General features: G+C 39.2%; 41 protein-coding genes (1 of these 41 cut by a window edge). 19 read left to right on the top strand and 22 right to left on the bottom strand.

Translation table 11 applies throughout. From position 1 onward, the window contains the following. Window positions 1-172: 172 nt before the first annotated feature. The 3 genes from gldE to mutY all read right to left on the bottom strand — a co-directional run bounded on the left by gldE (window position 173) and on the right by mutY (window position 3,159). On the bottom strand, window positions 173-1,522 hold the full coding sequence (gldE, locus tag BUR11_RS15055; protein WP_074225803.1) for a gliding motility-associated protein GldE: 1,350 nt from the start codon (window positions 1,520-1,522) through the stop codon (window positions 173-175). Window positions 1,523-1,591: 69 nt separating this feature from the next. Next, the gene (locus tag BUR11_RS15050; RefSeq protein ID WP_074225802.1) at window positions 1,592-2,047 is read right to left on the bottom strand and encodes a single-stranded DNA-binding protein; all 456 of its coding nucleotides are present in this window, start codon (window positions 2,045-2,047) and stop codon (window positions 1,592-1,594) included. A 44-nt stretch (window positions 2,048-2,091) separates the two neighbouring features. Then, the gene (gene mutY, locus BUR11_RS15045) at window positions 2,092-3,159 is read right to left on the bottom strand and encodes an A/G-specific adenine glycosylase (RefSeq protein ID WP_074225801.1); all 1,068 of its coding nucleotides are present in this window, start codon (window positions 3,157-3,159) and stop codon (window positions 2,092-2,094) included. 145 nt (window positions 3,160-3,304) lie between these two features. On the opposite strand from mutY, the gene BUR11_RS15040 reads away from it, so the two are divergent. From BUR11_RS15040 to BUR11_RS15030, 3 genes are all read left to right on the top strand, one after another. Then, complete coding sequence (locus tag BUR11_RS15040; RefSeq protein WP_074225800.1) at window positions 3,305-3,613, top strand: HU family DNA-binding protein; 309 nt, start codon at window positions 3,305-3,307, stop codon at window positions 3,611-3,613. 19 nt (window positions 3,614-3,632) lie between these two features. Beyond that, window positions 3,633-4,460, top strand: coding sequence for a tetratricopeptide repeat protein (locus BUR11_RS15035; RefSeq protein WP_074225799.1), 828 nt, complete (start codon window positions 3,633-3,635; stop codon window positions 4,458-4,460). A 181-nt stretch (window positions 4,461-4,641) separates the two neighbouring features. Beyond that, entirely contained in the window at window positions 4,642-6,213 is a 1,572-nt protein-coding gene (locus BUR11_RS15030) for an Rne/Rng family ribonuclease (protein WP_074225798.1), read from the top strand. A 40-nt stretch (window positions 6,214-6,253) separates the two neighbouring features. Here BUR11_RS15030 and BUR11_RS15025 read toward each other — a convergent pair whose 3' ends face one another. Genes BUR11_RS15025 through BUR11_RS15005 form a run of 5 tightly spaced genes read right to left on the bottom strand, consistent with a single transcriptional unit; the run spans window position 6,254 to window position 12,207 of the window. Further along, on the bottom strand, window positions 6,254-7,474 hold the full coding sequence (locus BUR11_RS15025) for a hypothetical protein (RefSeq protein WP_074225797.1): 1,221 nt from the start codon (window positions 7,472-7,474) through the stop codon (window positions 6,254-6,256). A gap of 15 nt (window positions 7,475-7,489) precedes the next feature. Then, the gene (locus BUR11_RS15020; RefSeq protein WP_074225796.1) at window positions 7,490-8,242 is read right to left on the bottom strand and encodes a LytR/AlgR family response regulator transcription factor; all 753 of its coding nucleotides are present in this window, start codon (window positions 8,240-8,242) and stop codon (window positions 7,490-7,492) included. Next, window positions 8,239-9,351, bottom strand: a complete 1,113-nt coding sequence (locus BUR11_RS15015) for a sensor histidine kinase (protein ID WP_234982177.1) — start codon at window positions 9,349-9,351, stop codon at window positions 8,239-8,241. Before BUR11_RS15015 ends, BUR11_RS15020 begins: the two co-directional genes overlap by 4 nt. Before the next feature lie 41 nt (window positions 9,352-9,392). Beyond that, window positions 9,393-10,037: a tetratricopeptide repeat protein gene (locus tag BUR11_RS15010; RefSeq protein ID WP_074225795.1), complete on the bottom strand. Its 645-nt coding sequence runs from the start codon at window positions 10,035-10,037 to the stop codon at window positions 9,393-9,395. Window positions 10,038-10,047: 10 nt separating this feature from the next. Then, entirely contained in the window at window positions 10,048-12,207 is a 2,160-nt protein-coding gene (locus tag BUR11_RS15005; RefSeq protein ID WP_074225794.1) for a TonB-dependent receptor, read from the bottom strand. A 519-nt stretch (window positions 12,208-12,726) separates the two neighbouring features. Between BUR11_RS15005 and BUR11_RS15000 the strand changes: the two genes are divergently transcribed. The 3 genes from BUR11_RS15000 to BUR11_RS14990 all read left to right on the top strand — a co-directional run bounded on the left by BUR11_RS15000 (window position 12,727) and on the right by BUR11_RS14990 (window position 15,271). Then, a complete protein-coding gene (locus tag BUR11_RS15000) occupies window positions 12,727-13,308 on the top strand; it encodes a YceI family protein (RefSeq protein WP_074226153.1) in 582 nt (193 codons plus the stop codon). A gap of 17 nt (window positions 13,309-13,325) precedes the next feature. After that, complete coding sequence (locus BUR11_RS14995) at window positions 13,326-14,600, top strand: hypothetical protein (RefSeq protein WP_074225793.1); 1,275 nt, start codon at window positions 13,326-13,328, stop codon at window positions 14,598-14,600. Between the two features lie 62 nt (window positions 14,601-14,662). Next, entirely contained in the window at window positions 14,663-15,271 is a 609-nt protein-coding gene (locus tag BUR11_RS14990; protein WP_074225792.1) for a YceI family protein, read from the top strand. A 76-nt stretch (window positions 15,272-15,347) separates the two neighbouring features. Here the strand turns inward: BUR11_RS14990 and BUR11_RS14985 are convergent, their stop codons facing one another. The 7 genes from BUR11_RS14985 to BUR11_RS14955 form a co-directional block, all read right to left on the bottom strand. Continuing rightward, the gene (locus tag BUR11_RS14985) at window positions 15,348-16,991 is read right to left on the bottom strand and encodes a DUF748 domain-containing protein (RefSeq protein WP_074225791.1); all 1,644 of its coding nucleotides are present in this window, start codon (window positions 16,989-16,991) and stop codon (window positions 15,348-15,350) included. Between the two features lie 107 nt (window positions 16,992-17,098). After that, window positions 17,099-18,898 (bottom strand): M14 family metallopeptidase, encoded by a 1,800-nt coding sequence (locus BUR11_RS14980; protein WP_074225790.1) that lies wholly within the window; start codon window positions 18,896-18,898, stop codon window positions 17,099-17,101. Window positions 18,899-18,987: 89 nt separating this feature from the next. Further along, a complete protein-coding gene (locus tag BUR11_RS14975; RefSeq protein ID WP_074225789.1) occupies window positions 18,988-20,370 on the bottom strand; it encodes a sulfatase in 1,383 nt (460 codons plus the stop codon). 21 nt (window positions 20,371-20,391) lie between these two features. Beyond that, window positions 20,392-21,729, bottom strand: a complete 1,338-nt coding sequence (locus tag BUR11_RS14970; protein WP_074225788.1) for a glucuronyl esterase domain-containing protein — start codon at window positions 21,727-21,729, stop codon at window positions 20,392-20,394. A gap of 99 nt (window positions 21,730-21,828) precedes the next feature. After that, window positions 21,829-23,496: an alpha-glucan family phosphorylase gene (gene glgP, locus BUR11_RS14965; RefSeq protein ID WP_084560993.1), complete on the bottom strand. Its 1,668-nt coding sequence runs from the start codon at window positions 23,494-23,496 to the stop codon at window positions 21,829-21,831. A gap of 95 nt (window positions 23,497-23,591) precedes the next feature. Next, window positions 23,592-25,256, bottom strand: coding sequence for a carboxylesterase/lipase family protein (locus BUR11_RS14960; protein ID WP_074225786.1), 1,665 nt, complete (start codon window positions 25,254-25,256; stop codon window positions 23,592-23,594). A gap of 198 nt (window positions 25,257-25,454) precedes the next feature. Next, entirely contained in the window at window positions 25,455-27,986 is a 2,532-nt protein-coding gene (locus tag BUR11_RS14955; RefSeq protein ID WP_074225785.1) for a M14 family zinc carboxypeptidase, read from the bottom strand. Window positions 27,987-28,208: 222 nt separating this feature from the next. On the opposite strand from BUR11_RS14955, the gene BUR11_RS14950 reads away from it, so the two are divergent. Beyond that, window positions 28,209-29,618, top strand: coding sequence for an MBL fold metallo-hydrolase (locus BUR11_RS14950; protein WP_074225784.1), 1,410 nt, complete (start codon window positions 28,209-28,211; stop codon window positions 29,616-29,618). A gap of 11 nt (window positions 29,619-29,629) precedes the next feature. Continuing rightward, on the top strand, window positions 29,630-29,941 hold the full coding sequence (locus tag BUR11_RS14945) for a rhodanese-like domain-containing protein (RefSeq protein ID WP_074225783.1): 312 nt from the start codon (window positions 29,630-29,632) through the stop codon (window positions 29,939-29,941). A 67-nt stretch (window positions 29,942-30,008) separates the two neighbouring features. Here BUR11_RS14945 and uvrA read toward each other — a convergent pair whose 3' ends face one another. Next, complete coding sequence (gene uvrA, locus BUR11_RS14940) at window positions 30,009-32,825, bottom strand: excinuclease ABC subunit UvrA (protein WP_074225782.1); 2,817 nt, start codon at window positions 32,823-32,825, stop codon at window positions 30,009-30,011. 253 nt (window positions 32,826-33,078) lie between these two features. Here uvrA and BUR11_RS14935 point away from each other — a divergent pair, with 253 nt between their 5' ends. The 3 genes from BUR11_RS14935 to BUR11_RS14925 all read left to right on the top strand — a co-directional run bounded on the left by BUR11_RS14935 (window position 33,079) and on the right by BUR11_RS14925 (window position 41,619). Beyond that, the gene (locus BUR11_RS14935; protein WP_074225781.1) at window positions 33,079-38,190 is read left to right on the top strand and encodes an adenylate/guanylate cyclase domain-containing protein; all 5,112 of its coding nucleotides are present in this window, start codon (window positions 33,079-33,081) and stop codon (window positions 38,188-38,190) included. 61 nt (window positions 38,191-38,251) lie between these two features. Then, a complete protein-coding gene (locus tag BUR11_RS14930) occupies window positions 38,252-40,066 on the top strand; it encodes a hypothetical protein (RefSeq protein WP_074225780.1) in 1,815 nt (604 codons plus the stop codon). Continuing rightward, window positions 40,063-41,619: a hypothetical protein gene (locus tag BUR11_RS14925; protein ID WP_074225779.1), complete on the top strand. Its 1,557-nt coding sequence runs from the start codon at window positions 40,063-40,065 to the stop codon at window positions 41,617-41,619. Before BUR11_RS14930 ends, BUR11_RS14925 begins: the two co-directional genes overlap by 4 nt. Window positions 41,620-41,907: 288 nt before the next feature. On the opposite strand, the gene BUR11_RS14920 is transcribed toward BUR11_RS14925, so the two are convergent. Next, window positions 41,908-42,582 (bottom strand): hypothetical protein, encoded by a 675-nt coding sequence (locus BUR11_RS14920; protein ID WP_074225778.1) that lies wholly within the window; start codon window positions 42,580-42,582, stop codon window positions 41,908-41,910. 70 nt (window positions 42,583-42,652) lie between these two features. After that, window positions 42,653-43,228, bottom strand: a complete 576-nt coding sequence (locus BUR11_RS14915; RefSeq protein WP_074225777.1) for a Crp/Fnr family transcriptional regulator — start codon at window positions 43,226-43,228, stop codon at window positions 42,653-42,655. Between the two features lie 185 nt (window positions 43,229-43,413). Between BUR11_RS14915 and pnuC the strand changes: the two genes are divergently transcribed. The 3 genes from pnuC to BUR11_RS14900 are packed head-to-tail and all read left to right on the top strand — an operon-like array spanning window position 43,414 to window position 46,083. After that, complete coding sequence (gene pnuC, locus BUR11_RS14910) at window positions 43,414-44,028, top strand: nicotinamide riboside transporter PnuC (RefSeq protein WP_074225776.1); 615 nt, start codon at window positions 43,414-43,416, stop codon at window positions 44,026-44,028. Next, window positions 44,018-44,557, top strand: a complete 540-nt coding sequence (locus tag BUR11_RS14905) for an AAA family ATPase (RefSeq protein ID WP_074225775.1) — start codon at window positions 44,018-44,020, stop codon at window positions 44,555-44,557. The genes pnuC and BUR11_RS14905 overlap by 11 nt, the downstream gene beginning before the upstream one ends. After that, on the top strand, window positions 44,554-46,083 hold the full coding sequence (locus tag BUR11_RS14900; RefSeq protein WP_074225774.1) for an arylsulfatase: 1,530 nt from the start codon (window positions 44,554-44,556) through the stop codon (window positions 46,081-46,083). The genes BUR11_RS14905 and BUR11_RS14900 overlap by 4 nt, the downstream gene beginning before the upstream one ends. 20 nt (window positions 46,084-46,103) lie before the next feature. Here the strand turns inward: BUR11_RS14900 and BUR11_RS14895 are convergent, their stop codons facing one another. Both BUR11_RS14895 and BUR11_RS14890 read right to left on the bottom strand, forming a co-directional pair. After that, the gene (locus BUR11_RS14895) at window positions 46,104-47,189 is read right to left on the bottom strand and encodes a serine hydrolase domain-containing protein (RefSeq protein WP_074225773.1); all 1,086 of its coding nucleotides are present in this window, start codon (window positions 47,187-47,189) and stop codon (window positions 46,104-46,106) included. Between the two features lie 131 nt (window positions 47,190-47,320). Further along, complete coding sequence (locus BUR11_RS14890) at window positions 47,321-48,865, bottom strand: M20/M25/M40 family metallo-hydrolase (RefSeq protein WP_074226152.1); 1,545 nt, start codon at window positions 48,863-48,865, stop codon at window positions 47,321-47,323. A gap of 230 nt (window positions 48,866-49,095) precedes the next feature. Between BUR11_RS14890 and BUR11_RS14885 the strand changes: the two genes are divergently transcribed. The 5 genes from BUR11_RS14885 (at window position 49,096) to BUR11_RS14865 (ending at window position 56,951) form a co-directional block, all read left to right on the top strand. Then, complete coding sequence (locus BUR11_RS14885; RefSeq protein WP_074225772.1) at window positions 49,096-50,136, top strand: family 43 glycosylhydrolase; 1,041 nt, start codon at window positions 49,096-49,098, stop codon at window positions 50,134-50,136. After that, window positions 50,090-52,300, top strand: coding sequence for a beta-L-arabinofuranosidase domain-containing protein (locus BUR11_RS14880; RefSeq protein ID WP_084560991.1), 2,211 nt, complete (start codon window positions 50,090-50,092; stop codon window positions 52,298-52,300). Before BUR11_RS14885 ends, BUR11_RS14880 begins: the two co-directional genes overlap by 47 nt. Beyond that, the gene (locus BUR11_RS14875) at window positions 52,293-53,840 is read left to right on the top strand and encodes a glycoside hydrolase family 43 protein (RefSeq protein ID WP_074225771.1); all 1,548 of its coding nucleotides are present in this window, start codon (window positions 52,293-52,295) and stop codon (window positions 53,838-53,840) included. The genes BUR11_RS14880 and BUR11_RS14875 overlap by 8 nt, the downstream gene beginning before the upstream one ends. 53 nt (window positions 53,841-53,893) lie before the next feature. Continuing rightward, a complete protein-coding gene (locus tag BUR11_RS14870; protein WP_074225770.1) occupies window positions 53,894-55,747 on the top strand; it encodes a glycoside hydrolase family 2 protein in 1,854 nt (617 codons plus the stop codon). 82 nt (window positions 55,748-55,829) lie between these two features. Continuing rightward, window positions 55,830-56,951: an aldose epimerase family protein gene (locus tag BUR11_RS14865; RefSeq protein WP_074225769.1), complete on the top strand. Its 1,122-nt coding sequence runs from the start codon at window positions 55,830-55,832 to the stop codon at window positions 56,949-56,951. 58 nt (window positions 56,952-57,009) lie between these two features. Here the strand turns inward: BUR11_RS14865 and BUR11_RS14860 are convergent, their stop codons facing one another. Further along, entirely contained in the window at window positions 57,010-57,636 is a 627-nt protein-coding gene (locus tag BUR11_RS14860; protein ID WP_317045273.1) for a YdeI/OmpD-associated family protein, read from the bottom strand. Continuing rightward, window positions 57,626-57,671: the 3' end of a serine hydrolase domain-containing protein gene (locus tag BUR11_RS14855; RefSeq protein ID WP_074225768.1), read on the bottom strand. Its footprint extends 1,031 nt past the window's final position; only the last 46 of its 1,077 coding nucleotides appear in the window; the start codon falls outside the window, past its right edge; the stop codon is at window positions 57,626-57,628. The genes BUR11_RS14860 and BUR11_RS14855 overlap by 11 nt, the downstream gene beginning before the upstream one ends.

Below are 57,671 nucleotides of genomic sequence, written 5' to 3'. Positions count from 1 at the left end.
GAAAAAATGTGAATTTGGCAAAAAGTGGTTTTTATCGAAAAATTTTAAAAAGAAATAAATTTTTTTTGAGAAAATTTGATTTCACCTTTTTGTTGAAATTAGTATTTGGAATTTAGCAATATATTATTTTGCCATGGACGAATAACTAAGAATCAACTACTTAAAGGCTTTTTCAGTCCGTAAAATTAGCAGTATTGCTTTTTGGGTCTCCTAAAAGATGAACTTTGACTTTTTTGATTTTTCTGGCGTCAACGGCAAGGATAGTAAACTCGAAATATTCGAATCTTATTTTGGTTCCGTTTTTCGGCAGTTTGGAATTTAGCTCCAAAAGTAAACCTCCCAAAGATTCGTTTTCACCTTTGACTTCCTCAAATAATTGAGGGTCCAATTCCAGCTTCTTGCAAAAGTCATTCAATGAAACTTTCCCTTCAAAAATAAATGTGCTTTCATCAATTTCCTGAAAGAAAATATCGTCTGTGTCATCAAATTCATCATTTATTTCACCGATAATTTCTTCAATCAAATCTTCTAGGGTAACCAAGCCAGAAGTTCCGCCATATTCATCCACGACTATGGCCATATGAACACGCTTCAATTGGAAATCTTTCAGCAAGGTGTCTACTTTTTTATTTTCAGGGACGAAGTAACTTTTCCGGATCAGGTCTTTCCAGTTGAAGTTTTCATCTCTTTCTATAAAAGGAAGTAAATCTTTGATATAAAGTATCCCTGAAATATTGTCAATGGTCTCATTGTAAACAGGAATTCGGGAGAAGCCACTTTTATTGATTTTGTCCATTAATTCATGGAAGTCCATTTCCTCATCAATTGCAGTGATTTCCATTCTACTTCTCATGACCTGCTTGACAGTCAAAGTCCCGAAATTCACGATTCCTTTTAAAATATCGCGTTCTTCTTCTGGAGTATCCTCAGTAGTCATTTCCAAAGCTTGATTCAATTCATTCACAGAAAGGGAATAGCCTCTTTTTTGAATGTTTTTCTCAATGAGGTTACTCATGGCTTCCAAGAATATGGAAATGGGTTTCAATATGGTACTGAAGAAGCTGATACTAGGGGCCATGATCAAACTAAACTGCATGCTCGCTTTTGCAGCATAGACTTTTGGGACTATTTCCCCAAAGAATACAATGGCGAAGGTAACTCCGATCGTTTGGACAAGGATGACGATGATTCCGGTGGCATTCATACCAAAGATCGACCAGGATACAAAGGTGGTTAAGGTGACAATTCCAATGTTGATCAGGTTGTTAAGGATAAGTATGGTGCTCAGCAGGTTTTTAGGTGCTTCTACCAATCTGATCACTTGTTTTGCTTGTCCGGATTGATCGAGTTGAAGTGAATCTAAATCTTCGTTGGATAGGGAGAAAAATGCTACTTCTGATCCAGAAACCAACGCGGAACCAATCAGAAGAATAAGAAAAAGTAAACTGTTAAAGATCAGGTAGCTTAAGCTTAATTCGCTGATCTGTGCGAGTAAATGGTAACTCGGATAGGGGTCGTCCATGGATAATCCAGAATGTTTAGGACAAAAGTAAAAAAAAATCCCCCGAAAATAACGTTCAGGGGACTGTAATTAAAATGGAAGATCATCATCTCCTTCATCCATGACCATTTTGTCACCTCCTGAAGGGGCCGGAGCTGCTGTTGGCTTGGATTGAGGATTACTAGCTTGACCTGCCGGCATATTTCCACCTTCTGGTTTACCGCCCAGCATGGTAAAGCTCAACACACGAATTCTTACCTTTTTTCTGTTTTGACCTTGTTCATCAGTCCATTTATCAGATTTTATCTTTCCTTCCACATAGATTTGACTTCCCTTCTTTAGGTATTGCTCAGCAATCTTGGCCTGCTGACCCCAAAGTTCCAAGTCATGCCATTCCGTTTGTTCAACTCTATTACCATTTCGGTCTTTATAGGCTTCTGTGGTAGCTAGACTGATATTTGCCACCACGTTATCTCCTTCAAGATATTTTACTTCAGGGTCTGCTCCCAAATTTCCTACTAATATTACTTTGTTGACTCCTGCCATATTTTATGAATATTGTGAATTTCTTATTGAAAGAATGAAGTTACTCAAATCCCCTGATCAGTCAAAAAATTTACAATCAACTTAGGCTTGGCCAGTTCGTCAATTTGGTCCTCTTTGACCAGTGTGAAACCCTCTTTATTGCACCAATCGGCCAATTTATGATAATTCTTGCTCGGAATTTCTACTTCTGAAAATGTAGCATTCAAACGTTGATGCGACAGAATATGTCGGTATTTCTTTTCATAATGTTGAGTTTCTTCCCCTTCAAATGATTCCCAATCAATTGGATTTTTACTTACACCTTGTTCTTTGGAAGGAAAATCAAAAAGCCCTTCCCAGATATCTCCAGATCCTCTTTTATTCCAGACCCACTTGCTTCCGCATTTGATCAGGTAGTAATGGAAGTTCCTTTCTCGGATTTTGAGCTTCTTTATTTTGACGGGAAGAACCTTGGTCAGTTCATTAGTATAAGCAAAGCAATTGGATTTAAGGGGACATTCTGTACAATTGGGGTTAGTGGGCGTGCACTGTCTGGCACCGAAATCCATTATTGCCTGATTATATTCATCGGGCATGTCCCGTGGAATGATTTCATCTGCTAGTGCTTCAAATTGTTTTTTCCCTTTACCGCTGGCAATGTCTGTATAAATTCCGAAATATCGGGCAAGTACTCTGAACACATTTCCATCCACGACAGCTTTGGCTTCCCCAAAAGCAAAACTAGCAATGGCGGAGGCGGTATAGCTTCCTACGCCTTTTAATTTTAAAAGTCCTTCATAGGACTCTGGAAACTTTCCATTCAGCTCAGTGCAAATGTATTTTGCACAGAAATGGAGATTTCTGGCTCTACTATAATAACCTAGACCTTGCCAAAGTCTCAAGACCTCTTCTTCAGGTGCATTTGCCAAGTCTTGAACTGTTGGATATTTGTTTACAAAGTTTTCATAATATGGTAAGCCCTGGGCAACACGAGTTTGTTGAAGGATGATTTCAGAGAGCCAAATTTTGTATGGATTTCGTGTTCCTCGCCAAGGTAAATCTCTAGGATTTTCATGATACCAGCGTAAGATTTGATATGAAAATGCTTGAAAGTCAGTGTCTTTATAGTTCATGAATGTGAAAATTCTATCTTACAAATCAAGCTAATTTTTGTCATTTTGTTTTTTAATTGCGATGGTTCTTGTACATTTGCAGTCCCAAAAACACTTGGTTAATAGGTTGTTAAGCTTATTTCATAATTTCTAAATTAAAATTACTGTGACAAAAGCAGAAGTAATCACTAAGATTTCAGACAAGACAGGAATCCAAAAGGATGATGTTACACAGGCCGTTGAGGCTTTCTTCAAGGTAGTAAAAGATTCTATGTCTGAAGGAGAAAACATTTACGTAAGAGGTTTTGGTAGCTTTATCAATAAGAAAAGAGCTAAGAAAATCGCTCGTAATATTTCTAAGAACACAGCTATCGTTATTGATGAGCACTACATTCCAGCTTTCAAGCCTTCTAAAGTGTTTGTAGAGAAGATCAAGAATAGCAAGAAAATTAAAGAATTGGCTCCTCAGGATTAATCTGAGAAGATAATTTGACATGAAAAAAACTCAGCTCATTCTCATTGTTGTGGGAATCATCGCCATAGCAGGGCTTTATGCCTTGCCTAGTGTGGTGGTGGATAATGAGGGCGAAGTAGATGCAATTTCTCAGGATAATGCAGGTGCAGAGTCCTCGGATTCCAATTCGGTTGCCATGCATGAGGCTGAGTTGACTCCTGATCAAGAAGCTGCTGTAGCTTCACTCAAAGGAAGACTGGACAATGGAGATTCAGATTTGAATACTGAATCATTATTGGATTCTTTGGGTTCTATTTATCAGGAGTTGGGAAAATTTGACAGTGCAGGCTATTATTTTGGCTTAGCTGCAGATGAGAGCAACAATTTAGTGCTGGCTGAAAAAGCCGGAGAATCTTACTACGAAGCTTTCACATTTGCGTTAGACGCCAATAAGGTAGCATTTACTGCTGAACAGACTCGAAAGTACTTAACTCAGGTGTTGGAGAACGATCCCACCCGATTGGATTTGAAAACCAAAGTCGCCATGACTTATGTTTCGTCTTCGAACCCTATGCAAGGTATTACGATGCTTCGGGAAATTCTCGAGCAAGATCCTCAAAATGAGGATGCTTTGTTTAATATGGGTATCTTAGCGATTCAATCAGGTCAATACAAGCGAGCTGCGGAGCGTTTTGAGGAATTGATTCAATACCATCCTCAGAATCTTCAAGGTCAGTTTTACCTTGGGGTGAGCTATTTTGAAGCCAATCAAAAGAATAAAGCAAAAGCTCAGTTTGAGGCAGTGAAGGAAATGACAGGGGATGAAATGATCCTTAGTAGTATCCAGGGCTATCTTGACAGGCTATAAATTATTATATCACTTAAATTCTAAAGACTATGCCTTGCGGTAAGAAAAGAAAAAGACATAAGATCGCTACGCACAAGCGTAAGAAGAGACTTAGAAAAAACAGACATAAGAAGAAGTAATACACTTCTTCTTATTCCCGTTTTTTAACACACGTTCATTTACATAATAGTTAGACGCGATTTTGAGTACGGAATTATTAATTGATTCTGCTCAAAGTGGTAGTCGAATTGCCCTCCTTCAAGATAAAAGCTTGGTTGAATTGCATTCCGAAGGGATGGATAATCAATTCAAGGTTGGTGACATTTATTTGGGTACGGTCCGAAAAATCGTCAATGGGCTCAATGCAGCCTTTATTGATGTTGGTTATGAGAAAGATGCCTTTCTTCATTACCAGGACCTTGGCCCGAATTTCAACAGCCTGATGAAGTTCACCAAAATGGTGCGCAACAACAACTACAGCAATTATAATTTGAAGGGTTTTGACAACGAACCTGAAATAGACAAGATTGGGAAGATTTCCAACATCCTGTCTAAAAATAATCAAGTGTTAGTACAGGTCGTTAAAGAACCCATCTCTACAAAAGGACCCCGACTATCCTGCGAGCTCTCTCTACCGGGTCGTTATCTCGTATTGGTTCCCTTCTCAGATTCTGTGAATGTTTCTAAGAAGATCAGAAGCAACGACGAGAGAAAAAGACTTTTAAGGCTCATTAATTCGATCAAACCTGCCAATTTTGGTGTGATTATTCGCACTGTGGCAGAAGGTCAGTCCGTCACTGAACTGGACAAAGACCTTCGAAATCTTCTCACTAATTGGGAAGAAGGAATGAAAAAATTATTGAAAGCCAAAAGTCGAGACAAGGTAATAGGAGAGATGAGTATGGCCTCCTCATTAGTGAGGGACCTTCTCAATGAATCCTTCGATGCAATTACCGTAGAAGAAGAATCCACTTACGATCAGATCAGATCCTACATCAGGTCCATAGCGCCTGAGAAAGAAAAAATTGTCAGGCTTTACAATGGTAAAGCTAAGCTATTTGAAAATTTTGGAATAGAAAAGCAGATCAAAAGCCTGTTTGGACAGACGGTCAGCCTTCCTCAAGGAGGGTATGTGATCATCGAACACACCGAAGCCCTTCACGTCATTGATGTGAATAGTGGAAATAAATCCAATCAGGAAAGTGACCAGGAATCAACAGCATTAAAAACCAATCTGGTCGCTGCGAAAGAAATTGCCAGACAGCTGCGCCTCCGAGATATGGGAGGTATTATTGTAGTTGACTTTATAGACATGAGAAGAGCCGAAAATAAAAAGGTCGTCTATGAAGCAATGAAAGAAGAGCTAAAACTGGACAGATCTAAGCATACTGTTTTGCCGCTGAGCAAATTTGGGCTCATGCAGATCACCCGCCAAAGAGTAAGGCCGGAAGTTAATATTGTTACCAAAGAAACCTGTCCTGCTTGTAATGGAACTGGAAAAATCCAGGCATCTATTTTAGTTGCCGACAAGCTTGAAAAAGATCTGGAGCATATAGCTACTATCCAAAACGTGGATCATATCCACATCGGGCTGCATCCCTATCTGCACGCATACTTTACTACCGGTTTTATTAGCCGCAGAGTAAAGTGGTTTTTAAAGTATTACAAATGGATTAAACTGATTAAAGATTCTTCCCTACCGGTAACGGAATACAGATTCTTAGATGAATCTGGAGAGGAAATAGAACTTCAAGTAAAAAGCGAGACTAATTAGTCTCGCTTTTTTTTTGATCTTACTTCCTAATCAGAAAGTTTCATTGTTTGATAAATTCAAATGTGGACCAATTTTCCAATACTTTGAACTCGGGTTTATTGCTAAAAAAATCATAACTCAACATCAGTTTTTCTACCCGAAGTGTATGAGGACCAGGAGCTAGTTCTTTTAAATCAAGCACCGCTTGATAGATTTTTTGCTTGGTATTGGGGAACCTCACTTTGGACCATTTGCTCACAGGTATTAGTGAATCGTTCACATAGATACGGTGTAAATGTGCTGTTTCTGTTAACTCCCTCCATTGTAAGGAGTCTAATTTTCCCGAAAAATTTTTCTTAATGTCTTCCATTACTTTTCGATCTCCCTCGTATCTAGCAATGCTGATTTCTATGATATTGTCATTCGTGATTTCCTGATCTATAAATGCCCTGGGGTATCTTTTTTCAGGGTCATGGTAATCCTCAAAATGAAGGTATTTGGCCGGCCATTCCCGCTCTATGGGGCCTCCAATATTTCTTTCATTGTCAAACATGCCAAAATCCTCTATATCTGTCATGATAATGGGAATGGCTAAAATAAATATGAAGAAGGCGTAAAAAACAGTGAACCATTTACCTAAGTTACTTTGATAAAGGGATGAAATCGAACTGATGATGGTACTTGCATACCATTTCTTGAAACGGGTTCGCCGTGAGGAGATCGAAAAGAACACAAAGCCAAGAACCGTCATCAAAAAGATCAGATATATAAATAGAAATGGTAGGTCCAACCATATATAGATGGAGATTAAAATCCCTAAATAGACTGTTAAGATTAAAAATGTAATTACGAGTGAAACCGGAAATGCAAAGGTCATACTGCAAATGCGCTCCAGCTTCAAAACCATTTCATCTGGTTTTTGATAGTGATAACCTTGCCCGGATTTAAACAGGTTTTTTTCAATCACACCTTCGGGAAATGCATAGCTCAACCCCAACAGACCTGCCCAAACAAACCTCAGGATTAAATGAACCACGAAAAAAATTTTAAAAACTGAAATGATGGTAGAAGAATAAACCAAAATTAAGATTGCCGGCAAAAAACCTGTTCCCAGATCTTGAATGAGGTAGGCCGCAAATTCAAAAAGTTGGGAAGGAAAAGCAAAGAGAAAGGCAAGCGTAATACCTGATATGATGACCTCAGGTTCCCAACTGTTTCTCTGAAGGTTTTCTAACCAACTTAGTTCTTCCTGTCTTTTTTCAGTATCTAATTTGTCTTCCATAAAAAATTGTGATGGTTAACCATCCAGCCAGCTTTTAAAAGCTGAAGTTTTGTCACGACTTATCAAAATGTCCTGATCTTCACAATTAATCAGTTTGATTTTGAGTCTACTATTTGAATAAGTGAAAATATCTGAAATTGAGGAATATGAACAAAGATATTTTCGGTTTATTCGGAAAAATAAAGTGGGGTCAATCTGTGATTCTACCTGCTCTAAAGTGCTGTCCAACACATACTTTTTACCCTCATGGGTTTGTAAAAAAGTAACGCGCTCTTCACTATAAAAGAAAGCAACTTCCTGAATGGAAATACTTTGAATTTTTTCTCCAAACTTCACTAAAAATCGGTTTTTAAAGCTGGACTTTTCTTTGGTAATGAGCTGCTGAATAAGTGATAAATCCAGGTTTTGATTAAGCTTCTGTTGATTAAATTTATCTATTGCTCTTTGTAATTCCTCAGGGTCGATGGGCTTTAATAGATAATCCACAGCATTGACCTTGAAAGCTTTAATGGCATATTGATCATAGGCGGTTGTAAAAATGACCGGAGTTTTAACACTCACTTGCTCAAAAATCTCAAAACTGTTTCCATCTGCCAATTGAATGTCGCAAAACATCAAGTCAGGGTTTTCATGGGATCGCAACCACTGAATGGTTTTTTTCACCGTGTCTAGATCAGTAATGAATTCTGAAGTAGGAAAGTAGTCCTTTATAAGACCCAAGAGTCTTTTGACAGCTGGTTTTTCATCCTCAATTAGTAAAATCTTCATTTGAATATTTTTAATAATGGAAGCTGAACAAGAAACTCATCTTGTGTTTGAGTTATTGTAATTTTTTTATTGCTGAGATGAAGGTATCTTAAACGGATATTTTCCAGCCCAATCCCTTTATTAGTGGTTGTATTTCCGGATTTCAATTGTAAGGTATTGCTTACCCATAACTCATCCTCTTTCTGAATAATATGAATAAAAAGCGGGTTTTCCTGACTTGCAATATTGTGTTTAATAGCATTCTCTAATAGCAATTGCAATGATAGAGGGGGCAAAAAATATTTATTTACTTGTTGAAGTTGGATGTTGAACTCTAAGCTGTCCTCAAATCGAATTTTTTGAAGTTGCAGAAAGTTTCTAGCAAACGCAGCTTCTTCTTCCAATGATATCAATTCTTCATGTTGGACATCTAAAACGTATCGATAAATCTTAGAAAGTTTTTGAATAAAAGCTGCAGACCGATCTGCATCTTCATACACTAGATTTGATAACACATTTAAAGAATTAAAAAGGAAATGAGGATTTAGCTGGTCTTTTAGTCCCTGATACTGACTAGCTAGTTTTTCGGATCTTAGCTGCTCTGCCTCGATCGCTGATTTTCTCCATTCTAAAAGCCAACTTCTGGTTGTGAATATCGCCATGAATACAAATGCAATTTGCATTGGTACAAAGGTGAAATCCAGTATGGAGCTCCATGGGATTTTAGATAAGTTAAATTGGCCCTGAAGGTATGCAAAGGAAAATACAATGATAAAAGATACGACAAATGAATACACCAAATAAGTCAGTATGGTGCAAATTAGTCTTTTGAGAGGATAAGAAATCCAGGAAATTCGTTGATCATAATAATCCTCAATTTTACTACCTCCAAAACTCAAGGCCATGGTTATGATGAAGCTATAGAAAAAATCAGGAATCACACCGACAATTCCGTCCCAACTCAAAAAGCATTTGGGACAAAAAAATATTACCAAGATGATGGCTATGCAAAGGTTGATGATTAGGAAGCTTCGTAAGTTATTCCATAATCCTTGACTTTTTTTAGAAGATGATTTTTTAAGCATCGTAGGAAGATAATAAAAAAGAGCTAATTCAGAATAAAGATTCATATCATCTGTAATTAGCTCTTTATTAATTTTACACAATTAAATCATTTACAATTCTTTAAAACACCCTCAGCATCTCTTTCTCCCCAAGTAGGTAAGATATAGTCATCTGTAATTTTCATTTTCTCCTTCTTAAAAAGCTCTAACCCTAATCTTGCCATTCCACATGCTTTTTCTGGTCCAGAACCGAAGAATTGTGACATTCCTAATTCCATTTGGGCCATTAAGGTAACCGCACGAGGATTTTCACGATCTTGGTTAATGGCCTTACTAAATAGTTGCATGGCCATAGGACTCATTTCTTGTCCTCTACTGGCTGGATCTACACTTAGTTTACCCATGATAACGAATCCATGCAATGCGGTGATTTCAGAATTATCTGGGGATATTTCAGCTGCTTTATTCACCCATTGCAAAGCTTGGTCAAAATATTGGTCTTTATTGACATCAAAACGGAAAGCTGAAATTACATTCATATAAGCTGCATAATACAATGGAAGCCACTCCTCATTTTTTGCTTCTGCGATCCTGATAAAACCATTGGTTACCTGCTGTGCAGTTTCCAAGTTTGGAATAGAGTTCATAGCCTGTATTTGCTTCTGCATAGCCGCTTCATAAGCAGGGTCCATGGCTTTTACAAAAGTGATCCACATAAATAATAGAGCGAACGTTAAAATTGACTTTTTCATGATTTTAGTTTTATAAGTTGTTTAGATTATTTGCTGTTTTGTCTTTGGATAAAGTCAGGAAGATCCCAAGGAAGAGAAATCTAGGAGCTGCCTGTCCACTTGGCAGAGATTCAAAAACTCCCATTTCATTGGAGTTTTGAGTATAGGTATACCCAAAGATATTTTCCCTTCCCAACACATTGCTGCAAGCTAAATGAATGATCAAATTCGGTTTGGGTAGGTAGCTCCATGACAAACTTAAACTTTGATAGCTCTCGGTTTTTGAGTTCATCTCTCCTGGCAAATTTGGGTTGGCGTAGGTATAGCCATCATTCAAAGAAAATGAAGCCCCAAATTGTGAATTCAGATTTGTTATGAAATGCTTTGCCACTATCGAAAAGTTGTGCTTTGGAGCAAAATTCGGTTGAACCTGATTGGAGAATTGATCAAATTTTCGTTCACTGTCCACAAAACTATAAGTGACCCAAAAATCCGTGTTTTTGATGCTTTTTCTATCCCTATAAAAGAGGTCAAATCCTTTTGCATTACCGTATCCACCATTGTTTAGCTCTTGTGGATCTTGTGGATAACCTTCGAAAGTGACCAATCTATCATATGATTTATAAAATAGTTCACTTCGAAATGTAATGCCATTATTTGCATATAAGTAATTTAAAATCAGGTGATTGGATTTTGAATTATGTAAACTATTTTCTATGACTCTGTAGTTATCCACAGGTAATTGATGAAATTTTCCAGAGGCAAAAGAGATTGTCCCACTTTCGGAAACTTTGTATGCTAATGAAATCCTAGGGTCGAGCCAATATTGATCGGATAGCTGGCTCCTACCTCCTCGAAGGCCCCCTCTTACTATGAAATCTTTGTTGAGATACCAATCCCATTCTGTGAATAGGTAAGCTTCGGTTTCATCAATTTTTCTGCTAAGATTTTTATTGGGAAGTAACTCTTCATAACCATGGAGATACACTTCTATCCCCGTATTGGCAGATAATCGATCAGAAAAATCTTTTGTTGCGGTAGTTTTAATGTGCGTTAGATTACTAGTTCGGTGAACCTGCAGACTATCCAACCCGATCTCATCCTTGTTGTGCGAAAAAGCGATTCCTGAAAATAGGGTCCAGTTGTTTTTAAGAGCTTGTCTATAATTTGTCTGAACATAAGAATAGGAATTGTTGATATCAGTCAGGACTCCTCTTTCTTCTTTACCAGGTTCTGGCCTCCAAAGTGACATTCCCCCTGATTCTGTTCTAGCCAATACTTTCACTAAGCCATTCTTTTTAATTTTCTGTTGAGCAGCTAATTCCAGATCCCAGCTGTGAGGACTTCTTTCCCAATCAAAGTTTTGTTTGATTAGATTTTGATAGGGCTGTAGATCAAAATAATTAGCGGATAGGGTAATGCTGTGCTTTTCATTGGCGAGCGTGTGGGAATATCCTCCTCCTACGGACATGATGCTAAGATCCCCTTGGTTTCGGATGGCTAAGTCTTTGGTTTTTAAAGCCAAAGCAGAGGAAAGCGCTTGGCCATATTCCGCTGAATAGCCTCCTGTACTGAAAAAAGTCCCTTTGAATAAATTAGCATTGAATCGAGTCCTTGTTGGAACATTTGCAGCAGTAGTGCCATACGCATTTCCAACACGCATGCCATCCACGTAAATACCCACTTCGCTGGCATCACCACCACGTACAAATAGCCTTCCGTCATTTCCTACAGTACTTGTACCTGGTAAAGTTTGAAATGCTCCCACAACATCACCCATAGCACTTGGGGTCGTGACAATATCAATTGGTTTCAAGATGACTGCTTTACTTTCATCAGACGCATCCATAGCCCCGGCAGAAATAGTTACAGCATTCATTTCGGTAATTGCTTCGATTAAGCGGATAGATTCTACTTGTATAGATTGTTGATTACAATTGATAGAAAGTTCCTGTGCTTTAAATCCTAAAAATTGGAAAACAAGGGTTTGTTCACCTTCTAAAGAAGTTTCAAAAACATATTTGCCCTCTGTGTCACTACTAGCCCCATCAAAGCTACCTTTAATAAAGATATTGACACCTGGTAGAGCGAGGCCTTTTTCATCGGTGATGATTCCCGAAATTTGACTTTGCCCAAATAAGAGGCCTATTTGAAGAAAAAAGAGATAAGTAAAAAGATAGAGCGTTTTCATGTCGGCTTAGATTTAAGCCAAATATGCCTGGAGGAATCCGGGCTAAAAATTTGATCTGACTGAACTGTATCAATCCGCTACTGAACTGTAAAAATGGGAGGATGATTTTTTATGCGGTTATTTGAACCGAGGGGATTTATAATAAAGTCTTTATCTACTGTAAAGAATGACATTGCTATTTGATATCCGGATTTAGTTCCCCATCTACATACTTGATTCAAAGCCTGGCAAGTTTTAAATGAGAAGTCCTTTGATGGTATCCTACCCGCTGGATAATTGACATAATTTTCAGTCTTTGGATTAATTTCTTACTAAAAAAAGAATAGGTAGAAGTTGCCTTTGTTTCAAAAAATAGTTGATTAAGTATAAATAATTCAATAATAAATATTGCAAGAGTAGTCTAAAGGTAGGGATATTTAAATTTTTACTGATTTTAATCATGAAAGTTAATTCTTTTTATCTAGGTCAACCCGGAATGCTATGTGTAGATTTGAATTAAAACCAAACCACTATATTTTTATGGATCTTCACCGAAATTTCAACGGAGTTATTGCCACAATCCTATTTTTACTGTTGGCTGTTCAAAGTACAGCTCAGACAAAGTTTTCATTTTCTGAGTTGAAAGAAATGAAAGTTTCAGGCACTTCTACTATTCACGATTGGGAAATGGTGGCTGAGAAAGGCGTTAGTGCCACTGCCAGTATGAGTCTGGAAAATGGGCAGTTAAAAGGGATTTTTTGCCTCAAAGTGGAACTGAAAGCCGAAAGTCTGAAAAGTGGAAACAAAGGAATGGACAACAATGCTTACAAAGCCCTGGTAACCGATAAGCACCCCACTATCTCTTTTGAACTGGTTGGGCCTGCCCAAATCAATGGAAATAAGATTTCAGCAAATGGGAAAATGACAATTTCAGGAACCTCTCAAACCATTCCTATGGTGGTTGCCTACCAGGTCAATGGTTCAAAAGTTACCTTCTCCGGTACCAAAGAGATCAAATTTACAGACTATAAAATAGATCCTCCAAAAGCAGTTTTTGGTACCATCAAAACTGGAAATGAGCTTACGTTGTCATTCGATATAGCATTGACACAAGCACCATAAATTAACCCTTATTAAACATGAATAGAATTCTACAATTTTCAAAAATTGGAGCAAGCCTACTATTGGCATTGTGTTCCATTTCGGTTGAGGCACAAGAGAAAACCCAGCTTGAGTATTTTAGGGAAAATAGCAAAGAGGGGTTGAATGTTTTCGAAACTTCAAAAGAGTCAGATCCTACTTTTGATAAAGTCCGGGTTTTTATCGGAGGTGATTTTGCCTTGCAATTTCAATCAATAAATCATTCCAACTACTTGGATAATCTTGTGGATTTAGGATCAAATATAAATCTTCCCGCAGCCAACCTCAATTTGAATACGCAACTGGCCCGGGGCCTTCGACTTCATTTACGGGTTTATTTATCTTCTAAACACCATAATGAGTCATGGGTAAAGGGCGGCTACCTACAGATGGACCGATTAGACTTTATAAAAGAAGGGTTCTTGGAGGGGATTATGGATTATACCACCCTCACCTTTGGAATGGATGAGTTCAATTATGGTGATGCACATTTCCGAAGATCTGATAACGCCCGTGTCATTTACAATCCATTTATTGGAAATTACATCATGGATTCCTTCTCTACCGAAGCCTTTGGTGAAGTGACTGTCCAGAAAAACGGCTTCTTGGCAGTAGTCGGGTTGACCAATGGTAAGTTGAATCAGAGCGTTATTGTCAATGACAACACAGATAACAAGATGTCATTTTATGGTAAACTAGGTTATGATAACTATGTGGCCAAGGACCTAAGAGTAAGGCTTACTGGATCCTGGTATTTAAATAAGGGAACTACCACTGGCACCTGGCTTTATGGTGGGGATCGTGCAGGAAGTAGGTATTACAATATCTTGGATGTGTTGGATGGAAATTCCAATGATTTTGAAGGAAGATTCAATCCTAGATTTAAGCAAATGACTGCTTTACAGTTTAATCCATTTCTAAAATATAAAGGGCTAGAGTTTTTTGGGATTCTAGAATCCGTAGGAAATTCAGAGGAGCAGGGTGGAGGACAATTCACTCAAATAGCAGGAGAATTGTTGTATCGATTTGGTAAAACAGAGCAGTTTTATTTAGGTGGACGTTACAATACAGTCAAAGGATCCAATAATGAGTCTGATCCTGAGGATATAGAAATCAGCCGATTGAATGTTGGTGGAGGTTGGTTTATGACCAATAATGTGGTTGTTAAATTAGAGTATGTCAATCAAGAATATAAAAATGGGTTTGGAATGGATTCAAAATACTACCAAGCTAAATTTAATGGAATCAATATTGAAGCTGCAATCAGTTTCTAAGGAATAAAGAACAAGGTCAGTTCTGCTTTCAAAAGCGGAACTGACTTTAAAATTACACGACTATGGTTCCTTTTCAATCCTTACTGATTTTGATTTGGCCTGTTCTTTTCGACACTTCTCCTAAGGAAGAAGTTATTAATTGGAAAGTTACCAGAGATAGTATGCTAGAGGTTTTGGGCACGACCAATGTTTCCAAATTTACTTGTGAAAATTATGAGTATACAGGTCAGGAATACCTAATTCAGAGGATTCCAGAAGGTCAAGAAGTCGGACAATGGAGTGGTGAAGTCAGAATCACAAGTAGGAATTTTGATTGCGACAATGAGCTGATGACCAAAGACTTCAAAAAAACGATAGAGGTAGAAAAATTTCCTACTATCACTGTCAAATTTTTAGGATTGACAAAAGCATCTGAAACTCCTACTCAGAAAAATCTCATGGGACAAGTAGAGATTACTATGGTAGGCATTTCTAGGATATACGATATCTCTTGTGTGTTTTTAGCAAGTCAAAATAATTCTGCTCTGCTTTCTGGAGAGCGAAGAATTCAGCTTTCAGATTTTAATATTGAGCCTCCAGAAAAATTCTTTGGAGCTTTAAAAGTCAGTGATTCAATAGCAGTAAATTTTTATCTGGTTTTGGAACGACAAGATCTAATGACGTCTGACTAATCGGATTTTCACATGAAATTGTCTTTTAAAAAGAGACTACATGATACAACTATATTCAAAACAGGGAAGCTTATTACTATTTGCTATTTTTCTTTTTTCCATGCTTTTTCCCTCTCTTATCATTTTTGGAGTGAACCATTAGTTTCTGAGCGGCTTTGATTGGAACGGTGGCCAATAGCCCATCCTTGGCACTCAGCCAAATTAAATTGATAGGTCCCTTGTAGGGGTCTCTAGGAGTAGCATAAGCAAGTTCTTGAAAATGTTTATCCCCAGGCTTGTGTTGTTTGTGTACTGCCAAATTTGCCAGGCTACTTAAGAATCCTTTTTTATGGTGTTCAGGATTCAGTAGTTCAATTTTAAAATCTTCATATTCCATCAAAAAATGGTTGTCCGAAAAACTGGCATTTGCCTCCATATTAAGGTGGAGCTTGTTTAATTTTCCAGAAGCGATGGAAATGCCGGCTAGATTATTCACAGTTTGATTAAGGTCCGTCATTTCCATATCTTCTAAAGTCAGGTCGGCTTCCCATTCCCGCTCAAAGTAATTTTCATGAACCTCCAAGCTTAATTGGCCCGATCCGTCAAAAACTGCAGATAATGTTACATAGAGACTGTTTTCCCGCTCTACTTCTTCGATGGTTGAAACATTTAAGATCAGTCCGTTGACCTCCGATAAATTAATTTTTCCAGGCAAGGTTTGCCCATTTCCTATTTCGGAATAGGTAACTGCGGAATTGGTGACCCGTAAAGAATCTACTCTCATAGGAAAAGTCAATGCCTCCAATAAGTAAGAAAAATCTTGTTTGAGTTCCTTTGGTGGAAAGGGTCTGTTTTTGTCTTTTCCAATCTTAAAATCAACACTATCCAAGGTGATCGATTTGGCGATGATCATTAATGAATCTCCAAATTGGCTTGCTTCGCTCAACCCTCTTATGGCAACACTTCCAATATCAAATTCCATAATTTCCTTTTGTTCGGGTTGATTTTTGGCTTGTTCATACCATTCCTGATCAAGCTCCAAACTGATTTTTTCTAGGTCCATCTGACCTCCGGAAAAATCAAAGGCATAAGATTCAAATCTAAAAATCTGATTTTCTGAAAGCAGATAGGAAAGGTTTTTAAGGCCTATTTTCAATTCCTCCAACTTAAAAGGAATAGCCTTATCTAGCTGAACAGAATCAGTCTCAATACCACTCGCCATGATTTCAAGATCATCAAATGAGCCTATTCTTTGAAGGCTATCATTTTGTTCAAATAAGATGGCTTTCCCTCCAGATAGAGAGAAATTCTTAATTTCACCTCTGGAAATGATATCTCTAAAAAGTGTTTGAAATGGCCTAGTAGACTCAACTTGGTCTTTTTGAAAATCCGTTCGAGTGAGGGTGAATTCTGGGTTAAGGAACTCTAAGATTTCAATGCTTATTTCTTTATTTCTCAGAAAACTGATAAACCCAATTCCTTCTAAGTTCGCACGTTCCACCGAACCAGCTATAATCGTCGGAATACTATCGACTGTCAAAGGAGTGATTTGTAATTGGTTTAGCTCAATTTTTCCTTTTAAGATGCTTACTGATAGGTTATCATAATTCAGATCATACTTTCGATTTGGATTGGTGTTTAAAGTGTTTTCAAATTTCGTTTCCACCCAATTCTCCAATAAAATAATGGAGCTAAATAAGAATAGTGGAATGGACCCTATTATTATGATTAATTTTTTCATTGAAAATGACTTAAAGGCTTATCAGTCAATTTAATAAAAACCAGCGTATTTATAGGGTCTAAAGTACGATCAGGATAAAACCCTTTCAGCTTTCTTTAGAATTAAAATTACCACTCTCTACCTATAGGAATCACTTTCCATTTTTGGTCAATGTAGGGTGTTTGCTCATAAAACCACCGGTAGATTTGCCGAGGGGAGGCGGCGAAGTCCTCCTCACTTTCCATTTTCTCGTCAAATCTTTTCTTTAATTCTGGATCTTTACTCAGCAATTCCTGAATCATGGGTTCCATCACATAGGTTTCCATGTATTCAGTTTGGGATAAGATAGTATTGAAATATCCCCATTGAAAAAAGCTATCCACAGATTCTGGTTCTAACAAAATGACTACTAACTCACCAAGTGCTTGATCGGTTTTTATTCGTACCGAACCTGGTTGCAGGGTAATTTTTTTATAGGCCTTTTTCAAGTCAAAAGATTGGAATCTCATCAAGCCTTCATAAGGTCTACTGACCATTTTGAAATCATTGACGGTAGAATATTCTAAATTCAGTTCTTTGGGTTCTTCCAAAACTTCCATTTCTATCCCATGCGTTTCCATTTTTTGGATTACTTCAGTCCACTCTACTGGAATCCAATAAGCTTTGGGCACCGGCACAGAAGAGACTGGCTTGTCCATCAATATACTTGGTACTATTTGAGTAGTGGGTTCGCCTTTCCAGTCTACATATTTATTTCCAGTAATTTCAGATTTTACCAATTCGGATTTTACCCCTAAAAACTCTACAGAATCGGCAGGAGTATCCCGAAACCCAAATTTTACAACTACTGTTTCCATGGATTGATCTCTGTCCGATGCTATTGCCTCTTGAAGTTCCTCAAAATGGTTTCCTACAGATTTGATCATTTGTTCCAAAAATATATAGGTTCCCAAAACCCGTTGTTCAAATGGTTTTAATGAGTGGTTTTCTATTAAAATGGCAGGTAGATGTCGGATATCTCCGTAGGTATGAGAAAATCTAGGGCTAAAAGAAAAAGCAATATTCCCCTCTGTAAAGTCCTGTCCATTGGCAGCAAAAAGTAAGGGGCCGGGGATATGACCTTGATCTTTCAAAGCCTGATCTACTTCAGGTTTGAATTTTTCAGCCAACCAAGAAGAAATCTCTGGAGAATATCCTCCTGTTTCCACAAAACCGTAGGTGATGTCGTATTGGTAATCAGCACCATCAGTAACATGAATGTCTACATACAAATCGGGATCATAATTGTTTATCACCTGGGCAATGGCTTTGATTCCTGCGGTTTCCAATTTGGTGTAATCCCTATTTAAATTTAGGTTATTCGCATTCGTTCTCCATCCCATTACTTTAGGCCCTCTTTGGTTGACCCTTCCGTATTCGCTTTTTCTTTCATGCCCATCCACATTCAAGATGGGGATAAAAAGGAGGTTTGCGTAGTCTAAAAGTTCCAATTTTTCTCCTACATTGATGTCTCGTAGTAGCATCATCCCAGCATCTTTTCCATCAATTTCCCCCGCATGAATTCCTGCCTGGAAAAGAATGAGAGGCTTTTTAGATGTGGATAACTCCTGTGCGGTGAAGTCTTGATCTTTGGATACCATTACTAGTTGAATGGCTCTGCCTTGCTCACTGACGCCAATGGAATTAATCGCAATATAGGGTGAACTTTCACTTAATTTTTCCAGCCAAGCCATCGTTTCCTCATAGCTTGGAGATTCAGTAAGTCCTGTTAATTCTCCGGGAGTAACCCAAGGATCAGTAGGGTCAGCGATCAAACTTTTACTCTTCCCTTCCCAAAGTAGTGTCGGAGGAAGGAAATCCTGTGCCGAAGCTTGAATTGAGATAAAGCCGATGATTGGCAACAGAAGAGATTTCCTTAAATTTTTCATAGCTAGTGATTAAAGCCTAAATATGGTTTGGAACCAAGGATTCTAATAGGATTAAGATTTCAATGGTTCAAATTCAATGTGAATTTTTCTTAGTTAACTTTGATGTATTCTGGGTTTTCTGTTTGGGGAATTGGGGCTGAAGTTGCTTCCCACCAAGCCCTCATTTTTTCCAGTAATTCATTGGTAGTCTCGGGAAGAGAGGAGGATAAATCTTTCTCTTCAGAAATGTCTGCTTCCAAATCAAACAGTTCGACTTCATTATCCTCAAAATAGTAGTGTAATTTCCATTTACCTAGTCGCATGGCAGTACCTGGCCTTGTTCTGAATAGCGGATCTCGGGTCTCATTCTGACCATATTGATAGGCCTCTAAATAGATCGGAAAATGCCAAAAGAGAGCTCTTTCAGGAATACTTCCCTCTCCTGTCAACATTGGAAGAAGACTGATCCCATCCAGTTTTGAGCTTGGATTGGTGATTCCAACAGCTTCCAAAATGGTGGGATAGAGATCTAAATTTGAAATGGGCGTTGAATTGGAAGTTCCAGCAGAGATTCTTCCCTCCCAAAGAAAGAAGAAAGGTACTCGAATGCCCCCTTCATAATAACTGCCTTTCCCGGATCTCAGAGGTTGTTGACTGGTGATGCCTTTCAGCCCTCCATTGTCGGAGACAAAAATGATCAGGGTGTTTTCCAATTGATGGTTGGTTTTTAGGTTGTGGAAAAGTAACCCAATATTTCGGTCTAAGTTTTCCACCATGCTAGCATAATCAGCATTTTCTTGTCCTATTGTGGATGATTTATCTTGGTACTTATCCACCAATGAATGTACCGGTTGAATAGGAGTATGCACTGCATAGGGTGAATAATACAAAAAGAAAGGAGATTGGGTTTGACTAAGCGCCTCCAAGGTTTTTGCCATGATGGCATCCGTTAGATAGGATCCATCTCCTTCCAATTCAACATTTCCATAAGGTGGGTAATAGCTACTGGGATGACCATTGTGTCCCCCTCCGATATTGACATCAAATCCAAAATCCAAAGGAGAGTCACTTAAATGCCATTTGCCTGCATGAATAGTACGATAGCCAGCTCTACGCAAGGATTGTGGAATCAGCTCATGATCAGAAGAGATGCTGGTAGTGTTTGGTGTCGGAATTATTTTTCGGTCTTTGGACTTTCCTCTTTCCGAAGTTGCGACAGTATATACTCCATGTCTTGGTGACCAAAGTCCGGTCATCATAGAAGCCCTGCTGGGAGCACAATTGGCTGCAGAGGCATATCCTTGCGTAAAGATCATCCCTGCCTTTGCCAAGCTATCTATGGTGGGAGTTTCGTAATATTCACTTCCCATAAAGCCTACATCTCTCCATCCCATATCATCAATATTGATTAAAATGATGTTGGGTTGATTTTGTTGCGCGGAAATAAGGGAGAGCGTAAAAAAGCAGTAAATTGAGAAAATGACTTTTTTCATGGAGGAGAATTAAAACTGAAGCTAGTCATTCAAATACTTTCTGGCAAACTCTATAAAATAAGTCCAGTTGGGGCCTTCCGTATGCCCGCCATCATGTTGTCTATATACTAAATCTCCATTGAGAAGGCCTACATTGGTACCGGGATATTGATCGGTATCCAATCCCTTTTTTCCCAGCAATTCGTATACAGGGCTTGCTGCTACGGCTGTCTTAAACATCCCTACCGCATCGATCCAATGACCCTCCACGTTGGGGTCTCCACTTGATATAAAAACAGGTCTAGGAGCACATAAAGCAAGCATTTCATGGGCATCGATGGGTAAATCCAAAGGTGTCAAAGGACCCGCATATTTGATGAAGTTAGGCGTAAACCAATGATATTCTCCTGAGGAAGCTAAATTTTCCACTTGTTCCCCATACACCCTTCTAAATATCTTGGTTCCTCCAGCACCCGAGGAAGCAAAAAATCCAATGGCAAATCTAGGTTCATCCACCATCGCTACCAAAGCTGCTTTGCCATACCTTGAAAGTCCTTCAATACCTACTTTTTTGGCATTGACCAGGGGATCAGTTTCAAAATAATCCAATGCCCTGCTGGCTCCCCATCCCCAAGCTTTCAGGGTTCCCCAATCGTCCAGTTTCCTTGCTTGGCCCTTATTGACCAATCCGATTATTCCTTCCCTTAAACCTGCTCCATTGTCCGCCTGAAAACTGGTAGGTATCAACATGGCAAATCCCCATCCTTCAGATAGAAGTTGCTCTTGCCAAGTAGGCCCTTCTGGCTTGGGTCGTTGCATACTGGCAGGCCAAATCCAACTAAATTGCATGATCAGTGGGACTGGACCTTTGCTTTCAATAGGGGTGGCCATCCGCATCTCAATATTCACCTGGATCTCGGGATAGGAAGAGTTATCCACATGGCCAATTAACTTTTTATACCTGGCATGTACCTCGCCAAAAAGGCTGTCTTTTTCTTCTACAATCTCCCATGTTACTCCTGGAATATGCTTTGGCATTCGTCCATATACTTCTGAATCGAAATGCTCTTTGAGTTCTTTTTTCCTTTTCTCCCAGTCCTTTTTGGAATTGACTTTGGCTCCATTATCAAAGATGAGTGGATTGGGCAGGTCTTTGTAGGGAGTAGCTTTGGACTCATCGGAGTTGGCGGCGTTGGGAGCGCTTGGATTTCCAGAGGGACCGGGTCTCAATTCTTCAATTCCCAATTTTTCCATCATCAATTGATGATCTTCCCGACTTAATTTTGCAATACTATCTCGGGCTTGTTGTGACTGTTGGGCGACTGTGGATAATTGAGCACCTATGCAAAAACAGGAAAGTAAAATGATAAAATTTCTCATAGGTATTGGCTTTGGGAAAATTGTAATAAGTCAATTTAAACAATGCTTATGTTAAGGCTTGAATAGGCCTCGCATTTTTAGTGAAAGGATTAATAAAGGCTACAGCTTTTTGTCCTGATACATCAATTCATAGTATTCCTTGGCCATTCGATCACTTTCAAAGTTTTCTACCACTTCTCTCATGCCATTCTGAACAATATTTCTCCAGGCTGTAGGATCATCATAATAAGTAGGAACAATTTCCTCCTCCAATACTTGAAAAAGATTATTCAAGTCGAAATCATCCTGTTCAGGAATATTCATCTTTTTATAATCTGCCGTAGGGACAATAAAGCTATTTTTCCCATGCTTAGCGAATTCACAGATCCATCCATCGAAGGTGCTAAAATTCACCGCTCCGTTCATGGCAGCAGTCATGCCAGAAGTCCCGCTTGCTTCTCTGGGCACCCTTGGATTGTTAAGCCAGATATCAGAAGCTTGTTTCAATCTTTTACTTAATGCCAGTTCATACCCGACACACACCGCTACATTAGGATACTTTTTACTTAGATGAACCAATTGGTTGAATACTGAAATTGCTCCATAATCCATAGGATAAGGTTTTCCTGCCCAGATAAATTGTACAGGTTTGCTAGGATTGTTGATCAGTTTTTCAAATCGCTTTAAGTCCCGCGTCAACAGGTCCGGTCGTTTATAACTGGCGAATCTTCGAGCCCAAACGATCGTCAAGATAGATGGGTCCAAGAGTTTGCCGGTCTGATCAGCCACAATTTCAAAAGCCCGTTTTTTTAGGAAATATTTCCTGTCGTCAAATCGATCCTTATCGTTCTCATCCAAATATTTGTACAGCTGTTTATCTGCCCAGTAGTGATAGTTTTGGGAATTGGTGATGGAGGTGATTTCAGGAATGTCTTCGTAATTTTCCCACATATGTCTGCTGACCTCTCCATGTAGTTTGCTGACCCCATTGGCTTTTCTTGCAAATCTAAATGCAGCTAAGCTATGGTTAAATAAGTCACCAGACATTCCGGTCAATGACCTTACTTCGGAAAGTGAGAATCCATTGAAATAGCCCATTTTTTCACATAAGTAAATGTCATGCTTCTCATTTCCAGCTTCTTCTGGAGTATGGGTTGTAAATACTAACTGCTTTTTTACTGCTGATTTGCTTCCAAATTTTCTCATCAGATGGAAAATAGCACTGACCCCATGGGCCTCATTCAAATGATACACATCAGGATTAAAATTAAGCTTATCCAATAACTTGGCTCCTCCTAGTCCGAGTAGCATAAATTGGGCAATTTTACCGGCTACATCCGAATCATAAAGTTTGTGAGTGATGGTTTGACTCAAATAGTCATTTTCTGGTGTGTCCGTGCTTAATAAAAATAAAGGGGCACTCCCAAATGTTTCTGGAGGTAAATAAAAAGCTTTGACCCATACAGGGGAACTATGCACCTCAATTTGGAATTTGATCCCCGTGTCCACCAAGAAGCTGTAGGTTTTTTCGAACCATTCTGGTTTAAGTGTTTGGTCCTGGTTTCTTCCTTGGTCGTAATAGCCATATTTCCATAAGATCCCTATTCCAATAAGGTTTTGCTTTAGATCATACGCACTTCGTAAATGGGAGCCAGATAAAAAACCTAATCCGCCAGAATAGATTTTGAGAGGCTGATGGATCGCAAACTCCATGGAAAAGTAAGCGACTTTTTCAGAGTAGGCGACAGAAGGTGTGTAAGGAACGGAAAAGTTTTGAAAGTCAGTCATATATTGAATATTGCTCTTTCTAATTTAATGATTATCATTCGCTCTAAAGTGCATAAAAATAAAAACCGGATGTTTTTGGAACACCCGGTTTCTCCTTAAGCTTCTAATGCTGTCCTTCCCCGTTTATCAGGATTATTTTTTAAGGAACTGACATCATTCAATATCATGGTTTCTCCATCCTCTGCTGTGTATTCTTTCCAATTAGGCAAAGCACCGCCGTTTGGATTTCCTGTTTTCATAAACGCCAATAGAGAAGCAGACATGGCTTTAGACAATTTTCTTGGCCTGTCACCTCCACCGGTATGTGTATACATTCGATCTGTATTGTCAAACCAAAAACAAATGTCGATGCAGTGGAATGCTTTCATTCTTCCATTGTAAAGGTCTGGTTCCCATCCAAACCAAGCTAGATAAACTGGTGCTTTTTGTTTGGACTTTGCATTAGCAGTATTAATTGCTCCTTGACGGTTGGATAGTACCATGGCCCATATATCTGCTGGGGATGCTTCCGGGAAATCCTGCCTATAGGCATCCACGATTTTTTGGGAATTATCCCCAAATCTTGGTTGGATCTTTTCCACAACACCTGCCCAGTCTATTTTTTCAAGTTCGGGAGCAGTTCGTGTTGGGTTCCATTCATGAAATGTAGTACAGATCAGCATTGGAATTTCGGAAGCCAATCCATTTGGATCCGAAAAGAATTCTCCTTTAGGAATATTTACCCCATCAGCCACTGGTCCAAATCCACCTCTAAAACCAGGAGTTGGGTTATCTTTTCTCATTTTTTCCAATGCCTTATTGGCAATGTCAATATATTCTCTCCAGCTTAATTCCTGAAGCTTATCGATAGAATCTGGAGTAAGGCCAGCTTCTTTCATCACATATTCTCCTAATTTTCTGGAATAATCCTGGTCATTGGCACGTAGCATGGAACCACTCAATGGGACGCCTTTGTGAACCAATCCTTTAGATGCAGGCATAGACATGGTAGTTGTGACTTTCGCTCCGCCACCTGATTGTCCCATGATGGTCACGTTACCTGGATCCCCACCGAAATTAGCGATGTTATCTCTTACCCATTCCAAAGAGGCAATGATGTCTAATTGGCTTACATTGCCCGAGTGCGCATATTTTGAGCCTCCTACCCCAGAGAGATCTGTAAATCCTATTGGACCAAGTCGATGATTAATGGAAACAAAAACAATATCTCCGTTTTTGCTGATATTTTCGCCATGGTACCCATCTTGCTCGATGCCATTTCCGTTGGTAAATCCTCCTCCATGCAGCCATACCAATACAGGTCTCTTTTTTGTATCCAATGCGGGAGTCCATACATTCAGTTTGAGGCAATCCTCGCTGACATCGTCATAATTCCAATGATCTGCAAAGGAGTAATCAGGGCTGGCATAGCGGTTATCCATAATTTGTGGAGCAGTATTTCCCCACCAAATCGTTGGTTTTACCCCAGTCCATTTTTCTGGTTTCTGTGGAGGCATAAAGCGGTTTTTCCCTGAAGTGTCTGCGCCATAGGGAACTCCAAGAAAGGTATACACATCATTCAAAATGTATCCTCTAATTTTTCCTGAATCGGTATTGGCTACAGCGATGTCATCACCTATTTGGAGAAATTGACCGGAAGGTGCATGACGTGCTGGACTAGGGGTATTTGCATTTGCGGCAAAAGGAACCGAAGCAGCTAGGCCAAGGCCTGCAGTTCCTACTCCCACTTTCTTAAAGAATTCGCGTCTTTGGTTTTTCATAGTTTTGGGTCTAATGTTAATGGTTTGATTAACAACAAAATATAGTCTTCTATTTTTATTAAACTCAAATTAATCAGGAATTCTTAATGAAGAATTATTTAAGTGGACAAATATTGTTTCAAATTGAAATAATAGGGAAAAACCATAAAAAAACCGACTACTTTTCAGCAGCCGGTTTTCTTATTTTCAAATTTGTCTTTATTGACCTACCATAAATATGGCGTTGCTCAATACCAGTTTTCCTGATTCCCAGAAACCTCTGAAAATCGGATCATCTACAAAATAGACGAGTTGCCCTCTACCTGCTCTTTCTGTTCCGATGGCCATGGATTCACCCATTTTAGATTTGATTTTAAAGCCGATATAACCTGTTCTATAAGCATCATTATCAGCGATAATCCCAGCGTTTACACCTCGGGTTAAGTAGGCATATCTACTAGAATTGTTTTTCAAGGTGTAGTATTTACCTCCCGTTCCATATCCCAAAGGATGGGTTTCATCCATGGTAACTTCATAGATAGCACCGGCAGCTCCACCAGAAATAGCCACTCTCTCACCTTCCTGGTAGGGAGCAAGTCGCTCTTCTTTTGCTAACTCAGTAGATTCTTTTTCTGCTGCTTTCTTTTCTTCTTCGGTATCAAATGTCTTTAGCTCAAACCCTTCTTTGTTGGCAAATGCGTTCAAGGCACCATCAATGGCTATTAATTTTCCTCCTCCGCGAACCCATTCCATGACATTGTCCATGGCAGGTTTTGACAAACCGCCACCTCTGGTAGAAGGCATGATCAATACATTGTATTTGTTTAAATCATACCGCGCCATGTTTTCCAGCTCAAGATTCACCAAAGGATAATTCAGCTCTTTTTCAAAGAAGTGCCAGATCGCTCCATAATTCAAAGAACTGGTTCCAGATCCACCGATTAAGGCTACTTTTGGAGCCTGGATAATTCTGATATTTGGTGAGCCAAAATCCTTGCCCTTGTCCATGTATCCACTCATGGTGGTTTCCAAGGTGATTCCAAATTTATTTGCGATCTCTACAACCTTTTGATCAAAATTCGGCACATATTCATTTCCTCCCTTGGTGATCAATAAGGATCCGGCAGGGAAGCTTTTTCCTTCTACTTCAAAAGGAAACTCAGGATACTTAACCCGGATTCCTGCATTTAACAACTCAGCTAAGAAAGCCACGTCTCTTGTCCCTTCCCAGGCAGCCATGTAGGCTACAGGAGTTTTTCCTACTGTATTGGCGGTAAACTCAGGAGCTTGGTATTCTCCAGCTGGATCTAATCTTGTTTCCACTGCATAGGCTTCTAGTCCATATGCATAAGGTAAAGCCCAGCTAGTGATGTCGTAGGTAATGCTATCGTGTAGAGCAGGGTTAGGTTCAAAGAAAACCTGTGCCAATACAGATTTGGGTTGATAGGCACTGATGATGATATCTTCTTCAGAGGTAGCAAAAGAACCACTTTTCCCTGTTTGGTATTCATATCCTTTAAGTCCGGATTTGGAACCTGCCTTGCCATATCTGATTCCATTCTTATCCAACAGTTCCAATAATTTGGCTACTTGGGCAGGGTTGCTTTCTCCTTTGATGACAAAGCTCTTGTATTTACCTTTTGGATTGGTTGAGTTATCCTCGTAGAATTTGGCATATTCCGAAAGCAATTTTTCAGCGTTTTGACTGGTAACTTCTGCAGCAGACATTGCGGCAGTATAATGCCCCGCAATTCTATAGCTCAAAGTCACAGTATCACCTACAGAATTATAACCTCCAATACCTGCCTGACCGCCGCCGCCTTGCTCGATGGTCATTCCGATAGCACCATTAAACATCGGGTAGGAATCTCCATAAGAAGGGTAGAGCAAGTCAAAACGCTCCTTGGTGAAGTAAAATCTTCCAGCCTCATCAAAGTATTTTGCCGTATTTCTTCCAAAAGTATCCTGGAACTCATGTTGCCAAGGAGTCAATTGCTCATGTAAAGGCTCTGCTGCAGGTGCCATGTAGAAGGGATTATTGATTCCTTGTTCATGGAAATCCAAATGCAACTGAGGCATCCATTCTTGATAGACTTTTAATCTTGCTTGAGATTCTGCCTGTACTTGCCATGCCCAATCTCTGTTTAGGTCAAAGAGGTAATGGTTTGCTCGACCTCCTGGCCAAGGTTCATTATGTTCTACAGATTGTAAATCAGGCTGAAGGGTGGTATTCATTTTTTGGTTGTACCACATGGCATATCGATCTCTGCCGTCAGGGTTGATGGCTGGATCGATGATGACGATTTGGTTTTTTAGCCATTCCTGTGATTTAGCATTTTCTGGGTTTGCTAAGGTATAAAATGAGGAGATGGCAGCTTCCATTCCTACGGATTCATTGCCATGTACATTAAAAGACATCCAGTTGATCGGAATCGCAGTGGAAGGAGTTCCTTCCATAATACCAGCTCTTTTCAGGTTGTCTGTACGGATTTGCTCCAAATTCGCCATGTTTTCCGGGCTGGAAAGAATCGCGATGATCAAGGGACGCTTTTCGTTTGTCTCCCCGTATTGAATCAATTTGACATTTGGATTGTTGGCAGCAACGTGCTCAAAATAATCGACCATTCGATGATGTGGGGTAAATCGATCTCCAGGCTTATAACCTAAAAATTGCTCTGGAGTCTGAATTTGAGCCCAAGAGCAAATAGTGATCGAAAAAACGAATAATGAGAGAAGTATATGTTTTTTCATAAAGTTTGGTAAAGAATGATGCCATGAAGTTAAAAGGAATTGTCTTTTCCATTCGCACCGATCAAAAAAAACTCCTTGGAGTCCTAGAATTCATATAAATCTATAATGTGATCTGCCCCAATTCATTTATGTGATTACTTGCCACTCTAATGTGACAAAAGTTCCTGTAGAGGAGATTAAGAATGTTGACATTTGTCATAGAAATTAAAAAAAGAAAGCGATATGTATTTTCAACATGTATATGATAAGACCTTGGCACAAGCCAGTTATTTCATCGGATGTCAAGCAAAAGGTGAGGCAATTGTAATAGATCCTCAGCGAGACATGGATGTTTATTTGGCAATTGCCAAGCAGAATAATATGAAAATCACTCATATTACTGAGACCCACATCCACGCAGACTTCTTGAGTGGAGCACGTGAATTGGCTGCAGTAACGGGCGCTAAAATGTATCTTTCCGATGAAGGACCTGCTGAATGGCAATACGAATTCCCGCATGAAGGATTAAAGCATGGAGATAAAATCAAGGTAGGTAACTTGACTTTAGAGGTATTGCATACACCAGGCCATACCCCAGAAAGTATCAGTTTCTTATTGACCGATCACCCTGCTACAGATAAACCTGTGATGGTATTTACTGGAGACTTTGTCTTTGTGGGAGATGTAGGAAGGCCGGATTTATTGGAAAAAGCTGCTGGTATCGTAGGTACCCAAGAAAAAGGTGCCAAGCAAATGTATGAATCCATCCAGCGATTTGCGGAGCTTCCCGATTATGTGCAGGTATGGCCAGGTCATGGAGCAGGTTCTGCCTGTGGAAAAGCACTAGGCTCTGTTCCAAGTTCTACTGTAGGATACGAAAAAGTAAGAAACTGGGCATTTCAATTTGCAACTGATGAGAATGGTTTCGTTGATTACTTATTGGACGGTCAACCAGAGCCACCAAAGTATTTTGCAATGATGAAACACCTCAATAAAGTAGATAGACCTTTGTTGGTGGAAGTTCCAAAGCATCCAAAATTATCAAAAGAGCAATTTCTATCCGCTTACCAAGATGGGTTGAAAGTTATAGATACTAGAAACAAAGTGGATTTTGCCAAAGGGTTCTTACCTGGTAGCATTAATATCCAAGGAAATAACTCCTTTGCTACTTGGGCCGGTTGGTTGTTGAACTATCAGGAGCAGTTTATTCTGGTGGCAGAAGAGAGCCAAATGGATGATTTGACCAGAAAATTGATGCGAATCGGTTTGGACAACATCTATGGATTTGTGGAATCTGTAGAGGATTTGGGAATTGAACTTCAGAGCTCAGAGGTGATTGGATTGGAAGAATTCAAGTCCATGGTAGGCAAAGAGGATGTCCAAATTGTGGATGTTAGAAATACTACAGAGTTTAAGCAAGGACATGTGAAAGGAGCAGAGCACGTATTTGTTGGAACTCTTGGAGACAACTTAGATAAGATCAATCAGGATAAGCAAGTGGTGATCCATTGTCAAAGTGGAGATCGGGCAGCGATTGCCTATTCTCTTCTTAGAAGAAATGGATTTGAAAACGTGAAAAACTATTCCGCCGGAATGAAGGAATGGAAAGAGGCTGGACAGGAAACTGTCACCAATGAATTAGTAAACATTTAAAGAAAATAGATATGGGTTTTTTCTCAGCAATATTCGGAACGACGGACAACACTCAATTAGTGGAAGCCATCAAGGAAGGGGCATTTCTAGTGGATGTAAGAACTCCAGGAGAGTTTGCTTCAGGTAGTGTCAAAGGAGCGGTGAATATCCCTTTGGATAGAATTGCTAGCCAATTGGCACAATTTAAAAACAAAAAGAACGTAGTGGTGTTTTGTAGAAGTGGAAACCGAAGCGGACAAGCTCAAAGTATTTTACAACATCATGGGATTTCAAATGTCATTGATGGAGGTACCGTGGGTAATGTCAAAGAGTGTGTAGGTTAAAAAAAGGTTTGGGTTAAATGAAAAGAGAGTCAATGTTGACTCTCTTTTTTTGTGTTAAATGAGTTTTTTAAGAAAAAGCCTCTCGCAAATACTTCGCAGTATAGTTGTTTTGTTCCTTCATCATATCTTCTGGAGTGCCTTCAAAGGTCAAATAACCACCTTTGTTTCCTCCTTCAGGACCAAGATCAATCACCCAATCCGCTGATTTGATTACTTCAGTATTATGCTCAATGATAATCACCGAATGCCCCTGATCAATCAAGGCATTGATGGAATGGAGTAATTTTTTGATGTCATGGAAATGCAGGCCAGTAGTCGGCTCATCAAAAATGAAGAGGATGTGCTCATTGGATTTACTTCCACCCTTCCCTAAAAAGGAGGCCAGTTTCACTCGCTGGGCCTCTCCACCGGATAGGGTGTTGGAGCTTTGTCCCATCCCAATGTAGCCTAGACCCACCTCCTGAAGAGGAAGTAGTTTGTTGACAATTTGAGTTTTGCCTTGGAAGAACTCAATGGCTTCATCAATGGTCATGTCCAGCACCTCGGCAATGTCTTTATCCTTGTATTTTACATCCAAGATTTCATTTTTGAAGCGTTTTCCTTTACAGGATTCGCATGTCAGATGAATATCTGCCATAAACTGCATTTCTACAGTAGTAGTACCTTCACCCGCACAGGCTTCACATCTTCCACCATCCACATTGAAAGAGAAAAAGGCAGGTTTGTAGCCTCTCTGTTTAGAGATGGCCTGGTCCGAATACAAGGACCGGATGGCATCATATGCCTTTACATACGTTACCGGGTTAGACCTCGAGGATTTTCCGATTGGGTTTTGATCCACGAATTCAATTTGGGAAACAGATCTATAGTCCCCATCGATCTTATCATACTTCCCACTCTCATCAATCACAGTGCCCAGCATTTTCCCTAAGGCAGGATACAAGACTTTCTTTACCAAAGTTGATTTTCCGGAACCGGAAACACCAGTTACCACCGTCAAGGTTTTCAATGGGAATTTGACGGTCAGGTTTTTTAGGTTGTTCTCTCTTGCGCCTTTGACGATAATGCTGTCTTTCCATTTTCTATTTCCCTCCTTCTCGAATATCAATTCTTCTCCACGAAGGTATTTAGCTGTATAAGTTTGAGCAGATGCCATCAAATCTTGAATAGGGCCTTGAAATAACAGCTCTCCTCCGTTGACGCCTGCATCCGGACCAATATCTATAATTTGATCTGCGGCTTTCATCACCTTCTCCTCATGTTCTACCACAATGACGGTATTGCCTAAATCACGAAGGGATTTTAAGACACCAATCAAGCGATCGGTGTCCCGAGGATGTAGACCAATGCTTGGTTCATCCAAAATATACATGGAACCTACCAAAGCAGATCCCAAAGAAGTTGCCAGTTTGATTCGTTGGTATTCTCCACCGGAAAGGGTAGAGGTCAGTCTATTTAGGGTCAAATAGCCCAATCCTACTTGATCCATGTATTCCAATCGACTTTGGATTTCCTTTAGTAGACGATTGGCGATTTTTGCCTGATGTGCCGGTAAATCCAATTTCTGGAAAAATGCCAAAGCTTCATCAATGGGCATCAATACCAAATCAATTATGGATTTTCCATTAATCTTTACATAAGAAGCATCCTTTCGAAGGCGGGTTCCCTGGCAATCCGGACAGGTCGTTCTGCCACGGAATCGTGAAAGCATCACTCGGTACTGGATTTTGTGGGTTTTGGATTCTAGGTCTTTGAAGAAGGCATCCAAGCCTTTGAAATACTTGTTCCCTTTCCAGATCAGGTTTTGCTCCTTTTCTGTCAATTCACTATATGATCTGTGAATAGGGAAATCGAATTCAATTCCTTTTTTCAGCAATGGCTCTAACCAACTTCTAGAGGTTTCTCCTCTCCATGGTGCAATGGCTCCTTCAAATACCGACATTTCTTTGTCTGGAATCACCAAGTCAGGATCTATTCCTAACACATTGCCAAATCCTTCACAGGTTCTGCAAGCACCATAAGGGTTATTGAATGAGAAAAAATTGACTGAGGGAATTTCGAATGACATCCCATCCAGCTCGAAACGATCCGAAAAAGTACGGGTTTCTTTTCCGGGAATCGTGATTTTACAGTCTCCATGGCCTTCAAATAATGCCGTTTGAACGGAATCTGCTAATCTGAATTGATTGTCTTCATCATTTTGGATGACAGAAGCTCGATCAATTAAGATTTCATAGGTTCCCTTGGGTACACTTTTCTCTCCTAATAGGTCTTCTACAAAATATACCTCTTCATCAATCAAAATTCGGGTATATCCTTTTTGAAGCAAAAGCTCCAGTTCCTGCTCGATTTTTCTACCTCTTTGAATCTGAAGCGGGCAGGAAATCATGACTTTGGTGCCTTCTTCAAAAGATTGGATAAAGTCTACAATGTCTGTTACCGTATGGTGTTTTACTTCATTTCCGGATATAGGGGAAAAGGTTTTTCCAACTCTGGAGAAAAGTAACTTGAGGTAATCGTAGATTTCAGTGGTCGTTCCTACCGTAGAGCGAGGATTTTTCGTATTGACCTTTTGTTGGATCGCTATGGCCGGAGCTACCCCTTTGATGTATTCTACATCGGGTTTTTCCATCCTTCCCAAAAACTGCCTTGCATAGGAAGAAAGGCTTTCCACGTACATGCGTTGTCCTTCAGCAAAAAGTGTATCGAAGGCCAGAGATGATTTTCCAGAGCCGGAAAGCCCAGTCACAACAATCAATTTATTTCGTGGAATGGCGACACTTAGACTTTTTAAGTTATTGACCCTCGCATTTTTTATAATAATAAAATTCTTAGGGTCAAAAGAATCAATGTCGATTTTGGAGGATAAAGTGCTCAAAGTCATAGCTGGCAAAGATACAAAGGCAAATCCTTTTTTGTTTGAGAATAAATAGAGTTTAAAATTTTCTCAGTACAGTTGGAGGGGAAAATGGGTTTTTCAAATATTATTATTATCTATTTTACATGATTATTGGGGTAATTATTTTAATTAAAATCAAAATTCTTTGTACTTTATGATGTTTATGCACCATCATGTTCTTCCGTAAAGATCTTTCAGTGTTGAACTAAAACTTCAATTAACAACTAATATTTTTTTAATGCCTGATTTTAGATTTGATATACTTGATAAAGTTCGGGAGAACTCAAGATATATCGTATATAAAGCAAATCGTATTCAGGATTCGAAACCTGTTACCATTCAAACTTTTCGTTCGGCCTATCCTAGTTTTCGAGACTTGAATCACTTAAAACAAGAGTATTCTATTTTATCAAAGCTTTCTCATCCAAATATTGTTCAGCCCATCGGGTTAGAATATTTGGAAAATTTACCAATTCTAGTCAATGAAGATGTGATTGGGGAGCCTTTATCAGAGCATCTAAAAAAAGGGAATTTAGACTTAATTATTTTTTTAAAAATTGCTATGGAGATCACTAAAGCAGTGAATTACCTACATAGTAAAAATATAATTCACAAAAATATTAACCCTTCAAATATTATTGTGAATAAAAATGGAGAAATAAAAGTTTGGGGTTTTGACTATGCGATAGAGAGAGGTAGGGACCTTAATTTTTCCAACGTAAGTGAGGCATTGGAATTAGGGCTGCATTACATTTCTCCTGAGCAAACTGGAAGAATGAACAGGCCTATTGATCATCGAACTGATTTATATTCCATAGGGGCTGTTTTTTACGAAATGCTAACAGGCAAAACGATATTTAATTTTTCTGATCCCATGGAGCTGATGCACGCTCATTTGGCATTGCTACCAGAAGAACCAAGTAAATTGCGTCATGATATTCCACAGGTTATCAGTAAAGTTGTTTTAAAACTGTTGAAGAAAAACACAAGTGAAAGGTACCAAAGTTGCTCAGGGCTATTAAATGACCTGCAACAGTGTTTGGATAGACTTTTGGATATCAATGAGATCACCGAATTTACTTTAGGTACTCAAGATCGATTAGATCAATTTCAGATTTCTTCCAAAATCTATGGAAGGGATGAGGAATTAAAACAAATGAATGAGGTCTTTCAGCGGATAAAAAACAAGAGAGCTGAATTGGCATTGGTGAGTGGATACTCTGGAGTAGGTAAATCAAGTTTTGTCCGAGAGTTTCAGAAATATATTGATTTAGGTGGAGGGTTTTTCATCTCAGGGAAATTTGAACAATACAAAAATAATCCTCCTTTAAGTTCATTATTAATTGCATTAAATGACCTTATCGACCAAATTCTGATCCGAGGAGAGGAGCAACAAGATTATTGGAGGAAGTCAATTTTAAAAGCGGTAGGTAATTCCGGTCAACTGATCATTGATATCATGCCCGATCTGGAATTGTTGATAGGTCCTCAGACGGAGGTTCCCCAACTTCCTATGAATGAGTCCAAAAATAGATTTGATCAAGTTTTTAACAGCTTTATCAGGTCTTTTGCAAGTGAAGATCATCCACTATGTATCTTCTTGGATGACTTACAATGGTTGGATAGTACCACTAGAAGGTGGCTAGAAAACACATTAATGGATCCAAGTTTAAAGCACTTGCTCGTGATTTGTGCTTACAGGGAAAATGAAGTTTCTCCCTCACATCCTATGATGTTGATGTTGGACCGATTGAGCTCTCATGGGGTTACTACTACACAGTTTGCATTGTCTCCTTTAGATCAAAATTCTGTCGAAGAAATCATTGCAGACTCTCTTTCAATTTCAAAAGAATCAGGAAAAGACCTTGCTCAAATAGTTTACAGAAAAACACTTGGTAACCCTTTCTTTATCAGGCAATGCCTACTTACGCTCTATGAAAGTGGAGTAATCCAAGTGTCTCAAAACACGCAAAGTTGGACTTATAGTATTGAGAAAGCCAATCGTGTAAGCATCAGTGATAATGTGATTGACCTGATGTCGGAGCTTTTTTTCAGGCTTCCGGATGAGGTTCAGACCACTTTGAAATATGCATCTTGTATTGGAAACACCTTTTCAATAGAAATTTTGAGTGGGTTAGTTGATATTTCTGAAGGGGAGCTAGATATGCAACTAAAATTTGCAGAAAAGCTATGCATCATTGAAAACATAAAAACAAAAGAGCGCTCGGGAGATGATGATTACGGTTTCCAACATGATAAAATTCAACAAGCTGCCTTAGGCTTACTTTCGGAAACTGAAAAGCGAAAAGTTCGACTGGAAATTGCCAAAAGTATTATATCCAAACTTTCTGATATTGAGCACTCTGACTATGTCTATATAGTTACTGATCACCTTAATTATGCTCAAGAACTTATTCTTGATCAGGATCTATTGAAGAAATTGGTAGAATTGAATATTTCTGCAAGCATTCGAGCAAAATATGCGAACGCCTATGAGTCAGGATTGAGCTATATAAAAAATGCAATGGAATTGGTTCAGTCTAAAAATCTGAACGTCTCCAAAGAAACCCTTCGTGATTTGAATTTGCAAAGAGCGGAATCCGAACATCTTGCAGGAAACAACAGCTTTGTAGTTGATTATTTTGATGAGGCCCTAAACTATGCAGAGGATGTAATAGATAAAGCAAAAATCACCATCCGAAAAATTCAATTTTACAATAATACTCGAAATTTTGAGGCTGCCTATCAGGTATGTAGAGAAGTAACCTCCGAATTAGGAGTGAGTATTCCGGCTAGTTTCTCCCCTCCTAGCCTAGCGATTGAGTTCGTGAAATACAAAGCCATGATGGGTAAAAGAGATGTGGAGGAATTGATTAACCTTCCGGAGATGTCAGATGAAAAGCTCAAAACGGCGATTCTTCTGATGGCTGCAGCTGGTCAATCTGCATTTCAAATTAAGCCGGAATTATGTGTATTGGTTTGCGCAATCATGGTAAACTTATGCTTAAAACATGGCAATACAGATGGAGGGTTTATCGGTTTTCTTGGTTTTGGGCCCGTTTTTCACAGTGGTATCTTGGGTTTTAGAACAACAGGGTATAAGATAGGGCAGCTTACCCTAGGTTTAGTTGATAAATACCAGAATTATGGTGCAAGAGCTGAGGTAAATTTTGTAACTGGATACTTTGCAATTCCTTGGAAGAAACCTGCCAAGGAAATGGAAGGATATTGGTTAAACGCCTACGAGGCTGGACTAGAGGTTGGAGATTTATTTCATGCCAGCTGTGCGAGTTGTGCGATGGTGCAAAGTTATTTTATGAGAGGGGTTCAGTATGACCTGGTTCTTGAGTCTTGTAATTCATATTTGGATTTCCTAAAAAGATTTCAAATTGAGGAAGGGATTTTCACCATGAGTGCGATTTCTCAATCCATTAAAAATCTGCAGGGTAAAACAAATTCAATTGATTCGTTTTCTGATGAGATTTTTAATGAAAATGAGTATGTAAAAAAGTTGGAAAACTTTAACTCAAGGCATTTTGCGCACTTCTATTACATCAATAAGATGCAGTCCCTTTATTTATGGGATGAATATGAAAAAGCCTATGAGGTCTCACTTATTTCGGACATTTACTTAAAGGATTCTCCTGGAATGCTGCATACTGCAGAACATTTCTTTTATAAAGGATTGATTTTAGCATGTTTGATTCCGGGTGCAAATAGGGTAAATACCCTTAAGTGGAAAAGGGTACTTTCCTCAATTGTCAAAAAATTCAAAAAATATTCCGAACAAAGCTCCTCAAACTTTGAACATAAGTATAGACTTCTTGCTGCTGAACTAGCTTTGATTCAAGGGAATTTAGAAAAAGCTCAATCTGAATATTATGAGGCGTTAAATTCTTCTGAAAAGTACGAGTACCTACAGATTCAGGCCTTGATAAACCGGCGTTTATTTGAATTGCATTTGAAAGATGGAAAAAAGAAAATAGCAGCAATTCATTTAAGTGATGCCGAGTACCTCTATAATCTATTAGGTGCTAAAGGAATTGTCGATTTAATGGCTTCAAAGAGGAGTTCGAGTAACTTTTCCCGAATGGAATTCAGATTTGGGCAACGAGCCGAAGAGAAAGGAGTTGGCCAAAATTTTTCTAATAATGATTTGGATTTGAAATCGGTGCTGAAGTCCTCAGAAGCCATTTCAAAGGAAATCAAATTAAAGGATTTGCTTAAAATTTTGATGAAGATTATCATCGAAAATGCCGGGGCTCAACGCATGGTTTTATTGTTGAAAACTGAGAATGAATTTACCGTCCAATCTGAATCCTGTACAAAAAATGATGAGCCAAATTTATTTGAAAACCTACCTCTGAAAAGTTTCAAGCCTATAGCAAAAGAGGTGGTATTGTATGCTTTGAAGAATAAGGAGAGTGTCATTTTGGAGAATGCGGTTCAGGACAACCGATTTGGGAAGGATCCCTATATTCTAAAAGAAAAGCTCAAATCTATAATGATTGTTCCTTTGATGAAACAAAGTGAAGTGACCGGGATCATTTATCTGGAAAACAACTTGATTGAAGGGGCATTTACAATTGAACGCTTAAACCTCATCAATATCCTTTCTAGCCAAATGGCCATTTCTTTGGAGAATGCAATGCTTTACCAAAATATGGAGGATAAAATTCGATTGAGAACCAAACAGCTCAACGAGGAGAAGGAAAAATCTGAGGAATTATTGTTGAATATTTTGCCTCCAGAAATTGCCAGTGAACTGAAAAATAATGGGATGTCCAAGGCACGGAATTTTAATGATGTAAGCGTCATGTTTACTGACATCGTCAACTTTTCCGGATTATGTGAAGTCCTTACAGCGGAAGAATTAGTGGCTGAATTAAACTATTTCTACTGCGAATTTGACCGAATTGTAGATCGATATGGGATCGAAAAAATTAAGACAGTCGGAGATAGCTACATGTGTGCCGGCGGATTGAATTTTACCAAAGAGTTTGATGCCTCTAATATTATTTTAGCTGCTTTTGAAATAAATGAATTCATACAAGAGCATATGAAATCAAAGATTTCTGAAGGAAAACCGCCGATTAGTATGCGGATTGGAATCCACACAGGGCCTGTTATAGCAGGAATCGTTGGGATAAAAAAGTTTGCATACGACATCTGGGGAGATACTGTAAATGTTGCCTCGCGAATGGAAACAGCAGGAGAATCTGGAAAAATTAATATTAGTGGACAAACCTATGAGCTGATCAAAGATAAATTTAACTGTACACCTCGGGGAAAAATCAAGGTTAAAAACAAAGGTCAGGTAGAAATGTATTTTGTTGATTCAAAAATTTGATCCATCTAGTTAGATGGATTTTTCGAGTTTAATATTTTATTCAAATTGTAACTAGTTTAATATGAGTTATTTATCTTACCCGAGGATTAATTTTTACGGTCGATTTTTTACCGATCCTTCTACTGTAAACAATGATCCTACCCATTATGAAGTTGACAATACTGTTCCTTCCCCATGGCAGAATCCAAAAGGACTTCACAAGTTTCAGCTCCAAGATTGTAGTATAGTTTCTACCATAGGGAAGGACGGAGAAATACAAGATCCAATCTTGGGACTTCCATTTATCACCACTGATAAACCTTCAGCGGCCAAAATTGCTGATATAGATGTTTACCAACAAGGAGTTCCTACTATTTATGGGATGGAAGTTAGTATCCCAATTTCTGACTCAATCAGCCTGACAGGATTGATTGACCCTGCAGTGCTTAATCAACTATGGTGGGTATCTGTTTTGGCGACAAGGAGTTGGCAAGATGCAGATTACCAAATGGATAGTTTTGGAGGAGATATGAATGCAAGTGGTGTTTACCAATCCATTTTACGTGTTCCTTTTTCCTCTTGGCCTAGTGATGAGGTTTCTCCGGTTTTAAAAGAATTGAAAGCCAGAACATTGCAAGAAAATGGAAATTACTTGGTGTCTATTCGATTTGTAGTAGATGGATATAGAAATGTCCCAGAGGATAAGCAATATCAGACTGGGAGAATTACGGGTTCATTGGGACCTGTTTTTGCCAATGAACCGCTTTATAGTCCCGGTGTTAGAATACTAAATGGGAGAACTCAAGATAAAAGTGATCCTTGGCATTATCCAATGTTCAACAACTGTCCCTTTACAATTGATAAGGAAAGAAAACTTTTGATTATGGACTTGGCAAATGGAATTTGCAGAAAGAATGCGGGAGGTCCACCCGTAGATTTGGGAACTTTGACAGCTTTGATTAAGCCTGAACATTCAGATCCAATTTTAATAGGAGAGGTAGATTATTTAGAATATTGTTTTAATACTTATTCCCACATTGTCCAGCTACCATTAAGTGAAGATCAAATCACTGTCCTTAATTCATCAGCATTAAGCCTCAAGATATCCAGAACAGATATTGGGCCTTCTGAGATATTTGTAGAAGATATTAAACCAGTAAATATTGAAATAGAAGTTAGACCCATTCGAATTGAAGGATCACCAGGAAGTGTAGCGACTACTAAAGTTTATGTTAGTAGGCTAGGGAAGCCTGTATCTGGTAAAAAATTGGGAGTTCAAATTTTAAGTGTTCATGGAAACACTCCAGGTGCAACGGTCCCACCTTCGAACCCTGGAAATACTCCTCAGGCATTTGGCGCTATTGATGCCTCTGTCACTGAAACAGACTCTTTAGGTTTTGCAACTGTTTCTATTGTAGTGCTAAAAGATCCGGGATTTAGAACACCCCAATTGGATGGCCAATTATATTTTATCAATCTATATGACACGGATTTCCCTGTTCCTTCTAGTGTTTCCCAAAGCGCCATGATTTCATGCCTTGTTTGGTCAGATTATAAAGTTAAAAAAAATCCAAAGTGGGAAGATGTTCAAGATATATTAGCTCCATATGTAAAGCTGTTTCCAGGAATGACGGAAAAAATAAATCTTATCGATTTTAAGTCCTTTGAAATTTTTGCCAAAAATCCACCTTGGGTACATATGTATGGTCCAGATACCCCTCCTTCGCATGGAATATCGGCAGGTGCTATTGGGTTTTTCATGACTAGAGACGAAAATGACCCGAGGTATATGCCTGTAACGCGGGATTTATCAAAGGCAAAAAGAGATACGGTCTTAAATTTTATTTTTAATCTCCAAAAGGGCACAGCCACTGGACCAAACAATCAAGAATCATGAACAAATTTATTTTAAAATCTATTGGATTGGTGGGATTAGCCAGTGTTGTATTCTCCTCCTGTGAAAATTCAGGAAACGGGGGTTCAGAAACTTCTGAAGAAGCCCAAGGGATTATGATGGTACAAACGAGCGTACCAGATCCAAATATCCAAGAGGATGTTTTGCCTTATACGATAGAATTTGTGGAGCAAGAATTTTCCAATAAACCGGCGCTTCCTGGATTGCAATCCTTTACAAGTGCAGTAAATCAGGCAGGGGAAATCTTAGTTGTTGGAGGAAGAAGGCAAGGATTACATACGTTTAAAGCTGCTCCCGAGAAAAATTTTATTCCAGATAGTGCCAATAACTTTCTTTATGTGGTTAATCCTGAGACAGGTGACTTTTGGTCATTCGATGTGAATGGGTTGAAAGATGAGCTTTCTGCTCCTTTACAATCTAATAATTTGCAGGGATTTCATGATGAAGAAACCGATGAAATGTATGTGATTGGAGGCTACGGATGGAAGGCTGACGGTACCGATATGAAGACCTTTCCTAGTATCATCCGATTCAAAGTCGAGGCAGTAAGCCAGGCAATCAAAAATGGAGCCTCCACAAGTGAAATGGAGGCCCTTATGGAATATGGAGAAGACGACCGATTTGCTGTGACAGGGGGAGATTTAATTAAACTTAATGGAAGATTTTATCTAGTCTTTGGTCAGCGGTTTGATGGTCAATATCGAGCATTTGGTGGAACCGACTTTACACAAGAATATACTGAAGAAGTCAGAATATTTACCTTAAAACCGGGAAGCTTGGATATATTAACCTATGGCACATCAACTAGTCCAGATCCAGATCAACCTTTTCATCGAAGGGATGGAAACATTATCGAAGACCTTGATCCTAGTACTGGGCAAGAAAGAATTACTGCCTTAGGGGGTGTATTTCCTCCTGGAATTATTGGAGGATATGATTATCCCATCTATATAAATGGTCCCCAAAACCCTGTGGTAAAAAAGGATGTCCATCAGAAGTTTAGCCAATATGAATGTCCAATAATTTCTATTTATGATGATGAGGCTGAAAACAAATCTATTTATAGGACTATGTTTGGGGGAATAGGATTGTATTATTATTCTCAAGATTCAATTCAAAAAACTATCTACGATAAAGCTACAGCCCAAGGTAGAAATGATGGAATGCCATTCGTGGCAGATATAAGTACCTTTATAGAATCAGCAGATGGGACCTATTCTGAGTATATAAATTCCGAGCCGATTAAAAATAATAGACTTCTAGGATCAAGTGTAACATTTATAGGAAATCGAAATCTGGAAAGTGAAGGCAAGGCTACAAGCAATGGCATCTTGAAATTGAGTGGGCTGTCAAATGGAGAGAAAGTTCTTGCTGGATATATTCTTGGAGGTATTGAAGCAGCAGCACCTTTGCCTGATAGACCAAATGAAGGTACCTGGGCCAGTAATTCGATCTTTGCAGTTTATGTGACAAAGACTCCCTCTGGAGCTATACCAGCAAGCTTTGCTACTAAAGCAGACCCAAATACTCAGTAAATTTTAATTTCTGTTTAGTAAAAAGCGAGATTCAATCTCGCTTTTTATGGCAGGAATCAAGTTTATATAAGTCGTGAAATTCCAATACGTCACTTTTTAAGTTATTAGCATTTGCATTTTGACGATGTTAAAATCCTTTGGCACAAAGAGTCAATGTCAATTATTGAGGATTAATTACTAAGAATCATAGCTGGAAAAGAAAAGAACGGAAAATGCCAAAAGAGAATAAAGTTTGGGTCAACAGCAGAGATTGACTTGATTTTATTTAACCATTTTGAAGTAATGTGCCTAGAAATCCCATTTAGTAAATATTCCAAAATTATTTGCAGTTTCCTTAAAGGGTCCATAGGCATCCCAATTGGCGCCTAGACCAAATGACAAAGGTCCTTTTTTTAGTCCTCCTCTGAGATAAATGAAGCTTCTATTGTGGTTTGATTCTCCTAAGCTTCTATTATATACAAACTGAATTCTGGAGTAAATAGACCAGGCTTCATTGAGTGGTGGTTTAAACTCATAGAGACCAAAAATCTTTGCATCCTGACCTTCATTAAGGAAAAAATTTACCACGGTCAAAGTGAGGACTTTCCGGTTTGAGAATACATGTTGAAAGCCAACAGTAGGACTAAACCCAGCCTTTGAGTTGGCTTCTACTCCGGTGGAAATGGCAATCCCTTTTTTGCCTATGGAATAGTTTACCTGAATAGGAATTACCAAGTTGTTTCCCAATTCATTTTCATTATTATAATTTTCTGAAAAAACACTAATTGCCAAAAGACTGAATTTGCTAGTAGGGGTAAAATTTCTTTTGAAAACCAACTGAAAATCGAGTCGCTTGTGACCAAACATAAGTTCAGTAGGGATGGGTGGATTACCATTTTGGGCTAATGAAATTTGGGTCGTAGTCAAAAGGACTGTTAGAATAAAACTTAAGCTTAGTGTGAATTTTGGGAATTTGTTTTTCATGGCATTTGTTAATCTGATCAAAATTATCAGAAAGAAACTTCATGAAAATTGCTCTATGTCAATGTTTTACTTAAATCTTGGATTTGATCCGGCTAAGTGTAAATGGTGTGATTCCAAGATAAGATGCAATCATTTTGTTAGGGATTCGACTTAATAAATTCGGATTATATTTCACTGCCCACTTAAGTCTTTCTATCGCCTCCATCCCTTGAAAGTTGTATATTCTTTTTTGGGAAGTGATGTAAGCATTTTCCAAAATGTTCCGATAGACTTTGTTCATAGCAGGAGAAACTTCAACTAGATTATAAAAGTCAATTTTGTGAATTGCTAAGATTTCGGAGGTTTCATTAGACTGAATATATTCCTGAGAAATTTCGTTAGTAATCAAGCTGGTTAAATTAGACGCAAATTTGTTCTCCAAAGCAAAATATCGGATTAACTCCTGCCCATCCTCCTTGATTTTATAAAGTCTTAATGAACCGTTCAGAACAAAATAATTGAAGTTGCATGGCTCACCTTCTCTAACTAAAATCTGATTTCGTTTTAGTTTCTGATGAGAGAATTTAGAAAGGATCAAATCAATCTCTTCTTCTTCAATGGTGTGTAATTCTTTGATATATGCAACCAATTGATCAAAAGGCTTCATAAAAATGATTTTGGGTTTATTTGACAGCCAAAGGCTTGAATCTTTCCTTGCTTTCCAAGTTAAAAATTAAATCGGATAAGAGATACCTTCGAAGTATTTGCTTCATTTGCTAAAATTTATTTTTGAAGATTCAGTCAATTCTGTTGCATAGCGCTGGTTTCAATATTTTTCCCTTTTTTCGTAACATGGATTTCCAATGGCTCCTTGATGGTTTAAAAGAAGGCTTGCAGCAGATGAGCTTGCTGGAAGGGATCGCTGTCTTTTTTGGGATTGCATCTGTTTATTATTCCATCAAAGAGAACATTTGGGTGTACCCTACGGGAATCATCTCCACTTTAATTTATGTGTGGATTTGCTTTCAATACAAGCTGTATGCAGATATGGGGATCAATGCTTATTATTTCAGCATGTCCATCTATGGATGGTATGTGTGGACGCATCCAAAAGAAGGGAAAACAGTCTTACCGGTTACTTGGTTGAAGCCGTCTGGTTGGTTTTTTTCAATCGTCCTGTTGTTATTTTCTTACTTAGTTTTATACCTGATTCTATCCCAATTTACAGATAGTGATGTGCCCTATTGGGATTCATTCACCACCGCTTCAGCCTTTGTTGGGATGTGGCTGATGGCAAAGAAGAAAGTGGAAAACTGGATATTTTGGATTATTACCGATTTGGTTTCTGTGCCACTTTATTTCTACAAAGGATTAATTTTAACTTCCTTTCAATTTATGTTTTTCACAGTGTTGGCAACCATGGGCTTGTTGGCCTGGATAAAATCTGAACGAAGTTATGCAGCCTAAACGAATACTGATTCTAGGTCCTGAATCAACTGGGAAAAGCACCTTATGTCAAGACTTATCCACAGCCTTTCATGAACCTTGGGTTCCAGAATTTGCCCGGGAATATTTGGAAAAACTGGGTAAGCCATATCAATACGAGGATTTATTGGAAATTGCCAAAGGGCAAGTGAAATTGGAAGATCAACTTGCTCATAAGGCGAACAAATACCTTTTTTGCGATACAGATTTACGAGTTATTCACATTTGGTCCGATCATCGATTCGAAAAAACTGACCCTTGGGTCTTAGGTCAAATCCAAGAGAGAACTTATAGCCTGATTTTATTGACCGATACTGACTTGCCCTGGGAGCCTGACCCACAACGGGAATATCCGGAACTGGAAATGAGGAAGTATTTCTTTGATAAATATTTTCAACTTGCTCAACAAAGCGGGTTTCCATTCGAGGTGGTCAGTGGGAATGAGTCTTCTCGACTTAAACAAGCAATAGATTATATCAACAAATACCTTAACAAAAACAGCCCAGTATGAATCGAATCTTTTTATCTCTTTTAGCTGCTATCCTTTTTATTGGATGCTCTTCACCAGAAGAAAATCCAACCAAGCCTAATATTGTATATATTCTCGCTGATGATTTGGGCTTTGGGGAAGTTGGTTACCAAGGACAGGAGAAGATTCATACTCCGAATATAGATGCATTAGCTGCTTCTGGAATGGTATTTACGAATCATTACTCAGGAGCTCCTGTTTGTGCTCCGGCCAGATGTATTTTATTAACTGGGAAGCATGGAGGGCATGCTTATATTCGTGGAAATGACGAATGGAGAGAAAGAGGAGAGGTTTGGGATTATGCCAAAGCTGCGGCAGATCCCAATTTAGAGGGGCAACGACCTTTACCTACCGGAACAGTGACACTTGCTTCTCTTTTGCAAGGTCAAGGTTATAAAACTGGAATTGTGGGTAAATGGGGTTTAGGAGCTCCTACTACGGAAAGTATTCCCACAAAAATGGGCTTTGATTACTTCTATGGTTACAATTGTCAAAGACAAGCACACAATCTTTATCCACCACATATGTGGGAAAATGAAAGGAAAGTGCCTCTTAATAATCCTATTGTGGTTCCCAATACAAAATTGGACCCGGAAGCTGATCCCAATGATCCCGCCAGCTATGCTAAATACCAGCAGAAGGATTATGCGCCAACCTTAATGCATGAAAAGGTTTTAAGTTTCTTGGAGGAAAGTAAAGATGAGCCTTTTTTCTTATACTATGCTTCCCCCTTGCCTCATGTTCCTCTGCAGGCGCCTGAAGAAGATGTGGATAAGTATGAATCGGAATTTGGGGACGAAGCTCCTTATGATGGATCAAGAGGATACTTTCCAAATAGATATCCACATGCCACTTATGCTGCCATGATCACCCTCCTTGACCAACAAATCGGTGAGGTTCGTGATAAACTGAAAGAATTGGGATTGGAGGAGAATACCATCATTGTGGTAACAAGCGATAATGGACCGACTTATACTGGAGGTGTGGATTTTGATTATTTCGAAAGTTCAAAGCCATTTACCAATGGCTATGGGAGAACCAAGGGCTTTGTATATGAAGGAGGAATCAGAATCCCAATGCTGGTAAGTTGGCCAGGTAAAGTTCAAGCTGGTTCTACCACTGATCACATCTCGGCCTTTTATGATGTTATGCCTACTATATGTGATCTATTAGGGATTCCCGTTCCTGCTGATGCAGATGGGAAAAGCTTTTTACCGGCACTTCTAGGTCAGGAACAAGAGGAACATGAATACTTGTTTTGGGAATTTCCGGAGTATGGAGGACAGCAGGCTGTAAGAATGGGGAAATGGAAGGCGGTTCGCCAGAATATTGTAAAGGAAGAAAATCTGGAAATTGAATTGTATGACTTATCAGTAGACCCGAAGGAGCAAAACAATGTGGCAGAAACCCATCCGGAAATCGTGAAAAAGATGGAAGAGATAATGAAGAAGGAACATACCACTCCAGAAATAGACCGCTTCAAAATGGCTGCATTGGGAGATAAATAAGTTTTACACAACTTAATTGTTTACCATTTTCCTAGAGAAAGTGTAGCGGCCTCAACGAGCCTCATCATATCTGGATGATAATTATTGTTAAGGATGATGATCGTCTTATTTTCTTCAATGTATCTTACAATAATGGTTTTGTATCCGGGATTATCTCCTGTATGCATGACCATTTTTCCTAAGGGGCTTTTGGGTTCTAATTCCCAACCGAATCCATAATAGCTTCTGGTTCCATCATTAAGCTTGGCAGGAGAATAGGCGAGTTCCATGGTTTGTTGGGAAACCAATTGATCGGTATATAAAGCTTGATCCCATAATAAAAGGTCTAGGGCAGTACTACTTACTCTCCCCGGACCTTTTCTGTTTCCTAACCATACGGTATAATCCGAGGAGTGGAAGTTATTTGCGTTGACATATTCTCCAGCCTCATTTTTTATGTGTCCAGCCGCAAAGTTTTTTACTTTGGCTTTTGCTTCAGGGGATCGGATATCGGTGTTTTTCATTCCTAAAGGCTGAAATATCCATTCTCTCATTAATTCTACAAAATCCCTACCTGTGGCTTTTTCGACAATACTTGCCAAAAATACATACCCGGTATTGCTGTATTCGTACTTTTCTCCTGGTTCAAAAAGCATAGGAGGTTGATACCGGTTCAGGTATTCGAGAATATCAGGATTACCTGCTAATTTGCTCTTATCCCAATGCTCATCCATGACCGCTTGATAATCGGGTACGCCACTTGTATGTGTTAATAATTGTCGAATTGTAATTCCACGGTACGGGATGTCCAAGTATTTCCCTACTGGATCATCATAATCCAGCAGTCCTTTCTCCTGGCACATCATAATCATCATGGCAGTAAATTGCTTGGATACCGATGCCATTTCAAAAATGTCGTTCTTCTTTAAAGCGACCAGGTTCTCAAAGGATCGCAAGCCTATGGCTTCTTGGTACAAGACTTTACCTTCCTGAGCTACTAATATGACTCCCGAAAACCCTTCACTTCTTGCTTTTTCTACTGCGTCTACCAGAATTTTTTCTTGTGCAATTGTTAAAGAGGTAAATGCAAAAAATAGTAGGATGAATTGGAAGATTAATTTTTTCATGCGCTTGGGGTAAGTGAATAGAAAAATACAAAACCTTTTCCTCATGCACTAATAGGGGAAATGTAAAAAGTGGAAAATAAGAAAGCCACAGTTATCTGTGGCTTTCTTATTTGATCCGGTTTGAATTTGAATTAGTTATCCAATCCGCCTCTTCTGGTAGGAGATCTTTGTGCTGGCCATTCAGTTGGCTCACCATTCCTTCCTATAGGAACTCTCATTTCTCTAGATACCATATTTTCTTCTTCACTGGCCATATAAACCATGATAGCAGCCATGATCACATTGCTTTGAACATCATCAAAAACAATTTTGTCATAAGTGTCCAAGTTGGTATGCCAAGTGTAGTTGAAATAAGACCAGTTCAAGGAACTTAAAGAGAATGCTGGGACTCCTGCAGCTACGAAAGAAGCATAATCAGAACCTCCTCCGCCTGGATTCCCAGGGAAATTCGTGTTGATATCTCTCGTGATATCTCTTGGAACTTTGGACATCCATCTTCCTAAATATTCATAGCTATCTACAAACCCTTGACCTGAAACATTGGCTACTCTACCTGTTCCGTTGTCTTGGTTAAATAAGGCTTGGATTTTATCCATCATTTCTGGATGATCTTCTACAAATGCTCTTGACCCGTTTAATCCTTGTTCCTCAGAACCCCAATGTCCTACCAAAATTGTTCTTTTTGGATTTGGGTAGATTTTTTTCAAAACTCTCATTACTTCCATCATCATGATGGTTCCGGTTCCATTGTCGGTAGCTCCTGTACCACCATCCCAAGAGTCAAAATGGGCTGATAACATTACATACTCATCTGGTTTTTCTGTTCCTTTGATTTCCGCAATGGTGTTGAAAGTAGGAACTACCCCAAGATCTTTGGATTGTGCATTGAGATGGATCATTGGTTTTTCTCCACCTTCAGCTAGTCTAAATAGTAGGCCATAATCTTCTAATGAAAGATCGATGGTAGGCACTTTTTTGGTATAAGCAGAGAAAATTTTATTTGCTCCGAATCCTTGAGACCAATAAGAGGTAATGATTCCCAACGCCCCCGCATCTTCCAAAGCGGTTGGAAGTTCTCTTCTGCCTTTACCGGTTTTTTGAAGTCTTTCATTCCACGCTCTATTGGATTCTGTGCGTTCCTCTTTCATCTTTTCGAAAGATTCTTCCGTGGCAAACTCTTCCCAATTGTAATCTGGTCTACCTGTGATTTGTGGAGCGGAGATCATTACGTATTTTCCTTTTACAGATGGTAGCCAAGCTTGGAAAGCAGCTTCATCTGCCACATCAGGAATGACTACTACTTCTCCTTCGGCTCCTCCTTTTGGGGATGCTGGGCTCCAGGCTAATTGTTGACCTGCCAAAGATTTGGTCCAAGGAGCTACCATATCAATATGGGTGATTCCTCTTTCCCATCCTTTCCACTCACCCCATTGTTCGTTTCGGGCTTCAATTCCCCAACCTTCATATTTCGCTACAGCCCAATCATGAGCTTTCTGCATATTGGGAGTTCCCACTAATCTTGGACCGATTCCGTCCATTAATTCATGAGCAATTTCTTTTAACTGAGAATTTTCAGTTTCTTCCTTGATGATCTTTTCGATGATTTCGTCTTGGGCTTGCACTTGGCCTCCCAAAATCAACATCAAACTAAGACCGAGTAGGTATCTCTTTTTCATATTTGGTGTATTTAAACGATAAAAATAGGCTTTGAAAAACGCATTTCCACACCGCTGGTGGATTTGTAATTGTTTATGGAAAGTCACTCTTGGAAATTCCAATAAACTCAGGGGTTTGAAAAATGAAAAAACAATAATTCTGCGGTTTTTCATTAAACCAAGATGCTTAATATGTATGGGGCTATCTGTATATTTTTTGTAGATTTCAACTTTGCACAATCCCTTAATGAATGATTGCAACTCTTTTTCAATTCTTTTTACTTCTCCAGTTTAACCCATCTGATGTATGGGATAGAAATCCTGTAGCATTAACTGATACCTTGTATTATCAAAATCCAGTATTTGAGCCGGTTCTTGCGGACCCAACAGTTATTCGTGATGGAGAATACTTTTATGCTTATGGTACGGAGGACAACTGGGGGGAAGAAGGAGGCTATCATTTAGTTCCGGTAATCCAATCCAAAGATCTGGTCAATTGGCAATTTTTAGGGAACTCCATGGCCCAAAAACCAAATTGGAAAGAACGAGGAGGAATCTGGGCTCCAGATGTGACCAAAGTAGGCAACCGATTTTTTATGTATTATTCCTTTTCAACTTGGGGTGACCCTAACCCGGGTATTGGTTTGGCCATTGCGAATTCTCCCGAGGGACCATTTGTGGATCAGGGTCCGGTTTTCACTTCTGAAGAAATAGGAGTAAAAAACTCAATTGATCCTTTCTATTTTGAGCAGAATTCCAATAAGTACTTGATTTGGGGAAGTTTTCATGGACTTTTTTTGACTAAGCTTTCCGCTGATGGTACCAAAGCGTTAGGCGATATAATTAAACTTGCTGGAAATCATTTGGAAGCAGCATATTTAGTAAAGAAGGGAGAATACTTTTTTCTTTTTGGTTCTTCTGGAACCTGTTGTGAAGGAGCCAATAGTACTTATCGAGTCCTTGTGGGAAGATCAAAAAATATAGAGGGACCTTATGTAGATCAAGAAGGCAGGAATTTATTGAATGAATCCTCAGGGACTTTAGTGGTAAGGAGCAATCTGGAAGATAATGGTTTTGCCGGACCTGGACATAATTCGGAGATCGTTTCTGATTCAAATGGAAATGACTGGTTGCTTTATCATGGAATGGATAAAAAAAAGCCGAAATTGGGCAATGGAACCAATCGGAGAGTCTTGCTTTTGGATCAATTGATTTGGAAGGAAGGTTGGCCAAGAATTGAAAATTATGAACCAAGCATTGCTCCAAAAATTGCGCCCCAATTTGACGAATAAAACCCAATCTAAACCCATGTATCAGTACACCAGAACAGCTTTTTTACTACTAAGTATTACAATAACTTCTTTTGCCTGCCAAAATGGTTCCGGTGGTAATGAAGTGACCATTGTTGATAAAATTGAAACTCAAGCTACCAATCAATATTATGTAAGTAATCGAGCACCATTGATCCCAAGTTCTTTAATTAAACTGCCTGTGGGATCGGTAAAACCAGAGGGTTTTTTAAAGGAATACCTGTTGAGGCAAAAAGAGGGTTTGACAGGGAATTTAGGAGAAATTTCTGCCTGGCTTCAAAAAACGGATAACGCTTGGCTTTCTCCCGATGGAGAAGGTAAATGGGGATGGGAAGAGGTTCCTTATTGGTTGAAAGGCTATGCGAATATTGGCTACATTTTGGAGGATCAAAAAATGATCGACGAGGCGATGGTCTGGATAGAAGGGACCTTGAATAGCCAACGGGAAGATGGGAATTTTGGCCCAAAGCATTTTGATGGGGACAATCAGGATTTTTGGGCAAATATGATCATGCTCTATTGCCTTCAGTCGTATTATGAATATTCCCAAGATCCTCGGGTGTTGGAATTAATGACCAATTATTTCAAGTACGAGTTGACTGTTCCGGATGAAAATTTTTTAGAAGGCTATTGGCAAAAGCTTCGTGGAGGAGATAATTTGCATAGCGTGTTCTGGCTATACAATCGAACAGGAGACGAATTTTTATTGGATTTGGCGGAGAAAATTCATCGAAATACTGCCAATTGGACAGGAAGGGATTTACCCTTAGAAGATATTAAAAACTATTATGAAGTAAGAGATGGAGGGGAAGTTCCTGACTGGTATAGAGATCAGGTGGATTGGCATAATGTGAACCATGCCCAAGCATTTAGAGAACCTGCTCAATATTACTTGCTTTCCAAAAATGAACAGGACTTAAAGGCTTCATATGAAAATTTTGAAATCATTCGGAACCACTTTGGACAGGTACCAGGGGGAATGTTTGGTGCTGATGAAGATGCTAGACCAGGGTATGCAGACCCAAGACAAGGAGTAGAAACCTGTGGGATGGTAGAGCAAATGAATTCAGACGAACATATGCTTAGAATCACCGGAGATCCTTTTTGGGGAGATCATGCAGAGGAAGTTGCCTATAATACCTATCCAGCTGCAGTCATGCCGGATTTTAAGGCATTGCATTACATCACCTCTCCCAATATGGCTTTGTTGGATGCGGAAAATCATTTTCCAGGAATTGGAAACAAAGGGCCATTTTTGATGATGAACCCGTTTAGCTCTAGATGTTGCCAGCATAATCATTCGCAAGGTTGGCCATATTTTATAGAAAACCTATGGATGGCCACACCCGACAATGGGGTTGCAGCGACACTCTATGGTGCAAATCAAGTGGAAGTCAAAGTGGGAGATGGAACGTTGGTTACCATCAAAGAATCCACACACTATCCATTTGAAGAAGAAATTCAGTTTTCCTTCAGTATGGAAAAGCCAGTGGAATTCCCTCTTTATTTAAGGATTCCTGAATGGGTAAAAAGTGCCTCTATTTCTATTAATGGAGAACTTGTAAGAGATCAAATTTCGGGAATTGGCTTTGCTAAAATCAATCGAACTTGGTACAGTGGAGATCAGATATCCATTCAACTGCCAATGGAAATAGAGACTAAACGTTGGGAGAAAAACAGTAACAGTTTAAGTGTGAGCAGAGGTCCTTTGACTTATTCCTTGAAAATCAGAGAGAAATATCTAAAAAAGGATAGTGATGAAACGGCCATCAGGGATTCCAAATGGCAAGATGGGGTGGATACCAAAAAATGGCCTTCTTGGGAAGTTCATCCTGTAACGGACTGGAATTATAGCATCATTGTCGATGAAAATGATCCTGCATCCTCTTTTGAAGTGATGAAGGGGAAATGGCCTTCTTCTAACTTTCCATTTACGCTGGAAGAGGTTCCAATCAAAATGGTGGTAAAGGCTCAGCAAATTCCGGAATGGCAATTCGATCAATATGGTTTGGTTGGAGAATTGAATGACCTTCCCAAAACTTCCGATCAACCTGTAGTAGATGTGACCTTGATCCCGATGGGAGCTGCAAGGTTAAGAATTACCGCTTTTCCAGAATTAAAAAATAGTCCAAGCACCAATGAATAAGAGATTTTTTCTAATCAGATTAATCCTGATCTTTCTTTTGATTGAAGGGTTTTCCCAAGTTGGGTCGGCCCAAAAAAAGTCATTCGAAAACCCTGTTTTAGCCGGTGATAGGCCTGACCCTACCGTTGTGAAAATAGGCAAGTATTATTATGCCTCTGCTACTTCCAATGAATGGGCTCCTCTTTTTCCTATTTTTAAATCCGATGACTTAGTAAATTGGGAGTTGGTAAATTATGTGTTTCCAGATGGTGCGCCAACTTGGGCAAAAAATAATTTCTGGGCACCCGAGCTTTCCTATGATGAGGAGCAAAAGAGAATCTATGCCTATTACACAGCCAGGGATAAGGAAAGTAACCGTTTAAGTGTAGCAGTGGCAAGTGCCTCGACACCAGAAAGCAAATTCACTGATCACGGTCCGTTGGTGGCACAGGAATATGGTTCCATAGATGCATTTGAAGCGAGAGATGAAAACGGAAAACTCTATGTACTGTGGAAAGAGGATGGAAACAGTAAAGGACAGAAAACTCCGATTTGGGCCCAGGAAATTAAAGAAGATCGTTCCAAACTAATTGGTGAAAGACATGAACTCTTTCATAATGACCAAGAGTGGGAAGGAGGATTGGTAGAAGGAATCGCGATTTTTAGGAAGAATGGGTATTTCTATGCCACCTATTCCGCTAGAGGTTGTTGTGAAATCTCCTGCGATTATGTCACTGGAGTTGCCAGAAGTAAATCGCTTTTAGGCCCTTGGGAGAAATATGAGATGAATCCGGTGATCAAGGATAATGAAAATTGGAAATGTCCAGGGCATGGTACAGTGGTCGAGAAGGACGGGGAGCTTTGGCTGCTAAACCATGCGTACAATCAAGAGGGTAGTGTATATGTGGGCAGGCAGGGAGTATTGCAAAAAGTTGAATGGACGGATGATTTTTGGCCTGTATTTGCAAATGATGAAGAGTACTCTCGTAGCAAATCCTCCCTTGATTTTATTGATAATTTCAAAAGCAGATTAGACCCGGTTTGGCAATGGAGAGTAACTCAGGAAATTAATTTTGATACGGGGAAAGAAGGGCTAAAACTTCAGGCTTCTGAGGAAAATGAAAAGCTGGGAACCTTACTTGTGCAAGGAACGAAATCCTTGGATTACCAATATGAAGCCATTATTATTCCTCATGAACAGGTGGAGGCTGGTTTGGCTGTCATTGGAGGAGCCAACAATGGCTTTGGTGCACCCGTGGCTGGAATGGGAATATCGGTAAAAGGCGATCAACTTATACTTTGGGAAACGATCAACCAACAAACAAAAGAAATAGCCTCACATAAGATTCCAGAAGGTAAGGAAGTAAAACTTATTTTGTCCATGAAGGATGGGTACAAAATGAGCACCTCTGCAGAAGTAGGAGAAGAGTCCATTTCTTTGGGAAAAGTTCAGGAAGTAAAACACCTAGTTCCTTGGGGAATGGGATTTAGACTAGGTATGGTTGCCAAAGGGCAAACTGATTCCTATGCTCATTTTAAAGAGGTGAAAATTTCTTATTGAGAACCCTTAAAATAGATTGTATAAAATTATATTGTTTGATAACCAGTAGACCTATGAAAAAAATTTTGATGGTGGGAGCTTACCTATTAGCTGCTCAACAATTTGCAACAGCACAGACAATTGAATATCAGCCAGTTTCAGGAAAAATAATGACCGAATGGGCAGCAAAAGTAGATCCAGAGAATGTGCATCAAGAATATCCAAGACCTCAAATGACCCGTGAAAACTGGGTCAATTTGAATGGACTTTGGGACTATGCTATTCTACCCAAAGGGACAGCAATGCCCAGCAATTATGATGGTGAGATTTTAGTCCCTTTTGCTATAGAATCAGCTCTTTCTGGAGTTGGTAAGACAGTGGGAAAAGACAACGAATTATGGTATAACACTACTTTTTCGACACCAAAAAAAGGAAGCAAGGATAAAGTATTGTTACACTTTGTAGCATCAGACTGGGAGACAGAAGTATTTGTCAATGGGCAATCCGTAGGTGTGCATAAAGGAGGATATGATCCTTTTCAATTTGATATTACTGAATTTTTAAAATCTGGGAAAAACCAATCGCTCCAGGTAAGGATTTGGGATCCCAGCAATGATGGACCACAACCAAGAGGAAAGCAAGTAAACAAGCCGGGAGGGATTTGGTATACTCCTGTGACCGGGATTTGGGAAACTGTTTGGCTAGAAACAGTTCCTACAAGTTATATTTCTGGGATTAGAAACTCCTCTGACATTCATTCCAAGCAAATTATAGTAAGCCCTGAAGTGAGCGGAGTTGAAGAAGGTCATCAGGTAAAGGTTTCTGCCTGGAAAGATGGAACTATGCTGGCCGAAGAAACAATCAGTCCTAATGGAACAGCAAAGCTGAACATACCCAATGCAGAATTATGGGAGCCTGGAAATCCCGTGCTATATGATTTGAAAGTTGAGTTGATCAATGGAAAGAAAGTCCTTGATGAAGTGGGAAGTTATGCAGCCCTTCGTGAAATCAAGAAAGCTCCTGATGCCAATGGTATCCAGCGCATGATGTTAAACGGTAAATTCCTTTTCCAGTATGGACCCCTAGATCAGGGATGGTGGCCAGATGGATTGTATACGGCTCCTTCTGAGGAGGCGATGGTGTATGACATTGCCAAAACCAAGGAGATGGGATTCAACATGATTAGAAAACATGTGAAAGTTGAACCAGCTAGATGGTATTATGCCTGCGATAAAATGGGTATGTTGGTGTGGCAGGATATGCCAAGCGGTGATATGGGGAATGGCTGGGAGATGAAATTGGCTGTACTAGGAAGTCAAACTGACAGGGATCGTACTCCTGAATCTGAAGCGATTTATAGAACAGAATGGAAAGAAATCATGGATGATTTTTACAATTTTCCTTCCATCGTGGTTTGGGTACCTTTCAACGAGGCTTGGGGGCAGTTCAAGACCAAAGAAATCACAGAATGGACCGAGTCCCATGATCCAAGTAGGTTAGTGAATTCTGCTAGTGGAGGAAATTTTGAAATGGATGGAACTAAGATCACAGGAGACATCATTGACCTTCACAATTACCCTGATGCAAAAATGCCTGCCCCTGGAATTTATGGTAAGGATAATATCCTTGTTTTAGGTGAATTTGGAGGCTTAGGACTTCCTGTAGATGGTCACGTCTGGCAACAGAAAGACAATTGGGGGTATCAGAGCTTCAAAAATGAACAAGAGCTTTTAGCCAAATACTCCCAATTGATGAATAGAATGGAAGAATTAATAGCAGCAGGTCTTTCAGCAGCAGTGTACACCCAAACTACCGATGTGGAAGTGGAGACGAATGGTTTGATGACCTATGACCGTAAAATCATTAAAATGAAAGCGGCTGAGTTAAAATCTCTTCATGATCGACTTTATAAGGTTTCTATTCAGTAAAATCAGGTAAATTGAAAGGGTAGAAAGGTTCAATGAAACCCTTTCTATCCCAATTTCCCAATTCAAACTGGTTCCCAAAACGATGAAAAATATAATCCAAATCCTAGGCTTGAGCTGTATCGTTCTTATGTTTGCCTGTGCTCAAAAAAAACAAACCGAAATGCCTGAAGAAACTATGATTCCAGAAGAAAGCCCCTACCAAATCCTGACTTTATCCAATAGCAAAGGAATGAAAATGACGGTCACCAATTTAGGTGCAAGGGTAATGACCTTACTTGTCCCCGATAAAAATGGGGAGTTAATCGATGTAGTGTTAGGGTTTGACACTCCTTCAGAATACCTCACGTCACCTGAACCATTTTTTGGAACTGCTGTGGGTAGGTATGGAAATAGAATTGCAAAAGGAAAATTTGATTTGAATGGACAAACCTATTCTTTGGCTCTCAATAACGGAGCAAATTCCTTACATGGTGGACCAGGAGGTTTCCACAATGTGATATGGAATATTGAAGAGGCTGATGATTCTCATATCGTTTTTACCTACTTATCTAAAGATGGAGAGGAAGGTTTTCCTGGGAATTTGAATGTGAAAATGACCTATTTTCTAACAGAGGATAATGAGTTTAAGATCACGTATGAGGCCGAAACCGATAAAGCTACACCAGTCAACTTAACCCATCATTCCTTTTTCAATTTAGATGGTGCGGGAAGTGGTGATGTGCTAGATCAAGAGCTTCAGCTAATGGCTAGTAAATATACCCCTGTTGATAGTACCCTAATTCCTTTAGGAACCAATGAACCTGTAGCCGGAACACCTTTTGATTTTACACAGTCAAAACCTATCGGTCAGGACATCAACCAAGACAATCAACAATTGCAATTTGGTGGGGGATTTGACCATAACTGGGTACTGGATAAAAAAGAAAAAGGAGCATTAGAATTAGCTGCTACCGCCTATTCACCGAATTCAGGTATTGAAATGGAGGTTTATACTACCGAACCAGGAATCCAGTTTTATGCAGGAAATTTCTTAGACGGGACTGCGATGGGTAAAGGAGGCGTCGCTTATGAATATAGATCTGCATTTTGCCTGGAAACACAGCATTTTCCAGATTCTCCAAATCAACCGAACTTCCCGTCTACGATTTTGGAGCCTGGAGATCAATACGAACAAACTTGTATTTACAAATTTGGGATAAAATAGAATTCAGATTTGATTGAATACAAAAGGGGATCAGATTTCATGTAATCTGGTCCCCTTTTTATCGTTCGTTCCACCCTTTCCCTTCAAAAATCTTGATCATGGATTTTTCTATCCTTGAAAAACGAGTGACTGATTGTTTGGCTTGTGAAAAATAGAGGTTATATCCTCTTTGCCTTCCTGGGGTCAATGCTTCAAATGCAGATTTGAAAGAAGGATCTTCCTCCAACTTTTGCTGAAGTTCATTCACAAAATCTTTTGCTGTATATTCCTTTGCTGGCAACTTTAAGCCGGATTTTTCTACTTCTATGGCCTCTGAAATTGTAGACTTTATTTGAGAGGTTAATTTTTGGATTTCCTGCACATGAGTAAACAGGATCAATCTTGCTGCATAAGTATTTTCACCCTGTTTGGACAAGATTTTATAAGGGTCTTTTAGCAGTGCTCCTTTAAAAAAGCTAAGACAACAGTATTCTTTAAAAGCACTAAGAATCAGTACATTTTCCCCTTGGTAGGTATAACAGGGAACTCCCCATTTGGATTCTTCCTTTAACTCACTTTCCTGAAGGATTGCGCGAAGAAGATCGAGTTCCTGAGCCCAAGAATGGACTTTACACTGGGGAGTTCCTCCCAAGGGACACCTTCCACATCCTTCAACGAAGTAGTTGTCTACATTTTTATTCATCATCAAACTGCTTGTATTCGTTCCAATTTTCCATAACC

This window comes from Algoriphagus halophilus (genome assembly GCF_900129785.1).
GTDB lineage: Bacteria > Bacteroidota > Bacteroidia > Cytophagales > Cyclobacteriaceae > Algoriphagus > Algoriphagus halophilus.
The sequence above is the reverse complement of the archived record's forward strand: the minus strand, read 5'-3'. Positions and strand labels throughout refer to the sequence as shown.

Coding starts and splice junctions, on each gene's coding strand:
- pnuC (WP_074225776.1), top strand. CDS start 43,414: ATGGATTTCCAATGGCTCCTTGATGGTTTAAAAGAAGGCTTGCAGCAG.
- glgP (WP_084560993.1), bottom strand. CDS start 23,496: ATGACTGACTTTCAAAACTTTTCCGTTCCTTACACACCTTCTGTCGCC.
- BUR11_RS14860 (WP_317045273.1), bottom strand. CDS start 57,636: ATGATGAATAAAAATGTAGACAACTACTTCGTTGAAGGATGTGGAAGG.
- BUR11_RS14980 (WP_074225790.1), bottom strand. CDS start 18,898: ATGAAAAATTTAAGGAAATCTCTTCTGTTGCCAATCATCGGCTTTATC.
- BUR11_RS14905 (WP_074225775.1), top strand. CDS start 44,018: ATGCAGCCTAAACGAATACTGATTCTAGGTCCTGAATCAACTGGGAAA.
- BUR11_RS14970 (WP_074225788.1), bottom strand. CDS start 21,729: ATGAGAAATTTTATCATTTTACTTTCCTGTTTTTGCATAGGTGCTCAA.
- uvrA (WP_074225782.1), bottom strand. CDS start 32,825: ATGACTTTGAGCACTTTATCCTCCAAAATCGACATTGATTCTTTTGAC.
- BUR11_RS14890 (WP_074226152.1), bottom strand. CDS start 48,865: ATGAAAAAGAGATACCTACTCGGTCTTAGTTTGATGTTGATTTTGGGA.
- BUR11_RS14885 (WP_074225772.1), top strand. CDS start 49,096: ATGATTGCAACTCTTTTTCAATTCTTTTTACTTCTCCAGTTTAACCCA.
- BUR11_RS15025 (WP_074225797.1), bottom strand. CDS start 7,474: ATGGAAGACAAATTAGATACTGAAAAAAGACAGGAAGAACTAAGTTGG.
- BUR11_RS14945 (WP_074225783.1), top strand. CDS start 29,630: ATGGGTTTTTTCTCAGCAATATTCGGAACGACGGACAACACTCAATTA.
- mutY (WP_074225801.1), bottom strand. CDS start 3,159: ATGAACTATAAAGACACTGACTTTCAAGCATTTTCATATCAAATCTTA.
- BUR11_RS14900 (WP_074225774.1), top strand. CDS start 44,554: ATGAATCGAATCTTTTTATCTCTTTTAGCTGCTATCCTTTTTATTGGA.
- BUR11_RS14950 (WP_074225784.1), top strand. CDS start 28,209: ATGTATTTTCAACATGTATATGATAAGACCTTGGCACAAGCCAGTTAT.
- BUR11_RS14985 (WP_074225791.1), bottom strand. CDS start 16,991: ATGAAAAAATTAATCATAATAATAGGGTCCATTCCACTATTCTTATTT.
- BUR11_RS14960 (WP_074225786.1), bottom strand. CDS start 25,256: ATGAAAAACCAAAGACGCGAATTCTTTAAGAAAGTGGGAGTAGGAACT.
- BUR11_RS14875 (WP_074225771.1), top strand. CDS start 52,293: ATGAATAAGAGATTTTTTCTAATCAGATTAATCCTGATCTTTCTTTTG.
- BUR11_RS14920 (WP_074225778.1), bottom strand. CDS start 42,582: ATGAAAAACAAATTCCCAAAATTCACACTAAGCTTAAGTTTTATTCTA.
- BUR11_RS14925 (WP_074225779.1), top strand. CDS start 40,063: ATGAACAAATTTATTTTAAAATCTATTGGATTGGTGGGATTAGCCAGT.
- BUR11_RS15000 (WP_074226153.1), top strand. CDS start 12,727: ATGGATCTTCACCGAAATTTCAACGGAGTTATTGCCACAATCCTATTT.
- BUR11_RS14955 (WP_074225785.1), bottom strand. CDS start 27,986: ATGAAAAAACATATACTTCTCTCATTATTCGTTTTTTCGATCACTATT.
- BUR11_RS14865 (WP_074225769.1), top strand. CDS start 55,830: ATGAAAAATATAATCCAAATCCTAGGCTTGAGCTGTATCGTTCTTATG.
- gldE (WP_074225803.1), bottom strand. CDS start 1,522: ATGGACGACCCCTATCCGAGTTACCATTTACTCGCACAGATCAGCGAA.
- BUR11_RS14915 (WP_074225777.1), bottom strand. CDS start 43,228: ATGAAGCCTTTTGATCAATTGGTTGCATATATCAAAGAATTACACACC.
- BUR11_RS14995 (WP_074225793.1), top strand. CDS start 13,326: ATGAATAGAATTCTACAATTTTCAAAAATTGGAGCAAGCCTACTATTG.
- BUR11_RS15010 (WP_074225795.1), bottom strand. CDS start 10,037: ATGAAAAAGTCAATTTTAACGTTCGCTCTATTATTTATGTGGATCACT.
- BUR11_RS15020 (WP_074225796.1), bottom strand. CDS start 8,242: ATGAAGATTTTACTAATTGAGGATGAAAAACCAGCTGTCAAAAGACTC.
- BUR11_RS14895 (WP_074225773.1), bottom strand. CDS start 47,189: ATGAAAAAATTAATCTTCCAATTCATCCTACTATTTTTTGCATTTACC.
- BUR11_RS14870 (WP_074225770.1), top strand. CDS start 53,894: ATGAAAAAAATTTTGATGGTGGGAGCTTACCTATTAGCTGCTCAACAA.
- BUR11_RS14975 (WP_074225789.1), bottom strand. CDS start 20,370: ATGAAAAAAGTCATTTTCTCAATTTACTGCTTTTTTACGCTCTCCCTT.
- BUR11_RS14990 (WP_074225792.1), top strand. CDS start 14,663: ATGGTTCCTTTTCAATCCTTACTGATTTTGATTTGGCCTGTTCTTTTC.
- BUR11_RS15005 (WP_074225794.1), bottom strand. CDS start 12,207: ATGAAAACGCTCTATCTTTTTACTTATCTCTTTTTTCTTCAAATAGGC.
- BUR11_RS15035 (WP_074225799.1), top strand. CDS start 3,633: ATGAAAAAAACTCAGCTCATTCTCATTGTTGTGGGAATCATCGCCATA.
- BUR11_RS15050 (WP_074225802.1), bottom strand. CDS start 2,047: ATGGCAGGAGTCAACAAAGTAATATTAGTAGGAAATTTGGGAGCAGAC.
- BUR11_RS14930 (WP_074225780.1), top strand. CDS start 38,252: ATGAGTTATTTATCTTACCCGAGGATTAATTTTTACGGTCGATTTTTT.
- BUR11_RS14935 (WP_074225781.1), top strand. CDS start 33,079: ATGCCTGATTTTAGATTTGATATACTTGATAAAGTTCGGGAGAACTCA.
- BUR11_RS15015 (WP_234982177.1), bottom strand. CDS start 9,351: ATGAATCTTTATTCTGAATTAGCTCTTTTTTATTATCTTCCTACGATG.
- BUR11_RS14880 (WP_084560991.1), top strand. CDS start 50,090: ATGAACCAAGCATTGCTCCAAAAATTGCGCCCCAATTTGACGAATAAA.